The sequence below is a fragment of the Dactylosporangium sp. NPDC051485 genome (assembly GCF_040682015.1).
GTDB lineage: Bacteria > Actinomycetota > Actinomycetes > Mycobacteriales > Micromonosporaceae > Dactylosporangium.
The window spans coordinates 88,620-144,519 of the sequence record NZ_JBFAZW010000005.1 but is presented as its reverse complement, the minus strand read 5'-3'; the positions used below and the strand labels follow the sequence as shown (position 1 = coordinate 144,519).

57 protein-coding genes and 5 pseudogenes (2 of these 62 only partly in view) are annotated in these 55,900 nt (G+C 69.5%); 34 read left to right on the top strand and 28 right to left on the bottom strand.

From position 1 onward, the window contains the following. Window positions 1-479, bottom strand: partial view of an NAD(P)-dependent oxidoreductase gene (locus tag AB0M46_RS04490; protein ID WP_363332878.1) — the 5' portion only. It extends 445 nt beyond the left edge of the window; 479 of the gene's 924 nt are visible here — the first part of the coding sequence; the start codon lies at window positions 477-479; its stop codon lies beyond the left edge, outside the window. A 259-nt stretch (window positions 480-738) separates the two neighbouring features. Here AB0M46_RS04490 and AB0M46_RS04485 point away from each other — a divergent pair, with 259 nt between their 5' ends. After that, on the top strand, window positions 739-1,395 hold the full coding sequence (locus AB0M46_RS04485; RefSeq protein WP_363332877.1) for a hypothetical protein: 657 nt from the start codon (window positions 739-741) through the stop codon (window positions 1,393-1,395). Between the two features lie 187 nt (window positions 1,396-1,582). Here the strand turns inward: AB0M46_RS04485 and AB0M46_RS04480 are convergent, their stop codons facing one another. Beyond that, on the bottom strand, window positions 1,583-2,365 hold the full coding sequence (locus AB0M46_RS04480; RefSeq protein ID WP_363332876.1) for a hypothetical protein: 783 nt from the start codon (window positions 2,363-2,365) through the stop codon (window positions 1,583-1,585). A gap of 277 nt (window positions 2,366-2,642) precedes the next feature. On the opposite strand from AB0M46_RS04480, the gene AB0M46_RS04475 reads away from it, so the two are divergent. Continuing rightward, window positions 2,643-2,843 carry a hypothetical protein gene (locus AB0M46_RS04475; RefSeq protein ID WP_363332874.1) on the top strand — a complete coding sequence of 67 codons (201 nt, stop codon included), beginning with the start codon at window positions 2,643-2,645 and terminating at the stop codon, window positions 2,841-2,843. Between the two features lie 651 nt (window positions 2,844-3,494). Continuing rightward, window positions 3,495-6,155: a glycoside hydrolase family 3 N-terminal domain-containing protein gene (locus AB0M46_RS04470; protein WP_363332873.1), complete on the top strand. Its 2,661-nt coding sequence runs from the start codon at window positions 3,495-3,497 to the stop codon at window positions 6,153-6,155. A 114-nt stretch (window positions 6,156-6,269) separates the two neighbouring features. On the opposite strand, the gene AB0M46_RS04465 is transcribed toward AB0M46_RS04470, so the two are convergent. Beyond that, complete coding sequence (locus tag AB0M46_RS04465; protein ID WP_363332872.1) at window positions 6,270-7,955, bottom strand: hypothetical protein; 1,686 nt, start codon at window positions 7,953-7,955, stop codon at window positions 6,270-6,272. 64 nt (window positions 7,956-8,019) lie between these two features. After that, window positions 8,020-8,262 carry a hypothetical protein gene (locus AB0M46_RS04460; protein WP_363332871.1) on the bottom strand — a complete coding sequence of 81 codons (243 nt, stop codon included), beginning with the start codon at window positions 8,260-8,262 and terminating at the stop codon, window positions 8,020-8,022. A gap of 488 nt (window positions 8,263-8,750) precedes the next feature. On the opposite strand from AB0M46_RS04460, the gene AB0M46_RS04455 reads away from it, so the two are divergent. Continuing rightward, window positions 8,751-9,743, top strand: coding sequence for a hypothetical protein (locus tag AB0M46_RS04455; protein ID WP_363332869.1), 993 nt, complete (start codon window positions 8,751-8,753; stop codon window positions 9,741-9,743). Between the two features lie 280 nt (window positions 9,744-10,023). Beyond that, window positions 10,024-10,323, top strand: coding sequence for a hypothetical protein (locus AB0M46_RS04450; protein ID WP_363332917.1), 300 nt, complete (start codon window positions 10,024-10,026; stop codon window positions 10,321-10,323). Between the two features lie 353 nt (window positions 10,324-10,676). Here AB0M46_RS04450 and amaP read toward each other — a convergent pair whose 3' ends face one another. Genes amaP through AB0M46_RS04415 form a run of 7 tightly spaced genes read right to left on the bottom strand, consistent with a single transcriptional unit; the run spans window position 10,677 to window position 13,472 of the window. Next, entirely contained in the window at window positions 10,677-11,252 is a 576-nt protein-coding gene (gene amaP / locus AB0M46_RS04445) for an alkaline shock response membrane anchor protein AmaP (RefSeq protein WP_363332867.1), read from the bottom strand. Then, a complete protein-coding gene (locus AB0M46_RS04440; RefSeq protein WP_363332866.1) occupies window positions 11,252-11,788 on the bottom strand; it encodes a DUF6286 domain-containing protein in 537 nt (178 codons plus the stop codon). The genes amaP and AB0M46_RS04440 overlap by 1 nt, the downstream gene beginning before the upstream one ends. Window positions 11,789-11,811: 23 nt before the next feature. Further along, window positions 11,812-12,174, bottom strand: coding sequence for an Asp23/Gls24 family envelope stress response protein (locus tag AB0M46_RS04435; RefSeq protein WP_363332865.1), 363 nt, complete (start codon window positions 12,172-12,174; stop codon window positions 11,812-11,814). Further along, on the bottom strand, window positions 12,171-12,350 hold the full coding sequence (locus tag AB0M46_RS04430) for a hypothetical protein (RefSeq protein ID WP_363332864.1): 180 nt from the start codon (window positions 12,348-12,350) through the stop codon (window positions 12,171-12,173). Before AB0M46_RS04430 ends, AB0M46_RS04435 begins: the two co-directional genes overlap by 4 nt. A gap of 50 nt (window positions 12,351-12,400) precedes the next feature. Next, window positions 12,401-12,631: a hypothetical protein gene (locus tag AB0M46_RS04425; protein WP_363332863.1), complete on the bottom strand. Its 231-nt coding sequence runs from the start codon at window positions 12,629-12,631 to the stop codon at window positions 12,401-12,403. Next, a complete protein-coding gene (locus AB0M46_RS04420; protein ID WP_363332862.1) occupies window positions 12,628-12,981 on the bottom strand; it encodes a hypothetical protein in 354 nt (117 codons plus the stop codon). Before AB0M46_RS04420 ends, AB0M46_RS04425 begins: the two co-directional genes overlap by 4 nt. Continuing rightward, complete coding sequence (locus AB0M46_RS04415; RefSeq protein ID WP_363332861.1) at window positions 12,978-13,472, bottom strand: Asp23/Gls24 family envelope stress response protein; 495 nt, start codon at window positions 13,470-13,472, stop codon at window positions 12,978-12,980. Before AB0M46_RS04415 ends, AB0M46_RS04420 begins: the two co-directional genes overlap by 4 nt. A gap of 138 nt (window positions 13,473-13,610) precedes the next feature. On the opposite strand from AB0M46_RS04415, the gene AB0M46_RS04410 reads away from it, so the two are divergent. The 3 genes from AB0M46_RS04410 (at window position 13,611) to AB0M46_RS04400 (ending at window position 18,089) form a co-directional block, all read left to right on the top strand. Continuing rightward, window positions 13,611-14,195, top strand: coding sequence for an RNA polymerase sigma factor (locus tag AB0M46_RS04410; RefSeq protein ID WP_363332860.1), 585 nt, complete (start codon window positions 13,611-13,613; stop codon window positions 14,193-14,195). A gap of 1,105 nt (window positions 14,196-15,300) precedes the next feature. Next, window positions 15,301-16,890 (top strand): protein kinase, encoded by a 1,590-nt coding sequence (locus tag AB0M46_RS04405; RefSeq protein WP_363332859.1) that lies wholly within the window; start codon window positions 15,301-15,303, stop codon window positions 16,888-16,890. A gap of 29 nt (window positions 16,891-16,919) precedes the next feature. Beyond that, complete coding sequence (locus AB0M46_RS04400) at window positions 16,920-18,089, top strand: FHA domain-containing protein (protein WP_363332858.1); 1,170 nt, start codon at window positions 16,920-16,922, stop codon at window positions 18,087-18,089. A gap of 248 nt (window positions 18,090-18,337) precedes the next feature. Here AB0M46_RS04400 and AB0M46_RS04395 read toward each other — a convergent pair whose 3' ends face one another. The 3 genes from AB0M46_RS04395 to AB0M46_RS04385 form a co-directional block, all read right to left on the bottom strand. Beyond that, window positions 18,338-18,511, bottom strand: a complete 174-nt coding sequence (locus tag AB0M46_RS04395; protein ID WP_363332856.1) for a hypothetical protein — start codon at window positions 18,509-18,511, stop codon at window positions 18,338-18,340. A gap of 21 nt (window positions 18,512-18,532) precedes the next feature. Further along, the gene (locus tag AB0M46_RS04390) at window positions 18,533-18,904 is read right to left on the bottom strand and encodes a hypothetical protein (RefSeq protein ID WP_363332855.1); all 372 of its coding nucleotides are present in this window, start codon (window positions 18,902-18,904) and stop codon (window positions 18,533-18,535) included. A 391-nt stretch (window positions 18,905-19,295) separates the two neighbouring features. Further along, window positions 19,296-19,859 carry a hypothetical protein gene (locus AB0M46_RS04385; RefSeq protein ID WP_363332854.1) on the bottom strand — a complete coding sequence of 188 codons (564 nt, stop codon included), beginning with the start codon at window positions 19,857-19,859 and terminating at the stop codon, window positions 19,296-19,298. Between the two features lie 317 nt (window positions 19,860-20,176). On the opposite strand from AB0M46_RS04385, the gene AB0M46_RS04380 reads away from it, so the two are divergent. Beyond that, window positions 20,177-20,332: a DUF6131 family protein gene (locus AB0M46_RS04380; protein ID WP_363332853.1), complete on the top strand. Its 156-nt coding sequence runs from the start codon at window positions 20,177-20,179 to the stop codon at window positions 20,330-20,332. Window positions 20,333-21,668: 1,336 nt separating this feature from the next. Here AB0M46_RS04380 and AB0M46_RS04375 read toward each other — a convergent pair. Beyond that, window positions 21,669-21,956 (bottom strand): DUF4193 family protein, encoded by a 288-nt coding sequence (locus AB0M46_RS04375; RefSeq protein ID WP_363332852.1) that lies wholly within the window; start codon window positions 21,954-21,956, stop codon window positions 21,669-21,671. 303 nt (window positions 21,957-22,259) lie between these two features. Continuing rightward, window positions 22,260-22,784, bottom strand: a pseudogene (locus AB0M46_RS04370) (AI-2E family transporter); the annotation flags it as partial. 455 nt (window positions 22,785-23,239) lie between these two features. Between AB0M46_RS04370 and AB0M46_RS04365 the strand changes: the two are divergent. The 4 genes from AB0M46_RS04365 (at window position 23,240) to AB0M46_RS04350 (ending at window position 25,109) form a co-directional block, all read left to right on the top strand. Beyond that, window positions 23,240-23,443: a cold-shock protein gene (locus tag AB0M46_RS04365; RefSeq protein ID WP_344611067.1), complete on the top strand. Its 204-nt coding sequence runs from the start codon at window positions 23,240-23,242 to the stop codon at window positions 23,441-23,443. A 287-nt stretch (window positions 23,444-23,730) separates the two neighbouring features. Then, window positions 23,731-24,225 carry a hypothetical protein gene (locus tag AB0M46_RS04360; protein ID WP_363332851.1) on the top strand — a complete coding sequence of 165 codons (495 nt, stop codon included), beginning with the start codon at window positions 23,731-23,733 and terminating at the stop codon, window positions 24,223-24,225. A 13-nt stretch (window positions 24,226-24,238) separates the two neighbouring features. Then, window positions 24,239-24,667, top strand: coding sequence for a response regulator (locus AB0M46_RS04355; protein ID WP_363332849.1), 429 nt, complete (start codon window positions 24,239-24,241; stop codon window positions 24,665-24,667). Window positions 24,668-24,752: 85 nt separating this feature from the next. Further along, on the top strand, window positions 24,753-25,109 hold the full coding sequence (locus AB0M46_RS04350) for a hypothetical protein (RefSeq protein WP_363332848.1): 357 nt from the start codon (window positions 24,753-24,755) through the stop codon (window positions 25,107-25,109). A 233-nt stretch (window positions 25,110-25,342) separates the two neighbouring features. Here AB0M46_RS04350 and AB0M46_RS04345 read toward each other — a convergent pair whose 3' ends face one another. Both AB0M46_RS04345 and AB0M46_RS04340 read right to left on the bottom strand, forming a co-directional pair. Then, window positions 25,343-26,269 carry a nitroreductase gene (locus AB0M46_RS04345; RefSeq protein WP_363332847.1) on the bottom strand — a complete coding sequence of 309 codons (927 nt, stop codon included), beginning with the start codon at window positions 26,267-26,269 and terminating at the stop codon, window positions 25,343-25,345. 14 nt (window positions 26,270-26,283) lie between these two features. Further along, entirely contained in the window at window positions 26,284-27,171 is an 888-nt protein-coding gene (locus AB0M46_RS04340; protein WP_363332846.1) for a sigma-70 family RNA polymerase sigma factor, read from the bottom strand. Window positions 27,172-27,915: 744 nt separating this feature from the next. On the opposite strand from AB0M46_RS04340, the gene AB0M46_RS04335 reads away from it, so the two are divergent. From AB0M46_RS04335 to AB0M46_RS04295, 9 genes and pseudogenes are all read left to right on the top strand, one after another. Beyond that, a complete protein-coding gene (locus AB0M46_RS04335; protein WP_363332845.1) occupies window positions 27,916-28,479 on the top strand; it encodes a DUF5994 family protein in 564 nt (187 codons plus the stop codon). Window positions 28,480-28,542: 63 nt separating this feature from the next. Beyond that, window positions 28,543-28,829, top strand: a pseudogene (locus AB0M46_RS04330) (ABC transporter ATP-binding protein); the annotation flags it as partial. Window positions 28,830-28,907: 78 nt separating this feature from the next. Beyond that, window positions 28,908-29,201 (top strand): YbaB/EbfC family nucleoid-associated protein, encoded by a 294-nt coding sequence (locus tag AB0M46_RS04325; RefSeq protein ID WP_363332916.1) that lies wholly within the window; start codon window positions 28,908-28,910, stop codon window positions 29,199-29,201. A 41-nt stretch (window positions 29,202-29,242) separates the two neighbouring features. Next, the gene (locus AB0M46_RS04320) at window positions 29,243-29,545 is read left to right on the top strand and encodes a hypothetical protein (RefSeq protein WP_363332844.1); all 303 of its coding nucleotides are present in this window, start codon (window positions 29,243-29,245) and stop codon (window positions 29,543-29,545) included. A 39-nt stretch (window positions 29,546-29,584) separates the two neighbouring features. Continuing rightward, complete coding sequence (locus AB0M46_RS04315; RefSeq protein ID WP_363332843.1) at window positions 29,585-29,962, top strand: hypothetical protein; 378 nt, start codon at window positions 29,585-29,587, stop codon at window positions 29,960-29,962. A gap of 8 nt (window positions 29,963-29,970) precedes the next feature. Then, window positions 29,971-30,720 (top strand): WXG100 family type VII secretion target, encoded by a 750-nt coding sequence (locus AB0M46_RS04310; RefSeq protein ID WP_363332842.1) that lies wholly within the window; start codon window positions 29,971-29,973, stop codon window positions 30,718-30,720. Next, window positions 30,717-32,033 carry a PQQ-binding-like beta-propeller repeat protein gene (locus AB0M46_RS04305; protein ID WP_363332841.1) on the top strand — a complete coding sequence of 439 codons (1,317 nt, stop codon included), beginning with the start codon at window positions 30,717-30,719 and terminating at the stop codon, window positions 32,031-32,033. The genes AB0M46_RS04310 and AB0M46_RS04305 overlap by 4 nt, the downstream gene beginning before the upstream one ends. Then, window positions 31,925-32,323, top strand: coding sequence for a DUF4265 domain-containing protein (locus AB0M46_RS04300; protein WP_363332840.1), 399 nt, complete (start codon window positions 31,925-31,927; stop codon window positions 32,321-32,323). The genes AB0M46_RS04305 and AB0M46_RS04300 overlap by 109 nt, the downstream gene beginning before the upstream one ends. Next, window positions 32,302-32,574: a hypothetical protein gene (locus AB0M46_RS04295; protein ID WP_363332839.1), complete on the top strand. Its 273-nt coding sequence runs from the start codon at window positions 32,302-32,304 to the stop codon at window positions 32,572-32,574. The genes AB0M46_RS04300 and AB0M46_RS04295 overlap by 22 nt, the downstream gene beginning before the upstream one ends. A gap of 186 nt (window positions 32,575-32,760) precedes the next feature. Here AB0M46_RS04295 and AB0M46_RS04290 read toward each other — a convergent pair. From AB0M46_RS04290 to AB0M46_RS04260, 7 genes and pseudogenes are all read right to left on the bottom strand, one after another. After that, window positions 32,761-33,086 (bottom strand): annotated as a pseudogene (locus tag AB0M46_RS04290) (MMPL family transporter); the annotation flags it as partial. 45 nt (window positions 33,087-33,131) lie between these two features. Beyond that, window positions 33,132-34,439: pseudogene (locus AB0M46_RS04285) on the bottom strand (SMP-30/gluconolactonase/LRE family protein); the annotation flags it as partial. A gap of 465 nt (window positions 34,440-34,904) precedes the next feature. After that, window positions 34,905-35,401 (bottom strand): annotated as a pseudogene (locus AB0M46_RS04280) (transposase); the annotation flags it as partial. 450 nt (window positions 35,402-35,851) lie between these two features. Then, window positions 35,852-36,421, bottom strand: coding sequence for a nuclear transport factor 2 family protein (locus tag AB0M46_RS04275; RefSeq protein WP_363332838.1), 570 nt, complete (start codon window positions 36,419-36,421; stop codon window positions 35,852-35,854). 132 nt (window positions 36,422-36,553) lie between these two features. Beyond that, on the bottom strand, window positions 36,554-37,516 hold the full coding sequence (locus tag AB0M46_RS04270; RefSeq protein WP_363332837.1) for a D-2-hydroxyacid dehydrogenase family protein: 963 nt from the start codon (window positions 37,514-37,516) through the stop codon (window positions 36,554-36,556). A 187-nt stretch (window positions 37,517-37,703) separates the two neighbouring features. Beyond that, window positions 37,704-38,915, bottom strand: a complete 1,212-nt coding sequence (locus AB0M46_RS04265; RefSeq protein ID WP_363332836.1) for an ABC transporter substrate-binding protein — start codon at window positions 38,913-38,915, stop codon at window positions 37,704-37,706. 571 nt (window positions 38,916-39,486) lie between these two features. Then, the gene (locus AB0M46_RS04260; protein WP_363332835.1) at window positions 39,487-40,356 is read right to left on the bottom strand and encodes a hypothetical protein; all 870 of its coding nucleotides are present in this window, start codon (window positions 40,354-40,356) and stop codon (window positions 39,487-39,489) included. Between the two features lie 439 nt (window positions 40,357-40,795). On the opposite strand from AB0M46_RS04260, the gene AB0M46_RS04255 reads away from it, so the two are divergent. Continuing rightward, the gene (locus AB0M46_RS04255; RefSeq protein ID WP_363332915.1) at window positions 40,796-41,626 is read left to right on the top strand and encodes an SAM-dependent methyltransferase; all 831 of its coding nucleotides are present in this window, start codon (window positions 40,796-40,798) and stop codon (window positions 41,624-41,626) included. A 118-nt stretch (window positions 41,627-41,744) separates the two neighbouring features. Here the strand turns inward: AB0M46_RS04255 and AB0M46_RS04250 are convergent, their stop codons facing one another. Continuing rightward, window positions 41,745-42,407 carry a GntR family transcriptional regulator gene (locus AB0M46_RS04250; RefSeq protein ID WP_363332834.1) on the bottom strand — a complete coding sequence of 221 codons (663 nt, stop codon included), beginning with the start codon at window positions 42,405-42,407 and terminating at the stop codon, window positions 41,745-41,747. Window positions 42,408-42,721: 314 nt separating this feature from the next. On the opposite strand from AB0M46_RS04250, the gene AB0M46_RS04245 reads away from it, so the two are divergent. The 10 genes from AB0M46_RS04245 (at window position 42,722) to AB0M46_RS04200 (ending at window position 53,370) form a co-directional block, all read left to right on the top strand. Then, window positions 42,722-44,095: an NtaA/DmoA family FMN-dependent monooxygenase gene (locus AB0M46_RS04245; RefSeq protein ID WP_363332833.1), complete on the top strand. Its 1,374-nt coding sequence runs from the start codon at window positions 42,722-42,724 to the stop codon at window positions 44,093-44,095. Between the two features lie 188 nt (window positions 44,096-44,283). Beyond that, on the top strand, window positions 44,284-45,813 hold the full coding sequence (locus AB0M46_RS04240) for an ABC transporter substrate-binding protein (RefSeq protein ID WP_363332832.1): 1,530 nt from the start codon (window positions 44,284-44,286) through the stop codon (window positions 45,811-45,813). A 75-nt stretch (window positions 45,814-45,888) separates the two neighbouring features. After that, window positions 45,889-46,830: an ABC transporter permease gene (locus AB0M46_RS04235; RefSeq protein ID WP_363332831.1), complete on the top strand. Its 942-nt coding sequence runs from the start codon at window positions 45,889-45,891 to the stop codon at window positions 46,828-46,830. Continuing rightward, window positions 46,820-47,728 carry an ABC transporter permease gene (locus tag AB0M46_RS04230; RefSeq protein WP_363332830.1) on the top strand — a complete coding sequence of 303 codons (909 nt, stop codon included), beginning with the start codon at window positions 46,820-46,822 and terminating at the stop codon, window positions 47,726-47,728. The genes AB0M46_RS04235 and AB0M46_RS04230 overlap by 11 nt, the downstream gene beginning before the upstream one ends. Continuing rightward, window positions 47,715-49,274 carry an ABC transporter ATP-binding protein gene (locus tag AB0M46_RS04225; RefSeq protein ID WP_363332828.1) on the top strand — a complete coding sequence of 520 codons (1,560 nt, stop codon included), beginning with the start codon at window positions 47,715-47,717 and terminating at the stop codon, window positions 49,272-49,274. The genes AB0M46_RS04230 and AB0M46_RS04225 overlap by 14 nt, the downstream gene beginning before the upstream one ends. Before the next feature lie 157 nt (window positions 49,275-49,431). Further along, entirely contained in the window at window positions 49,432-50,076 is a 645-nt protein-coding gene (locus AB0M46_RS04220) for a rhodanese-like domain-containing protein (RefSeq protein WP_363332827.1), read from the top strand. Window positions 50,077-50,307: 231 nt separating this feature from the next. Continuing rightward, window positions 50,308-51,513: a sensor histidine kinase gene (locus tag AB0M46_RS04215; RefSeq protein ID WP_363332826.1), complete on the top strand. Its 1,206-nt coding sequence runs from the start codon at window positions 50,308-50,310 to the stop codon at window positions 51,511-51,513. A gap of 2 nt (window positions 51,514-51,515) precedes the next feature. Further along, window positions 51,516-52,187: a response regulator transcription factor gene (locus AB0M46_RS04210; protein ID WP_363332825.1), complete on the top strand. Its 672-nt coding sequence runs from the start codon at window positions 51,516-51,518 to the stop codon at window positions 52,185-52,187. Between the two features lie 80 nt (window positions 52,188-52,267). After that, a complete protein-coding gene (locus AB0M46_RS04205; protein WP_363332824.1) occupies window positions 52,268-52,750 on the top strand; it encodes a hypothetical protein in 483 nt (160 codons plus the stop codon). Further along, window positions 52,750-53,370: a hypothetical protein gene (locus AB0M46_RS04200; RefSeq protein ID WP_363332823.1), complete on the top strand. Its 621-nt coding sequence runs from the start codon at window positions 52,750-52,752 to the stop codon at window positions 53,368-53,370. The genes AB0M46_RS04205 and AB0M46_RS04200 overlap by 1 nt, the downstream gene beginning before the upstream one ends. Before the next feature lie 80 nt (window positions 53,371-53,450). On the opposite strand, the gene AB0M46_RS04195 is transcribed toward AB0M46_RS04200, so the two are convergent. Then, a complete protein-coding gene (locus AB0M46_RS04195) occupies window positions 53,451-53,573 on the bottom strand; it encodes a hypothetical protein (protein ID WP_363332822.1) in 123 nt (40 codons plus the stop codon). Between the two features lie 132 nt (window positions 53,574-53,705). On the opposite strand from AB0M46_RS04195, the gene AB0M46_RS04190 reads away from it, so the two are divergent. Beyond that, window positions 53,706-54,119, top strand: coding sequence for a phosphoribosyl-AMP cyclohydrolase (locus AB0M46_RS04190; protein WP_363332821.1), 414 nt, complete (start codon window positions 53,706-53,708; stop codon window positions 54,117-54,119). A 174-nt stretch (window positions 54,120-54,293) separates the two neighbouring features. Here AB0M46_RS04190 and atzF read toward each other — a convergent pair whose 3' ends face one another. Next, a protein-coding gene (gene atzF / locus AB0M46_RS04185; RefSeq protein ID WP_363332820.1) for an allophanate hydrolase crosses the window boundary here: on the bottom strand, window positions 54,294-55,900 show its 3' portion. Its footprint extends 64 nt past the window's final position; 1,607 of the gene's 1,671 nt are visible here — the last part of the coding sequence; the start codon falls outside the window, past its right edge; the stop codon is at window positions 54,294-54,296.

Genomic DNA, 55,900 nt, shown 5'->3' with positions numbered 1-55,900 from the left:
ATCGAAGGCGGGTTGAGCGTGCAGACCGTGAAGGAGTCGTCAGCCAGCACCCGGGCTCCCTCGTCGGCGGCGCGGCGGGCGGCGACGTACGCGTTGGAGTCGGCCAGGGCGGGTCGCAGGTGGTGGTAGTAGCTGCCGACCTGGACGAAGCGGGAGACACCCGCGCTCTTGGCGAGCGCGGCGAAGGCCGGCACCCCCACGCTCTGGGTCTCCCTCCAGAACTGCGTCTCGTCAACGTCGCGGGGCAGGTGGCGCACGTCCTGGCCCGCAGCGAAGACGACCGCGTCGAAGGGCGCCAAATCCTCCCGCGTGAAGGTCTGGTGGGTGTAGTCCCCGCGGAGGACGGGCAGGTCGGCGACGGGCGAGTCCGCATCGACCGCCCCTCGGGCCGCGACGGTAACATCGTCTCCCCGGTCCCGCAGGTAGAGCGCAGTGTGGGCCCCGATCATGCCGGTTCCACCAACCACGAGCACCTTCATCGTGAGGTCTCCTTGCGTAGTAAGGCGACTCCCCGGCGCGAATCAGGGAGCCAGCACGACTTATAAGCCTACAAATCAAGCGTTTGGTAGGCAGCCGCGGGAGCATGCTTTGACTTGGCGAGCATCAGGGCAACCCATCCGACGGCGCAGGCGCTCAAGCGACAGCCACCCGCGCCTCCGACGGCGTGCCTGCCGACCCGGATCGCCGAGCAACGCGCCCGCGACGCGCAGCGCTCCCACGGCAACACGACCCGGACGCGTGATCCTGCCGTACAACCAGGACACCCTGTGGCCGGGCGGCACCTTCGCCGGCGCCATCGGCGCACACGCCGGCTCGTTCAGCGGCAAGAACGCCGACGATCTCGTCATCGTGCAGAACGGCAACCTCGCCGTCGCCCAGAACACCGCCGGCAACGCCACCACCTGGACGATGACCAGCAACATCACCAAGCCGGCCTGCAGCACCTGCACGAACTACAACGACGTCGACTGGTCCGCGGTACGCCAGATGATCGCCATCCCGTCGACGGCGGGCGGGCGGCCCAGCATCATGACGCTGGAGTTCTGGAACGACAACATCCAGCTGCTGCTGTACACCCCGACCGCCACCGGCATCGGGTTCAACACCCCCACGAAAATCGCCGGCAACTACAGCGACTTCTGCAGCTGGACTCCGTCGGTCCCGGGGAAACGTTCCGCCAGCTGGCCGACCTCGCCGGCGAGCTGTGCGAGCTCGAACGGCCCCTGGCCGCGCACCTGGGCCGGCTCGCCGGCTATCACGACCGGTTCACCGCCGCGCTGGCCCGGGCCGGCCACGACCCGGCGTGGATCACCGGCATCCGAGGTCGACTCGTGCCATCGGATCTGGTACGAGCTCCACGAGGACCTGATCGCCACGCTCGGCATCACCCGGTAGCCGCATCGCGCAGGCCGGCCCCGAGGAGCACCTGCGCCTGAGTCGAGCGCCGCCTGCGCGGCGCCGCGTGAAACTCACCCGAGTCCACTGGAAATCCGATGCTCGGCGCCGCGGAACGCGCCGGCCCGTCCCGCAGGCATGCGTGCCGGGCCGGCGCTTCATGCGACCCCTCTGCGGTGGTACGCCGTCAGAGATACAGAGCGGTGGTGCTGGCGCTGCCGAAGCCGGGTGCCGTAATGGTGAGCATCGTTGCGTGCTCCGGACGCCAGAGCGGTAGCGACACCCGGCCGGTGCCGTCATGCGCCGACAGCGTGAACGTCTGTGTCCGTGGGTCATAGACCCTTATGCTGCTACCCGGGAGGGTCTGCACGACGTAGTAGTCCCAGCGGACCTGGAAGCTGGTCTCGCCGAGGACGTTGTCGTCGAACGCGACCATCCACTGTTGGGTGGAGTGGTCGAAGTAGGACTGGATGTTCGTGGCCACCGGCACGTCGTAGGTCTTGCAGCCGAGCCCCCGGTGGGGCAGCAGGGAGGCGCCGGGCGGTGTCACGTTGATCGCCCACGCGCAGACGGTGTGGCTGCCGTGGCGCGAGGGCACGACGGCGTCGAAGCCGCGGTAGGCGCCGAAAGACGGGTATGCGGCGGCGACATCGGGGCGGTAGGCGTCGGCGGTCAGCGTCTTGGCGAACGCGTCGTCGATCCAGATGTCGACCAGCAGCGGGCCGCTGCTGTCGTGGTCGGCCGCCCACCCGGTGACGCGCACCCCGTTGCCCACGAACGTCAGCGTGTCGTATGCGCCGAGGGGCGCAGTGTCGACGGGACCTGGGTCGGGGTCCCCGCTGTTGCAGGTCGGCGGGGGCTCGGGCTGGTTGCATCGCGACGCCGCATGGGCGGGCGCGCCGGGTGCCGCGGCGGCTCCGGACAGTGCCAGCAGCACTGCGAAGCCGGTGCGTATGAGTGTTCTCCTCATGATGGTGAGCTCCTCGCTGAGGACGGTCCGCGGATGGCCGACCGTCACCGTCCCTCGTGGACGGTGGCGCCACCGTAGGCGCTTCATCGCTCAAACTTCACCAGCCTGATCGAGTTCCCGACTCCGGCACGTTGCGACGCAACCGCTGACTCGCCTCGTGTGTCTGCCCAATTGTGAGCACAGGGCTCGGGACTTCCTCCCGGCCGCTTGGGACTGCTGTCCCTTGCTCTCTGGGACAGCCAGCCGGCGCAGCCAGACCCGTCGAACCAATGAGGGAATGGCGGAGGTCGAGTCCCTGGACCCCATTGATCTGCAGCCTTTCGTTGACCTGAGCATCGTCAACGAACTGGACGTCGTCGAGCAGGACCCGGCAGTGGCAGACAAGTACGGCGCCTACTTCCGCTCGCTGTTCGCCTCTTGGGCTCAGGTCGCCTCCGCGCAGGTCACGGCCAAAGCCAGGCAGGTTCTGGGCTTCTAAAGGGTCTGGCCGCCGTCCGGTGCCGGTTCGGCTGTCTCTCTACAGGCCCAAGTTGGCACCTCTGCGCCTCTTGCGCTGGACCCGTCTCCGGTAATAAGTTCTCGCCAACAACAAAGGATGTTAACTGTTTCCCGGGACGCCGCGGCGGGAAGCAGCGCGGATCAGCCCGTTACGACCCGATACCCGTTGTCAGGCAACCGCCAGCCCGCCAACCTGACGGGACGCCGACCCCGCCCTCGGGAGTCCGCATGTGCATCACAACCGTTCCGTACTTCCCGCCACCATCCTCACCCCACTTCGTCTGATCGGCTGGCTCGCCGGCCAACCACGCGCCGCCAACGACGGAGACCCCACCGCCGTCGAGCCACCACGTCGACGTACGCCGTAGCGAAGCCGCCCACCGCAACCTCTGCGGCCGCGTCGACGGCAATCCGCCGCCCCTGGGTCCTGCCCACAGGACCCGGCCGGCCTCAGCGGCCTGCACCGTGGTTCCCCGGCAGCTGCGCCGACGACCCGGCACCGCCCGCGTGAATCGCGGCTCGCATCGACGCGGCAGCACGGACCGTTGCGTGCCGCAAGACCGGGCATCTCACGACGCGGCCAGTGCAACACCCCTCACTTTCGTGCACAGGCCAGATAGGAGAAAGCTCCGTGCGTCCACCCGTCCCCAAGCTGATCCGCGCCGCCACAGCCGCGGTGCTGTTCACCGCGACCGCGGCGACCGTCGGCGCGGTACAGATCCTGCCGGCCCACGCAGCCGGCGAGCCCTACCGCGACCCGACGCTGCCGATCGCCACGCGCGTGGAAGACCTGCTGTCCCGGATGACCCTGGACGAGAAGATCGGCCAGATGACCCAAGCCGAGCGGGCCGCGGTCACCAACCCGCAGATCACCCAGTACGCGCTCGGTTCGCTACTGTCTGGCGGCGGGTCGGCCCCGACCCCGAACACCGCCAAGGCGTGGGCGGACATGTACGACGGCTACCAGAACGCCGCCCTCGCCGGCCGCCTGGGCATCCCGATCATCTACGGTGTCGACGCCGTACACGGGCACAACAACGTCTACGGCGCGACGATCTTTCCGCATAACATCGGCCTGGGCGCTACCCGCGACCCGGCGCTGGTGCAGAACGTCGGCCGGGCGGTGGCCGAGGAGGTCTCTGGCACTGGCATCGACTGGGACTTCGCACCCTGCCTGTGCGTGGCCCGTGACGACCGATGGGGCCGCACCTACGAATCGTTCGGTGAGAAGCCTGACCTGCCGATCCAGATGGCGACCATCATCGATGGGCTACAGGGTACGTCGCTGAGCGGCCCGGCGAGCGTGATGGCCACCGCGAAGCACTTCATCGGCGACGGTGGCACCACCAACGGCGTCAACGCCGGCAACGCGCAGATCAGCGAGGCGGAACTGCGGGCCATCCACCTTCCGCCGTTCCAGGAGGCGGTGCGCCGCAATGTCGGCTCCGTGATGATCTCCTACAACAGCTGGAACGGGGTCAAGGACCACGGCAACCAGTACCTCATCACCACGCTGCTCAAGGGCGAGCTCGGCTTCAAGGGCCTCGTTGTCTCCGACTGGAACGGCATCGACGAGATCGACGGCCAGCCCGGCTTCACGGCGGCTGAGGTAAGCCAGGCGATCAACGCCGGTATCGACATGGTCATGGTGCCGACCGCGTGGCAGCAGTTCATCACCACACTGCGTGGCGAGGTACAGAACGGTCATGTGCCGATGTCGCGCATCGACGACGCCAACCGGCGCATCCTGACCAAGAAGTTCGAGCTCGGCCTGTTCGAGAAGCCGTTCACCGACCGCACCTACACACCGACCGTCGGCAACGCGGCGCACCGGGCGCTGGCCCGCCAGGCGGTGCGCGAGTCACAGGTGCTGTTGAAGAACGCCGGCAACGTCCTGCCGCTGGCCAAGAGCAATAACAAGATCTTCGTGGCCGGCAAGAGCGCCGACGACATCGGCCTGCAGTCCGGCGGCTGGACCATCTCCTGGCAGGGCAGCAGCGGCAACATCACCCCGGGCACGACGATCCTGCAGGGCATCCGGGCCGCGGCGGGCACGGGCACCACGGTGACGTACAACGCGAACGGCACCGGCATCGACAGCTCCTACAAGGTCGCCGTCGCCGTCGTCGGTGAGACGCCGTACGCCGAGAGCGCCGGCGATCGGCCCAACGGCCTGGGTCTGGACAGCACCGACCTCAACACCCTCAATACCCTGCGCGCATCGGGCGTGCCGGTCGTGGTCGTGCTCGTCTCAGGCCGGCCGATGGACGTCGCCGCGCAGCTGCCCAACTGGAACGCCCTGGTGGCGGCATGGCTGCCCGGCACCGAGGGCAACGGCGTGTCCGACGTGCTGTTCGGCGACTACAACCCGACCGGAAAGCTGCCGATGACCTGGCTGAACAGCTTCGGCCAGGAACCGATCAACGACGGCGACGGCAAGACCGGGCTCTTCCCGTTCGGGTACGGTCTCAGCTACGGCAGCCAGCCGCAGAACCGCAGCGCCTACACCCAGATCGAGGCCGAGAGCTACGACACGCAGGCCGGCACCCAGACGCAAGCCACGACGGACACCGGCGGTGGGCAGAACGTCGGCTATATCACCCCAGGCGACTCGCTCGGCTATACCAATGTGGACTTCGGCGGCACGTCAGCGGCGTCGGTGAGCACGCGGCTGGCGTCCGGAGGGTCGAGCGGCACCGTCCAGTACCGGCTCGACTCGACCAGCGGTCCGATCATCGCCAGCGTGCCGGTCACGCCAACCGGTGGGTGGCAGAACTGGACCACAGTGACGACGAACCTTTCCGGCTCAGCGACCGGTGTGCACGCGGTCTACCTCACCTTCACCGGCACGGCGGGCACGGACTTCGTCAACCTCAACTGGTTCCGGTTCAACGCGGGCAGCACCAACGGCACCCACGTCGGTCCGATCACCGGCTACGGCGGCAAATGCATCGACGTGGCCGGTGCAAGCGCCGCGAACGGCACTGCCATCCAGCTCAACACCTGCAACGGCACCAGCGCCCAGCAGTGGACGGTCGGCGCCGACGGTACGCTCCGCGCACTTGGTAAGTGCATGGACGTCACGGGGGCACGCACCGTCAACGGCACCCGGATCCAGCTCTACGACTGCAACGGCACCAACGCCCAGCAGTGGAGCCGCAGCGGTTCCGCGCTCACCAACATCGGCTCCAGCCGTTGCCTGGACGCGACCGGGACCAGCTCTGCAGACGGCACACCACTGCAGATCTGGGACTGCACCGGCAGCGCGAACCAGCAATGGACCACGCCCTGACACGCACGAGCGGACAGCCCGATCCGGGTCACGACCCTCCACGTGACCCTGATCGGTGGGCGGCGCGGTCCGGCACCCGCCGCCCACCGCGGGCCCGACACGACAGGCCGCGATTCATGCGAGCCACGTAAGCGCGATGGCCGCTGCTGAAATGACCGCCCAGATCAGGTACAGCGGCCATGGGCGTGGTGTTGCCGGAAGCCGAGGCGGTGGGCCCACCTGGCCCGTGTCGAGCGCGATGCGTCGCGCGTGCCGCAGTGCCGCGGCCAGCTGCCAGGGCGAGCGGGCAACGCCGGCTACCGGCCGGCCGGCTGCCACCGGGATTCTGAACTCGGTCTCACCATCGGTCAGCAGCACCGCGCCGTCCTCGGTGATCTCGATGCCGGTGTCCGGTGTCCAGGCCGAACGACGCTGTCCCCATGGTGTCAGTACCGAGATGCCGCCGACGTTCCAGCATGCGCGAGGCCGTAGGGAGTACCGCCACGCCAGCTCGCATGCCACGCCCGCGTTGACGACGCCGAGAACCACGAGCGCCATGGCCGGTAGGGTCCCGGCGGCGGACACCATCGTGACCGTGACGATGGCTGCCGCCTGCACCACCATGCCCGCCCAGGAGCGAAGTGTCGCGGCGCGGTGCTCCCGGACAGTGGACGGATCCTGGTCATCCGGCAGGAGATCGGCCAGGTCGACGGCAGGTTCGCCGTCGTCCTCGATATCGGCCGGCAGGCCCCGGTCACTGTCGTACGGGACGATCTCCACCTCGGCGACCGGCCTGGTGGGAACGCGGATGCGGCCATGCACCTCCACCGCGCACCACCCCCCGGCTCGGGGATCGCCGAACAGGGTGGCGGGCACCGTGCGCACCCGCGTGCGGGCATGGGAGTCCTCGTCCACGCCGTCCGGTGGGCATTCGTGGACGACGACGATGTTGAACTGCCGCGCACTTCCCGGTGGGCCGGGGACCAGCACGGTGATCTCATCACCGTGGTCGAGCACCCGCACGGCATGGACCGCTTGCGGCTCGGCGAACAACCGGTGCAGCATCCGCCGCCGTCCGTAGGCCCGGGCGAGCAGCGCCACTCCGCCGCCGACGACCGGCACCAACGGCAGGAACAGCACCGTGATGTCGTACGGTTCGGTGCTCAGCTGTCGCAGCCCGGCGCCGTCCACCAGCACCTCGACTCGGCTGCCGACCGGGTAGTCGGAGGCGGCGAGTACGTCGGCGTCGAACTCCGTGCCGTCCGGCAGCCTCAGTCGGACTGCGGCGCCGTCGTCCACGTGCTGCAGGACCTCGGCGGTCACGCGGTCGGCGGCGGCCTGCTGCGCGTCGACCTGATCCTGCCGCCATAGTGTCAGGCCCATGGCCGCCAGACCGGCGGCCACCAGCAACGCCCCGGCGACACCGCTCAGCGCACCCACCCCCGGCAGCCGGTGTGGTGCCGGCGGTTGCCGCCGGAGAGCACTCGCGAGCGGCTCCTCCCAGCGCAACCGTGCGACGCCGACCACGGCGGCGAGCAACGCCAGTGGCAGCAACGCGCGCCAGCCGAGCTGGGACTCGTCGACCCGGCCGGCGATCGGCCACAGCACGGCGCACACCGCGGCCGCGCCCACGGCCGCCCACCTGTGCAGGTAGGACATCACCGCGGTCGCCGCGAGCACGCCCGCCGCGATGGACATGACCGGCTCCGGATCGCATCCACCGGCCGTGCAGGAGACATCGGGCACGGTGAAGACGGTCAGCAGCAGGACCGCCGCCGCGGCACCAGCGACGAGGTGATCAGCGCGGGGGTACGGACGCATGCAATTGATCATGCCCAACTGCGGCGGCCACCGCCAACCAGCACGACCCGCGCAGACACGGCGGCTAGTACTCGTCGCGACCATCACCGGACGCGCCGAACGTGTCCTTGAAGGCGGCCGGCCCGGTGCGTTGCACGTCGACCAGCTCGTTCTCGAACCGGGTCAGGCCGACCGGGTCGCTCAGGTCGGGATCAGGTACGGCGGGATGCGCGCGCTGCACGTTCATCCTGCGCAGCGTTTCGATGGACTGTTCCGGCGTATCGGTCAGCGGATCGCCGGGCCCGTTGAGCGAGGTCTTGAGCAACACAAGCGACCCATTGCCCGTACCCCATATCTCCTGCGAACTCGCCGACGGTGACCCGGCGTCTCGCCCTCGTCCGGCTCGACACCGGGCATCAGAAAGGTGCGTATGCATTGCGGTGGCACGGAACAGGACGGGCCAGGTGAAGTCGACGCGGAGCACTGGCCCCGATGGTCACCCGTTCTTTCGTTCCCCCGTGGTACCCGAATCGGATGCAGGATGCTCAGCCGACTGCATAGGCTTCTGACGGTAGTAGCGGGCCATCGGATTTGGACGGTGCAGGTCGCGAATTTCACGAGGGATGGCACCTCGATCAGCGCGTTCGCATCGCCGGCCGCCTGAGGTGACGCGGCGGCGCGGCACAAAGCGCGAGCGTTTACGAACAATCGTCCGACATGGTTGTCTGCCGGCCCGCTACACGCGGGAGTAGCCGAACTCGGCACCGATCTGCGTCAGATCCCACCGCGATTTCTCGATTCCAAGGAGTAAGCGCTATGGCGACTGCCCGAGAGAAAATCATTCAGTACCTGCAGGAAACGCGCGCGGCCGAGTACGCCGTGACCACCCTCCTCGCCGCCAACATCGCCGTCACCGCTGAAGGCGACTATCGGCGGCGGCTGGAGTCCCAGCGGCGACGCTCCCGCGAGCGGGCGTATCGGGTGTCCGATCGGCTGGGTGAGCTCGGGGCGCGCCGCAGCCTGCAACACCTGGGCGTCAACGCGGCCCTGATGATCGGCGGGCAGGTCGCCGCCTTGTCGGCCGTACCCTTGCAGCTGTTGCGTGGTCCGGACGTCGAAGACCGAGTGTTGAAGAACACCCGCGACCTGTGCGCAGCCGCAGCCGTGCTGGACGCTAACTATCGGGCGTTGGAGCAGATTGCCCAGACCTGCAGAGACGAGGTCACCGCAAAACTCGCCGTCGACCTGCGCGCAGAGAGCGAAGACATGCTGTCCGAGTGCTTCACGGCGCTGGATCGCCTCGCCGGGGCGGTGATCTTCGGAGAGTTCAAGGGCGAATTGGCCTACCAGATCCAGAGTATCGGCGCGGTCCAGATGCTTCGGCTGCCGCAGCTGCGTGAGAGCATGTACCAACTCAGGGACGCAGCCGTCGACGTGCTGCGGTTCGCTCGAAGCCGGGCCATGCCGTACGAGGCGCGGCTGGAGGCGCGGACCATCATCCCCGACTACGACAGCCTCTCCGTCGAGCAGATCCGGGACTCGCTGACGCGACTCTCCCAGGGGGAGTTGGCCACGGTCAATGCCTATGAGCACGCGACCCACAACCGCACCCCGATCGTGGAGACCATCCACAACCTGCAAGGCAGAGAGCCTTGGCCGGGATACGACACGATGACCGTTATGGAGATCCGTTCCCGCTTGCGGGACGCGGACGACGACCAGGTCCGCGCGGTGCTCGACTACGAGCGAGGCCACAAGGACAGGTCCTCGATCCTCAACGCTTCTGAGATGATCCAGGCCGCGGCCTGAACCGCCCCGTACGGCACGGATCATGCACTCCAGATGGTGAGGTCCCCCACCCCGCCTTGCCGCAGGGCCGGCAGTAGGCACCCAAGGACAACCCGGCCGGATCAGCGTGTGCAGCAGGGGGCCGCTGCGGCGCTGCTGCGGTGGGCCGGTTTGGACAGAGACCTCGACGGTCTGTCGCGCGCACCTGCTCCCCATGGCCGCCGCGGAGCGAGCAGGGCCACCGGAGCGGCTGTGGCGCTGCGTGATGTCGCCCGACCGTCGGAGTGGACGCTGAGGCGCGCTGCTGGCTCCTGCCCGCACCCGCGCTGTCCGCGATGAACAGGCGCTGCGCATGTCGCTGCTATCCACGCTGACCGCCGGCGAGGCACGCCAGCTCGTCCACCACTACCTCAGCGACGCCGAAGGTGCCCACGCCGAACTGCTTGACATCGCGGCCGCGGCCGACGCCGAAGACTATCCGCGCGGACGGCTGCGCTTCGGTCGGCTCGCCATCGAGTACGGCATCCGCAGCTACCAAGCACAGCAGGAGTGGGCTCGCTGGGCCCTAGAACAACTGGGCACATCCGCCGCAGGTGACTGACGGGCCCGATCTCCGAAGCCCGTCTTCCCTCGCTTGTGCCACCGAGTGCTTCGGGTTCACGCGCATCAGCGCATTCCTAGCCCGCGGCAGCCGCACATCCGTGAGTGCGGCTCGCATAAGGCAAACCGGACAAGCCTCCCGTTGTGGACGACTTGCTGCTGGCTGGAACACGAAAGCCCAGCTAATCGAGCCGGGCTCCAGGGATCAATCTGAATGTCTAAATTGTCTTGGTGAACCAAACTGGGGTCGGACTCGCTGCAGGTTGAAAATCAAGCTAAGGGGCGTGTTTGATGCTCGACTCACAGCGCACAGGCGTCGTGCCCGGTGGTCGGGCGGATCGGGTCGAGCGGCCGTCAGGTGACTCGTGGGCCGTGGCGTCGGGCGGTGGTGAGGTTCAGCCGGATGGGCAGGTCGGGCGCGTCGAGGGCGTGCCGGGCGTGGGCGAGGGCGTTGTGTTCGATGTTGCGGTGCAGGGCGGCGAGGTCGGCGTCGCGGTCGGCACGGACGGTGACGGCCAGCCGCGGATCGGCCGGGTCGCCTTCCACGCGGGTGCGGGCGGAGCGCACGCCGCGGTACTGTTCGATCTCGCTGGAGACGGCGTCGACCAGCGCGGCGGAGACGAGGGTGGTACGCCCGGCGGCGCGATCCCCGGCCACGCGGATGCCGGCGAGCCGCCCGGTGGAGAACAGGACGGCGAGCAGCCAGCGCAGCGCCAGGAGCGCGACGACGACCGCGATCACCGCCAGCACGGGCCATAGCCAGTCGCGTTGCGAGATGACGAAGCGGACGACGTCGTTGTCCACCAGGGTTCGGTGCGCCGCACGCCCGCCGAAGACTCCCGCCCCGAGCAGGAGTCCGGCTACCCCCAGACCGAGCAGGACCAGTCCGAGGATGGCCAGCGCGACGCGGTTGGCGCGGTCGGCATGCATCAGTGCGCCCTGGCGGAGATTCGCACGGTCAGCTTCGGGGACCGGCGCAGCTGGAGAGCGTCGAGGCGGGACCGCGCGGCCTGCGTGACGCTGTCGCGCAGCGAGGCCGCCGGTGCCGGCTCGCGCGCGATGGCCTTCGCGCGGACGCGCAGGCGTCGGCGCCGGACGGTGACAGCAGCGTCGTCGACGCCGGCGACGTCGGTGACCGCGTCCCGGACCGCCTGCCCGACGCCGCGGCGGGTGTACGCGGCGTCGGTGGCGGGGTTGTCGCTGTCGGCGGTCAACCTGCCGGGCCGGCGTGGTTTGAGCTCCATGCCCAGGAGCACCAGCCCGGCCACGGCGAGCAGCAGGCAGATGAGCCGGACCTCGCGGCTGGCCCACGTCATGTGGCCGGCCCACCGGTACGCGGCGAGCCAATCCACGGTGACGGGCCGATTGCCTGTCAGGACGGCGACGACGTCGACCACGACCACCACCGCGCCCGCGACGAGCGCGAGGCTGACGATCACGGCGAGCAGCCGGTTGACCAGTCTCACAGCGCGCCTCCTGCCCATGCCCGCTACCGCACCCGCGACGGCGGGAACCCCGTGGCCAGGTCGGTCACGACGATGCGGACCTCGGCGATCGTCAGGCCGGTCAAGGATGTCAGCCGTTCCCGAACATGACGGCGAACCGCGGCGGTGACCTGCGGCACCGACGCCGGCCAGCGCACGCCGATCTCCAAGTCTATGACGGCGACATCGCCTTCGACGCGGGCCGACGCCCTGGGCGTGGTCCGGCCGAGGGCGCGCCGCGCGGCGGCTGCGGCGTCGGGCATTTCCAGCACCGCACGCGAGGCGAGCTTCGCCACCACCTTCTCGGCAATGCTGATCGACCCGGTCGGCGGCACGACCGCACGGGGCTGCGCGCCGGACGGCATCATTTGCCGCTCCGGGTGATGCGGTAGCTGCGCAGGTCCACATCGCCGGCGACCACCTTGGCGACGCCGTAGCCGAGCGCGGTGAACAGCGCGACGATCAGCATCTGGCCGAAGCTGCCGAAGGCCACCGCGAATCCCAGCGCCATGCCGATCGCGGTACCGAAGGCGATGCGGTTCATTGCTCTCACGTCCTTGCCGAAAGAGTGCGGGCGGAAACGGTGCGGGCCGGCTAGCGGACCCGCGTCGTTCGGCGGCGCCGCGCCAGGATCCGCAGCAGCCGGACCAGCAACGGCCGGTGGCGCACGACGATCACCCGGACCCGCCGGGATATTGGCGGCGCAGCGGGCCCGTCGAACGCCGCCAAGCCGGCGATGAAGACCGCCGCGTCGCCGCCACGGTCGGGATGGTGGGCCCGGATGAACGCCCGTCGCCGCGCCTGCCGCTGCAATTCGTCGTTCACTGCTTCCACTGCGTCGCCTTCCGGACCGCCGGCCCGGCGGGCGGCGGGTCGGTCAGGTCGGCGATGACCACGTCGACGCGCCGGCCCGGCGCGAGGGCCCGCAACGCGTGGCGAATCTGCTCGGCGACCTCCGCGGCGGGCACGCCCCACCGGGCACGGATCGCGATCTCCACCGTGTGCGGCCTGACTCGCACCCCGCCGACCTGCTGCCCGGGCAGGTAGGTCGCCGGGCCGCCGCGGGGGCCGACGAGCAGGCCGGCCACGGCGGCGCAGGCCTCCACGGCAGCCGCCACCGCCGCCACGTCGACGCCGTTCACCACGGCCACCGGCGAAGTGGGAGCGGTCGTCATGACACCCGCGACTCGCCGCGCGCCTCGTCGGTCTCGGGCAGGTGGACGTCGTCGACGTTGATGTTGACCTCGACGACCTCCAGGCCGGTCATCCGCTCGATGGACTGCTTGACGTTACGCTGGACGCCACGGCCGAGATCGGCGATGCCGACCCCGTACTCGACGACGATGTCCAGGTCGACCGCAGCCTGCGTCTCCCCCACCTCGACGCCGACGCCCTGAGCGACGTTGGGCCCGGCACTGCCCGGGATTCGCTCCCGCAGCGCCCCGAACGCGCGGCTGCCGCCGGTACCCATGGCGTACACGCCGCTGATTTCCCGGCAAGCGATGCCGGCGATCTTCTGTACCACGCCTTCAGCGACGCTGATCCTGCCCTCCTCGGTGGCGAGCCGGTTCTGCTGGATCGGGCCTTTGACCTCCGTACCGCCGCGGGGCGCCGGCTTCGTCTCGGCGCTCGCGCCGGTCCTTGGCGAGGTCTGAGTCTGGGTCATGGGACGAGTACTCCTTCGTGATCGAGGGCCACGAGGACACGCGGCCTCGCGGCCACCATCTCTTTGACACCGGCGACGGCGAAACCTCGCGCACCAGCCGCAGGATTTCTTTGCGCGCCCGTGGGCACGTCAGCGCACATGGGCGCCCGTTCCCCCACCGCTGGCCGGCCGCCCCGGACCACCTCCGGCCCGGTCGACGACACGCAGCTGGTGCGGCGCGCGCGGGACGGCTGCCTCGACGCTTACCGCACCCTCGTCGAACGCCACGCCCCGCGCGCCTACCGGGTCGCCCTTGGACTGCTGGGAAGACGCGAGGACGCCGAGGACGTCACCCAGGAGGCGCTGCTGGCCGCGTGGCTGGCCCTGCCCACCTTCCGGGGTGACGCCAGCTTCGCCACCTGGCTGTACCGCATCGTCACTACCCGGGCGCTGAACAAGCGCACTCGCACCGCCCGGACCCGGCCGCTCGACACGATGCCCGAACCGACCGATCCGGCACGTGGCCCCGCGGAGCAGGCCGAAGAGCACCTGGCCGCCGCCGCGGTCACCGAGGCCGTCACCGAGCTGCCCGCCGCCCAGCGCGTCGCGCTGGTCCTGTACCAGTTCGAGGGACTCAGCTACGAAGACATCGCCGAGATCACCCACAGCACCGTGCCGGCGATCCGAAGCCACCTGTACCGCGCCCGGCGCACGCTCGCCACCAGGCTGCACGACTGGAGGTGACCGTGCGTCAACCCCCCTCCCGAGCCTGGACCTGTCCGTGGTGGCGCGGTTGTTCCTCCGTGATCGGTGAAGCGTCTGCGGATCTTCTTCCATCTCCAGCAATGCAGCACGGTGAGCCACCGGATGATGCGCCACCAGACGAAGTGCCCAGCCGTTCAGGATCTGGTTGAGCCTGCCGCGATCCGCAACCGCAGCCGCCGCTGACCGCCACAGCACGGCGGGACGGGCCCGGTTCGGCCAAGCCGCGATGCCCTTCCACGGTCGGGCAATACAAATGTGGCCGGGCACATCAACGATGTGCCCGGCCACACGCATCTGCGCTATTCAGGCGACCCTTTTCGTGACACCAGATCAGGTGACGCCGAGGTGACCGAGAATGTCCGGCACCGCGACCACCAGGCGGCCGGAGCCGGCGTTTCCCTTGGTTTCGAGCCTGCCAAGCCGGACGTGGCAGCAACAGTTGGCCAGGGTTAGCCAGAAGCCCTCGGAGTCCACAGTGGACTGGCGAATCGTTCCGGGCGCATCGCAAAACCTGAGGTCACCCGCGGCCCGCCTGCAGCGAAGCGGTCAGAGGGTTCGTCGAGCAGTCCGGCAGCCAGACCGGCCGGTGGCACGGCGTCGGCGGGTCCTGCCAGGAGCATTGTTTCAGGACCGCAGCAACCGCAGTGACCATGCTGCCGAGCCGAACGAGATACTGACGGGATACGCACGCGCACGAGATCGTCGACGTACCCGCGTCCGCGCATCGTAACCTCGGCCGGGTGGTGCGGAACTTCCCGGGAGTCATCGACCTCGGCCGGTGCGCAGGGCCCAGCTTTCCTGGAAGTCGTCGAACCGTCGGAGGCCGCTGACATCAACCGGTCGGGAGCTACGGACATCAACCTGTCGCTCAACAGGTCAGACCCAGGGTGCGGGTGATCTTGCGAGTGTCGGAGCGCCGCACGGCGGGCAGGCTCCGCTGCGCCGCGAGCGCCCTCGTCGATGTCTGAAGGCCCGTGAGTGCTGTGGAGACGGGATTGGCTTCCCCTCGACTCGATCAAGCCGTTGCGGCATCCTGTCCCAGGCATGAGAGTGCCCGGCAGCAACACGCATCGAAGGGAGAGCAGTGTCGCGGCGGTACTTCGTTGGACCGGACGATGCGCCCGATCGGTACCAGCTCGTACGCTGGATCAGCCGTGGCGGCGAGGCCGAGTTGTGGGAGGCCAGCATCACGCTCGCGGGCGAGCCGGAGCGACTCGCGGTGAAGATCCTCCGCTCGGATCGTCTGCACGAGGTCACGGCCTGGCAGGAACGCTGGGCCGATCAGGTGGAATTGCTGCGGCTGATCCGCCACCCCGGTGTCGTCGGCGTCCATACGCAGTTCGAGGGTCCACGGATGCACCTGTCCGGGCAGGCAGACCCGGCCGACCGCGCCCTGTATCTGGTGATGAACTGGGTGGACGGGCAGGATCTGCGGGACTGGGTGCCGTTGCACTTCGGACCTGAACATCGGTCGGCGGTGATGCGTTGCCTCGGCCAGGTTGCCGATGTGCTGGACTGGCTGCATGCCGGGCACGCAACACCGTCCGGACGCTGCGTGATCCACGGCGACGTCACGCCGGGTAACGTGGTGGTCGACCAAAACGGTCAGGCCGTGCTGGTCGACTTCGGGCTCGTCCGCATCACCCGGCACATGACGGCGTTTCCCGCCGGAACTGAGGGCTACTGTGCTCCTGAGGTACTAGGGCAGGGTCTCTACAGCCCCGCTTCGGACCGGTACGCCTTCGGTGGTCTGGCCTATTACGTGCTGACCGGCCAGCATCCGCCCGTTGACCAGGCGGAGTTGCGCGCCGGCCTGTCCGTGGTCCCGGTGGTGGGTGGCAGACCTGAGCTGGTCGACCACATGATGACGATCTTCGCCGATGAACCCGACCAGCGCCCGTTGTGCGGCGACTGGTTGCGCGGCCTGCGGCTGCACACCTCGACCGTGATGCCCGACGCCGCGCGGCTGCCGCCGCTGCGGCCTGGCAGGGCTCACCCGGCGGCCGCTGGCGTCCCGACGGTGCCGAACACACGACCGGCCGGCAAGGCGCGGTCCTTGCGACGGGCGCTGCTGATCGCTGCCGTGGTCCTAGCCGGGGTGGCTGCGATCGGCTTGACCGCGCCCACGATTGCGCGCTGGGCGGTGGCGTCGGCCGCCTCCGACGACGCCAACCATGGGATCCACGAGTCAGGCCGCCCATTGGCTGGCCCCACAGGTAGCCCGTCGGCTGGCCCCGCCCGATCGACTGCGACACCCTCCGACCAGGGCACCAGCGCCGGGTCGACCAGCCGGCCGCGGTCGTTGCTCGACATTTCGCCGCTCGAAGGCACTGGCGAGTATCAGTCTGGACCGCAGCGGGTGAACGTCCAGGACTATCAGCGCACCCTGTACGGCGACTGCTACGACGGGATACATAGCGCCGTCTGGCAACTGGATCGCAAGTACCACACGTTCCAGGCCCGGGTCGGACTGTCCGACGACTCCCGCTCGTCGACGACGGTCACCTTCCAGGTGCTGGTGGACGGCAAGGAGCGCGCTGGGCCGGTCACGGGTGTCGGCGCCACCAAGGACGTCACGGTCGACCTCACGAACGTGTTCCGGCTGCGGCTGCAGACCGACTGCGGGTTTTCTGCCGCCGGCACCGCGGTATGGATCGATCCGGTCATCGAGTAGCCCGATCATCGGGCAGAAGGGATACGGCCATGGGGACGCTCGTCGTCGATGTGCACGACACGACGTACACCCTGAAGGACGGCGACGAGTTGACGTTCGGCCGGGACAGCCGCTGCACCGTGCGGCTGGACGCCGCCGACGCGGGGATCAGCCGAATGGCCGGTCGGATCCGGTCCGAGGCCGGCACCTGGTTCGTCACCAACCTCAGTGGTAAACGCCCGCTACACATCGCCGACGCGAATGGCTTCGCTGTGCCCCTCCCGGTCGCGCAGGCGGGCTGGCCGCTGAGCCGACGGGCGGTCGACCAGCCCCGGCTCACCGTCCTGGTACCGGGAGAGACCTGGACGTACGCACTGAACCTCCGTATCAGCGATCCCCTCCCGGTCGAGTCCACACCGCCGCCCACCGGGCAGGACCCGGTGAGTACCCGGGTGCCGACACTTCGGCTCACCGACAACCGTCGCGAGGTCCTCGTCGCGCTGACCCGCGGATACCTGCGCCCATACCCGCACTACGACCCCCGACCGTGCGGATACGACGAGATCGCTGGGTTGCTCGGGCTGACTCGCACCCAGGTCACACGCCGAATCGAAGACGTCCGGGACACCCTGATCGCCGCCGGCGTCGAAGGGCTCGAGGGCGTCCGCGACACCCGCCGCCCACTGTGCGAATGGCTGCTGGCGATGCGCGTGGTCACGCCGACTGACCTGGACTGGCTCACACGGCGGATCGATGCCACACGAGCCCGGGACCAGGAACCGGCCACTCCAGAAGCTGCGGCCCAACCCGACAAAGGACCGGGCACCACGCTATTCGCCCAACGTACTCAGACCAGAGTCGCCCACGCCGCCCACCGGGCCGCACGCGCTGTCGCATCACTCCTGCAGGCGCAACTCGCCCACGAGCACGGCACCGACTGGCTCACCAGCGTCAACGCCGCTCGGCAAGCCCGCGGCCTGCCCGCCGGCCGCTCGCTGGATGACGACCGGTTCTGCCTGGCGCTACTCGCCCGCGACCACGCCACCCGCGGCTGGGCCGATGACGACGTCCGAGCCGCCGCTGCCGCACTGAAAGCCCTGGCCGACCAAGCCGCACACGGACGACCCACCACCGCAGCCGACGTCACGGCGGCACAACACCACGCCGACCGCATCCAACGCTGGGCCAGGACCGCCAGTTCCCCCCAACTGAACCCCTGAGCGGAGCGAAAGCACACTACGACGGCATCGTCGCGTTCTCCCAGACCGACTTCACCACCGGCAAGACCACCGCGCTCATGCAGCTCGGTCACCGAGCCGGGCCGCGCCGCTGCCAGGCCGTCTCGTGCTCGCCGGCGCCGCCGCCTGGTCGTGCCGCACCGGGCCGACCGGCCGGGCCGGTCGCGCGGGCGGCCATCTCTTGCGCCGCCTCCCCAGCGTGCGTCGTGCGGTCGATGCAACAGGGTCGGCTACGCACCGACCGGGAAATGCCTGCCGAGGAGCTCGAGCAGCAGTTCGGCGTCCGCGTGGGACCGCAGCCCGCGCTGCCGGGCCACCGCAAGCAGCTCGCCGACCCGGGCGTCATGAACGACGCTCCCCGGCTGGCGGCCTTCACCGACTGGTCGGGTGACACCGGCGATCATGACCTCGGGGCATCTGTGCCATCAGGTCGCGTGGCAGCGGATCGCCAGCGGCGTGTTGTCGACGACGAGTCCGGCATCTGCGGTCGGCGACCAGGGGCGCGACGTCGCGACCTTCGGCACGTACTTGTTGAAGGTCGACCTCCGGCGGTCGAACAGGGGCACCGTTGCATTGAGCGTTAGCAAGATCGAGGCAGACTTGAGCAGTGAAGTCATCGACCCGCCCTGGTCCGTGGCTGCCTCCAAAGGTCGGCGTTCGCCGGGTTCCGGTTCCCGCCGGAGGTCATCGTTCTCGCCGTGCGCTGGTATCTGCGCTTCAACCTGTCCTACCGGGACGTTGAGGAGTTGCTGGTCGAGCGTGGCGTGGAGGTCGCCCGTCGCCGCGATCGGCACCACCGCCTACAGCGGCGTCCTCGGCACCCGGATCACCCGCGCCGGGAAAGTCCCCGCTGAAGGCAGCACCATCCCCTCAGCCGAAACCCCGGACGCCGTCGCCCCCGCGCAGCAGCTTCGTGCCCTGTAGTGGGCGTCCCCGCCTCGCCACCGCCCTCACCACCGCGCTCGGCGCGCAGTAGCACGCGTTTGGCGGCGAGGCGGGCCAGCGCCGGTTTACGACCCGAATGCCGCGGTCGGCGAGCAAGTCAGGAGCGAAGCGGGCTTATTGATGACCTCGCGGTTGAACAGCCAGCCGCAGTGTGCGTACAGCAGCCCCTTGGCAAATGCGAACACGCCGGTGCCGTGACGCCACGGCGCATGTAGGTCGCCTTCGCGGTCGGTGAACGCGTGATTATCGGCCGGTGGCCCGGGCGAGCTTGGCGCCTACGCCGGCGAGCATCCGGCTGGGGCGTTGCTGTTCGCCCTGCTGTGCGCCGAGCGCGACGATCGCGGTGGTGAGGGCGGGAGTGGCCCACTGCAATGCCCGCAGCTGCTGCAGTGTGACGGCGACATCGTGCGGGGTGGCGTCCGAAGGGACGGTACCGCCTTCAGCGGGAACCTTCCCGGCACGGGCCAGCCTGACGCCGAGTACGCCGCTGTAGGCGGTGGTCCCAATCGCGGCGAGGGTCAGCGCGGTCTTGACCACGGTGTTCGCGGTGACGCCGGACTGGCTGAGGACGCGGCCGCGGTTGGCGATGAGCAGTCCGAGTCCGCCGAGCAGGTGCGCGCCGATCGCCGCCGCGGACACCGGTGCCCACCGCGCCCAGCCACGGGCGGCTGTCCGGGTCCGGTCGTCGGGGTCGGTGACGTCCTTCGACGCACCGTTGAGACCGACCGCGCCCATGAGCGATCCGCCCAGCCAAACCGCGGCGCCGACGTCGTGCAGCGTCCGGACCAGTGTGTGTTCCTGGTTCATGGCAACCTCCTCACGCGTACGGATGATGTCTGCGTTGCAGACATCAGGTCCTGACGCACTCGATGCCCCGTGGGTTGATTTCTACGCCGCTTGCCGAGCTACTACCGCGATGCCGTCGTGCTACTGGCGCACGAACCGGTGGTGTGCCCTCGCCGGCCGGTGTACGGGTAACGCCAGGGTCGGCGCCCGGGTGGTTGCGGCGTTCGGGGAGCCGAACCATGCGGCACCGGTCCGGACCGCCGCGGTCGCAACGGTTATCGCAGGCGCGCGGGGGGGGGTAGCCCGGCTCCTGGTCGAAATTCGTTCTGGGAGCTCAAATGTTCATTCTCGGCGTCATCCTGCTGTTGCTCGGCTTGTTCTTGCACATCCCGATCCTGACGATTATCGGCGCGGTCCTGCTCGTGGTCGGGGCGGTGCTGTTTATCCTGGGCTCGGTTGGAAGGCCGGTCGCTGGCCGGCGGCACTACTGGTAGCTCATGGGCTATCGCGCTGGATCTTGTGGGTCCGCGGCAGGCGGCAGGCGCGCGGCGCGGTGAAGCATGGCCCCAGGCACGACCACACCCCGCCACAGCGAGGATGGCCGCAATCACTGCCCACGAACAGCATCCGGTGCGCCTCAGCCGGCAGGTCGGCGCGCCGGATAGTGTCGCGCGTCGACGTCACCGCGGCGCCGGTCCTGTCCGCCCTGAGGCCCATCGCAGTACCACCCTTGTCCGCCACCACGTCGCCGTATCGCTCACCGTCCGGCGTGTCCACTCCGCCGCGGCGCCGAGGCGCTGCTTGGCGTCGTCGACCGCCTCACCAGTACCGCGAGCCACAGCGGCCAGACCAGGTCCAGCGCCGCCACGAGCAGGATGAGCAGCCAGCCCGACCCCGAACCAGGCCAGCATCGTCCCTGCCCCGCGCAGCCCGCCGCCGAGCCCGGGCCCGGTTACCCTTCTCGACCAGCTCCACCTTCGCGAGGGCCAGTTGGTCGCGCACGAGCGTCGGAGATCTGCTGGGCGGTGGGCTGCTGCCGGTCGCCGCGATGACACCCGCGCTGCAGCGCGGTGAGTGGTGGTGGTATCCCGGGCAGCGTGCCGTCCGGGATACCACCTTCCCCCCTCCGAATAAAGCATCGATGCGGACAGGCGCGTGGTCACGACGGCGCCACCGCAGCCCGGGGAGCGGCCGGACAGGCCACGAACAACGAATGCAGAAAACCCGGTCGTGCGAACCCTCAAGGTGGTCGGTGAGCCGCGATGTCAGCAGGACTCAGCCACCGGGGACCGGGGTGACACAGACACCGTACGCGCCCGCGCTGCCGACGGCTACCGGTCGAATGCCGAAGAGTAGCTCACCGACCGTCCATGAGTCGCCGATCAGCCGGCTCCACCACCGCACCGCGGACCGGCTCGCTGCTGGTTCGCCGACCGGCAAGGGACAGGCGCCGTCCGGAAGTGAGCGCGGCACGCCGACGGCTGCGGCGCGGTCGCCGGGAGAGACGAAGGCGCCGGTGACGGGTGAGCGAGCCAGGCGTCGTTCGCGTGAGAAATCCGGGCGCCATCGCAAGGCCAGGCGGCGCTCTGGACATTGTGGTTCACCATCGGGTCGCGCATGACGTCGTGTTTGCCACCCTCGTCGCGGCGATGACACCGACTCAAACGCCCGCCGCGACCTGACCCCCGACAGGCAGGTCGTCCCTGTCGCAGTAGGCAACGACCTGCGGTCGAGCGCGACACATTGCCAGAGCGAGAGCGCCGAGGACCACAGCGCGATACCGCGCTGCTCGCCCCGCACGTGCCGCCCCGCGTCTGACCGCCGTGCCGTTCAGGCGCAGTCGCGGCAGACCTGAACGCCGTGATCGTCGGCGAGCCGGCTGCGATGGTGGATCAGGAAGCATCGTCCGCACCTGAACTCGTCACCACGCATGGGCACGACGGGGACGGACATCTCTTCGTCGATGGATTCGAGGTCGGATGCCGAGACCGGCCCGGCCACGTCGTCGACGTCGGCGTTGCCGGCCCGGCCCTTGGCGTGCGAGCCCGTGAGTGCGTCGAGCCCGTCGTCGGTGGCCTCGGCCTGGCTCGGGCGGGCCGCGTCGTGGTCGACGTTCATTCGCCGCCGAGTCTCTGGGTGTGCTGCACGCATGTCCGCTCCGAAGGGTGATCGATCGTCTTGGGCGGGCGCCAGGTGGTGCCGCCGACGGGACGCGCTGTGCCTGAAGGCCGCGCCAAGGTCGGAATCCCGGCACGGCTGGAATGGGGTGCTCGGGCGTGCCCTCGTGGTGGTGACCCGCGGCCACCTTGAAGAACTGCGGAGCATCCGGCGATGCTCGCACTGCTCGATGACAGGTTGCGGTCGAATCGTCCGATGGGCGCCGCCCCACACTAGCAGGACCGGGCGGGTTTGCCCGGGGTGTTACTCCCGGTCTAGGTGGGTCCAGGTGCCTGAAGTGACGGCGCCGGCTCCGACGTCGGCGCGACCGGGATGCAGTTCTACCGAACTGGCCTCGGCGGGTGGCGCATCGGGGGCCGCCTCCTCGACCGCGGCGGCGACGGCGTGCTGTGCTGCGGCCTCGTCGGGGTCGGTCAGTTCAGTGTCGGGAGGTTCCCGGTCCGGGGTCGGTTCCGCGGCGGGATGGTCGGCGAGGTAGCGTACGGCGGTATTGACGACGGCCAGCAGCGGCACGGCGACGAGGCCGCCGACGAGGCCGGCGGTGACGACGCCGGTGGCGATGGCCAGGATGACCGCGAGCGGGTGCAGGGCGACCGCGCGGCCCATGATGAGTGGCTGCAGGACGTGGCCTTCCAGCTGTTGGACGGCGACCACAATGCCCAGCACGATGAGCGCGGTCACCGGGCCGTGGGTGACGAGCGCGACGAGCACGGCGATGCCCCCGGACAGGGTAGCGCCGACGACCGGGATGAACGCGCCCAGGAATACCGCGGACCGGCCCTAAACGGCACGGTGATCAATTATTACGTCGCAGGGCCCGAGCGATCGTCCGGCGCCCGTGCCGTTGGCGATTGCTTGAAACCTGGCGTGGTCGTGCGGCGTGACGAGGTCGTGAAGACGCAGCGGACTCATCCAACCTCCCCGGCCAGGGTGAGTCCACGGGACCGCGGGCCAGTCAGGTGGTCGGGTCCTCCGAGGTCGCGGCCTGGACAAGATGCCCGATGCGGTCGTCCCTGGAATCCCGCATCGGATGTGCAGCACGCAGGACCGTGGTACGGTGAAAAAGTTGCAGTTGTGAGTACCGAATACTTGGCCAGCGCCTGGTGGGTATCTGATCCCCCGGGCGCTCTTTTGTTTTTCGGTCGTCTCAAGACCTGGGCGATCACCGCCGCGACGCCGGGTCCGGCGAGCGGGCTCAGGATCCTGCCTTCGATGGAGATCACATGACGACCGGTACAGTGAAATGGTTCAACCCCGACAAGGGTTTTGGGTTCATCGCTCCCGACGGCGGTGGCGCGGACGTGTTCGCCCACTATTCGGCGATCACCTCCAACGACTTCCGCAGCCTCGGCGAGAACCAGCGGGTCGAGTTCGACATCGCACAGGGCGCCAAGGGCGCGCAGGCCGCGAACATCCGCGTCATCTGAACCACCTCATCGACACGGGCGGGCCGCCGGGCGGCCGGCCCGCGTCGATGCACCACGTAACCGGACTGCCGCGATGTCTGCGTGTCACCTTGGTTCCGCTCATCCCGCGACACGGTCAGTCTGCGCCGGGCGGGACGGCCCTCCTACATTCGGACCGCGATGATGCCGTCGCGGCGGTACCGCCCATCCGGTCCTCGGCGGCGGCGTTCTCCATGCGGGCCCGGGTCGGCGCCGGCCGGCGCGGGCGCTGATCGCAGACCGGGCTCCCGCCGCCGCGGCAGGACCGCATGGTGCCGCAGTGGTTTATTGTGCATTGTGGACGATCGGTCGATGTCGCAACCCTTCGATGGGGACGCACGCCCATCGAGCATGGGACTTGTCTGCTGTATCTGCTCACCGTCGGCCGCAACAAGGAACTCGTGCTGCGGGTGCGCGGCACTCAGCTCTCCATCGAGCAGCTCACCGCGTGGATGGCGGAAGAGTCCGTCCGCGCGCTGACGGTCTCGCGCTTCGGCGACGAGCAGACCTCCGCCCTACTGCTGAACTTCCGGCACGTGGTCGGCGCCCGGCTCGCTCCGTACGGCGAGACGCGCACCGGATCGTTCCGACCGGCTCGGCCGCGGGCGGCGGTTGTCGCGTCTTTCGCCGGGACCACGCGCAGCGGGTACGGTGACAGCATCCGTGTCTCGTCTGCGATCCCAGCTGCCCTACGGCGGCCGTCGGCGGCGGGCGACTTCTCCTTCACCGGCCGGCACTGCGCAGGCCAGGAGCGGTACGGCTGAAGGAGACCCGGTCATGAACGGCGTCGCACAGATCCTGCTCGTCGAGGACGACCCCGGCGACGAACTGATGGCCCGCGAGGCGTTCGAAGACGACGCTGTGCAAACTGTTCTTCACGTGGCGCGTGACGGCGAGCAGGCCCTCGACTTCATCTACCGCCGCGGCGCTCACACTACCGCGCCACGCCCGGACTTCATCGTGCTCGACCTCAACATGCCCCGCGTTGACGGGCGGCAGGTACTGCGCCAGCTCAAAACGGATCCGTCCACGGCCACCATCCCCATCGTCGTGCTGACCACCTCCGGCGCCGAGGAAGACGTCACCGCCTGCTACAACGCCCACACGAACGCATACATCACCAAACCCTCCGACTACAACGACTTCACCGCTGTCATCCGCCGGATCAACCAGTTCTGGCTCGACACCGTCCGCCTCCCCGCATGACACCCCCCACCGCCACCCACCAGGACGTCCACCGGCGCAACCTGCACCTGCCGCAGACGGCCCCGGCGACCATCAAGCGGCCCGGATGACAGCACCACTGACCCTCGATGTCGCCACCAACGACGACACGCTCACCATCGCCGCCCACGGCAACCTCGACCTCACCACTTGCCACCACCTGCTCGCCGCCACCACAGACGCCACCGCCACCAATGTCGTCGCCACTATCGTGCTCGATCTCACCGACCTCGGGCTTCTGCGATTCGGCCGGCCTCGGCGTAGGCCGTCGCCCAGTTCCTCGACGCGGAAGCATTCGGCCTGGCCAGTATTCTGTGCTCGCCGGCCGGCGCCGCACCCGCCATCGAGGGTGGGTCTCATGCCAACAATGAACGGCAACCGCTGCGTCCATGCCGATCCCCGGCCGGCCGGTCGTCGGCGATGACGATCTCCTACGGATTCCTGAGCACATATCCGCCGACCCAATGCGGTCTGGCGGCCTTCACGGCGTCGACGCCCCGGGACACCTGACAGTCGGCGGCAACGCTCGCCCCTCGCGTCCTCGGTGAATCGGACGGACAGGGGTAGAGTGGGCCGCGCTGCTCCTGACCCTGGTGGCTGAGTGTTCGTTGATGGACGCGTCCCACCGCCGGCGCCGACGCCGTGACGGCAGCCCGATCAGTTCTCCGGTACCACCTCGATGACCTCCTCGCGCGGTCGGCGGGGCGTCGACGGTGCCGCGGGGGCGCTCTCGTTGACGCCGAGCCGGATGGTCAGCTGCAGGTGTCCGGCCGGTGCACCGCCGAGTGGTTCGACAGAGTCGTGCATCACCGACGATGCCAGCCCGACGGTTGTGGCCGTGAGCAGGACCGCGCTGAGCGCCTCGCCGGTGCGCAGCCAGTCCGTCCGGGTGTCGTGCGCGGTGGTGAACGCCAGGTACGTGGTGTACCGGTCCTCGCCCCACCCCTGATCATGGAGCGGTCCGGTCCGTGTCATCTTCGGGACTGCCGCCCTGGTCGGTACGGCGTCGCGAGCCGGCGGCATCCGAAAGCCCATCCAGCCGGCCGGGCGATGGGCGTCAGTTGACCATGCCGCAAAGGACGGGACGGCCTTCGGCGACGGCGCCACCGCGTGCAGGTTCACCGCGAACGGCTCCGCCGCCCGATGGAGCAGCGCCGATACCTCCTCCGGCAGCGCCGCGACGCCCAGGAAGGGACGCCGGTCGGTGCAGCGCGTGCGCAGGGCGTGGTGCAGGCGCATCTCTTCGGCGGTCACCCGGTGCGGACCGGTGAGCCTCAGCACGGCCATCAGGTCGGGGTCGGCCGGGTCCTCGATTCGTTCGACGGTGGCCGCGGCCCCGAGAACGGCGAGGACTACGGTGGCGTGGTGCAGAACGGCACCACAGCTGATGGTCATCAGCCGGTCCTGCGGGTCGGCACCGGTCAGCTGACGGGACCGGTTCGCGCGGAGTTCGAGTGCAGTGCCGCGGATGCGCCATAGCCAGGGCTGGGAGTCCTCGATCGACGGTGCCAGACAGGCCACATGGGCCGCCTCGTACAACACGTCCTCGGCCGACAACGGCGCCTGGTGCGGGATCTCACTCATCGCTGCGCCTCCGTTCAGTTTCGCAAACCGGCCCGGAGCTGGGCCAGGGCTTCCCGTAGCAGGCGGGAGACGTGCATCTGTGAGATGCCGAGCTCGGCGCCGATGCGGGCCTGGGTCATCTCTTCGGAGAACCGCATGGTGAGGATCCGCCGTTGCCGGGGCGGCAACGCGGAGACGAGCACCCCGAGCGTGAGGTGGTCGTCGATGGCGCCATAGCGGGGATCGACGGCGCCGGTGAGGTCGATGAGCTCGGCGCTGTCGTGGCCGGTGACGGACTCGTTGAGCGACGGCAGGCGGTACACCTGGCCGGCGCTGACCGCCGCCCACAGGAGGTCGATGGCGACGTGGAGGTGGCCTGCGAGCTCGGCCGACGTCGGTGCACGGCCACGCAGCTGCGTGAGATGCTCAGTGGCGGCCGGTATCTCGAGGAGGAGTTCCTGGACGGCTCGGGGCACGCGCATGGCCCAGGCGGTGTCGCGGAAGTGCCGTTTGAGCGCGCCGATGATGGTCGGAGCGGCGTAGCTGACGAACGGGGTGGTCCGGTTCGGGTCGTAGCCGTCGACGGCCTTGACCAGCGCCAGCGCGGCGACCTGCCGCAGGTCGTCGTAGCGTTCCCCGCGACCGGCATAGCGCCAGGCGAGCCGGTTGGCCAGCGGCAGGTTGTCCTCGACGGCTCGGGCCCGCAGGACATCGCGGTCAGGGTGTTTCAGCGGCAGACGGCCGCGTGCGCGAAGCAGGTGTTCCGTCGGGAACGGGGTATCCCTGGGCAGGTGCAGCCTGGTGAGGGCAGGAGCATTGGAGCCGGTTGCCGGCGGCGCGGGAGGGATGGGCGCGGGCCGCGGTGTGCGTTCGGTATCCGGGGGTGGTTCGGTGATCGGGGTCGGCACGGCGAGCATAGTCATGGTCCACGCCCCATCAGGGGACAGCCGCAGCAATCGGCAGGGACGGCGCCTCTATTAAAGCGCCGGGCTCACTGGTCGTCACCGCGAGGTCCAAGCGGCGGAAGAGGCGCTCGGCACAAAGGCTGACGGGCGCGGGGATGCAGATCGCTTCCCGCAACCAACCTTACGCTGATCCATGCCATCCTCAAAGCGGACCCGGACTTCATCGGTCGCGTCGCCGCCGTTGCCGTCCCGAACGCGTGAACGCAGCCCCACCAGGAGTGATGTGGTCCGGCGTCCGGTCGATACGGGCTGCCCTCAGAAACGCCAGCCGCCGCGGTCACGTCTGCCGCGCCAGGTTGCGGGCGCGCCGTTGCCCTGTCGCCGTGACCGGCGCGGGTCACGATTGCGCGCCGGCCGTCACCGGTCGGGCTCGTCCCGGCGAACCCCACAGATCCGCGTGGATGTTCACGCACCGCTGCTCGAGCTCGGCCACCTGCGGGTCCTCATCCGCGTCGATCGTCTCAGCCGAGGGCGATCAGGTGGTCGTGGTCGTCCAGGGGAAGATCGTCGGCGTAGGCCGAGCGCATCGTTTCGGCCTCACGGGCGTAGGATTGGCTTCGACACCTCAGACCCCGGTGACCGATACGTACACCGCCGACGGACCACAGCCCGCTCGGCAAGGTTCGATTCGCGCCGACGCAAGCTGCAGGCTCCCGTGCCGGTCGTCCGGTGGCAGCCGCAGGTCGGGAGAGGGGTCCAGTCATGTTCACCGCCGCACAGCGCGCCACCGTCGTTCCCCCGGAACCACCGACCCACCCGCGGCTGTCGCTCACCGCCGTGCGCGCCACACGAGCCGTCCTCGACGGCGGGTGGTGGCCCCGCTCCAGGGACCCGGTGGCAGAACTGCCGGGACTGATCCTGGCCCTGAACGAACGGTACGGACCGATCCGTCAGCTGATGCTCAACAGCCACAGCTGGGACGGCCACTTCCGGCGCCTCGCGGTCGGCACCCGCGTGGTGCGGGCCGGATGGTTCAGCACCGTCGACCCCGCCATATTGATCGCCACCACCGAGCGCGGCGACCAGATCGACCTGCTTGTCGTGCCACCCGAGGTCTCCGCCGCAACCGCAGACATCGCCATGGCCGCAGCCGCCGACCCGGGCAATCAACTGCGCGCTCCCGCCATCCTCGCCGCATCCCGCACCACACCGACCGTCGCGCGCAGCGAAGGCGTCGACGCGACCACCTTCTGGGACAACGAAGGCGGCCACGACGCCCGGGAGGGGCTCGGGAGGGGCTCGGCAAATACTCACGCGCCGAGGTGACCCACGGCCGGTGACACAGGACTCTTGCTCAATGCTCGGACGGCGACACGCAGACTCCTTTACATCGCCATCGGCGACGGCGATGCCGAACCCGACCAGCACCGCATCGAAGCCGCCGCCGCGAGAGCCGCCGCCCACGACATGATCGTCGAACTGCCGCACGGCTACGAAACCCTCCTGGACCGGACCTTCGCCAACGGCCAAGACCTCTCCGGCGGTCAATGGCAGCACATCACCGCCGCCGCGGGTTCCTGCGCACCGCGGACCTGCTCAGCATGGACGAACCGTCCTCCGCCCTCGACCCACGCGCCGAGGACGCCCTGTTCCAAGCCATCCGCGACCGCCAAGGCACCCACACCACCGTGTCTATCCGCCTGAAGGCTAGGCATGGGCGCTCGGGGTTGTACATGATGCCTATACTCGCTGTCATGAATGAGGCGAATGCGCTGTCCGAGGCCGTCCGGGCGGCCGGGGTGGGCGCGGGGGTCGGGCGGGGCGAGGCCCGGTCGCGGCTCCGGGACGTGCGGGCCACCGTCGCCTCGCTGGACGGGACGGTGGAGGTCGTCATCAGTGCGACCGGCGAGCTGCGCGACCTGCGGATCGCCGGTGGGGCGCTGCGCCGCGACGGCGAGCGGGCGGTCGCGGGCGCGCTGACCGATGCGCTGCGGCGAGCGCAGGACCTGGTCATCGACGCCGGACGGATCGCCGTAGGTCGGTCCTGACCGGCCTCGCCGGTCAGGACTTCGGGACGGGGGATTGGACGATGGACGAGGGCATCCTGGAGTCGTTGCGGCTCGTGGAGGCGGTGCACGCCCGGGTGTACGAGTCGTTGCGCACCGCACAGCGGACCGCGGCGGCCGAGGAGATTCGCCGGGTGTCGCGCGACGGCCGGGTGGCCGTGTCGGTCGGCGGCGACCTGCGGGTGCGGGAGGTCGCGCTCGGCAACGGCGTCGCCGGTCATTACACCGAGCAGGAACTCGCGGACGAGGTCAAGCGCCTCTACCGCGACTGTCTCGCCGCGGCCAACGAGCTGCAGGTCCGGCAGCTGCGCCGGGCGATTGCCTGAGGCGCGGCGGCGCCACTTCATCGCAGTACACCTGGGGGAATGGCTTTGAAAGCCGATCTGAACATCATCAGGCAGTTTGCGTCGGACCGGTTGGGTGACGCGTCGACGGTCCGGCAGGTGCCGCGGTACCTCGACGACAACTGCCGGGTCGAAAAGGAGCACTTCGGCGGCGACGCGCCGTGGGCCCAGGGGTTCTACGACGCGTGGGAGAACGCGCTGACCTGGCGCAAGGAGGAGTCGGCCGAGCTGGTGAAGGTCATGGAGGGCATCGGCCTCTCGCTGTACCAGGTCGTCGCGAACTACAGCCACGCGGATGTCATGGCGGCGACGACGATCAACTCGCAGGTCGCCGGGTTCCGGGCCGGCGAGCAGTACCACGGCTCGGAGTCCGCGGTCGTCATCCAGCCGGCGAAATAGGCGGGCCGATGGGTGACGTGCTGGAGAACACCGTCGGCGGCTTCAAGCGCGACATCGCCGCCGCCGACTGGGCGACCAAGACGTTCATGGCCGGCGTGCCGGACGCGCTGATCCCGTCCAAACTGCTGGACGCCGCGCTGAAGATCCGGCCCGACATCATGTTCAGCAAGGCCGACAAGGTCCACGTGCTGCACCAGCTGTACCAGGAGAGCATCCTGGACCAGGCCCGGCAGAAGTACGACCTGCTCCAGGACAGCTGGGCCGGCGAAGGGGCGCAGTCGTTTGGGCACGTGTGGCAGGAGGTCAACGCCTACGTCGCGACCCTGGCGCAGAAGGCCAGCGACCACGCCGTGCGGTGTACCCAGGCCGGGGACACCCTCAACAGCCTGCGGACCGCGTGCGCCAACGCCGTCATGGAGCACCTCAAGGGCATGCACGATGCCATGGAGGAGTACCTCGACGCGACCCAGACCACCTTCAGCGACCTGTGGAACGGGATGGCCGGGGACCCGGCGGACATCGCCACGATGATGACCGACGGCGTCACCGGGTTCATGACGGCGTCGCTGAAGGCCGCCAGCTGGAAGCTCGACGTGTACCAGAATCAGTTCACCCTCGCCGAGGCGGTCGACGCGGTGCCGGTCATCGACTCGGCCCAGTTCGCCCGGACCGGCGACCCGAGCACGGCCGTCTTCGGGGACTACACGCACGACTGGAAGCCCGAGAAGGTCGACGGCAAGCCGTGGGACTCCGAGTGAGGCGGGCCGTCCGGGTACTGCCGGTGGCGGTGTTGCTGCTGGCCGGGTGCACGGAGGCCGCAGGGCCGGCCGTCGACGACGGGCCCCGCGCGGCGGCGGTGTGGACGGCGGCGCTGCCGGGCGAGATCGGCGCGCCGCAGCGCGCGGTCGAGGCCGAGGGCCGGGTGCTCGTGCGCGCCGAGCGGGGCCTCGCGGTGCTCGACGGCGGCAGTGGGGCCGTGCGCTGGCAGCGGCCCGCGGACAAGGCGGCGGCCGTCGCGCTCACCCGGGCCGGCGTCGTGCTCGCCGAGCCGGGCCGGCCCGTGCGGGTCCTGGACGCAGGCACCGGCGCGGAGCTGCGCGCGTTCACTGATGTGCGCGACCGCGACCGGTTCACGATCGGCGCCGACGCGGCGTATCGGCTGCGCCCCGGCCCGGACCCGACGCTGACCGCGGTCGACCTGGCCACCGGCGCGGCCCGGTGGAGCCGGCCGCTGCGCGGCGCGCAGACGGTGTGGTACGTCCGGGCCGCGGAGCCCCTGCAGCCCGGACCCATTGCGGTCGTGCCGGTCGCGGTGCAGGGCGTCGACGGCCACCGGAGCATCGTGTCGCTGACGACCGCGGCCGGCGACCAGGTCGCGACGGTGCCGATCGCCGACCCGGCCGGGGTCCGGCTCGCCGCCCCCGACATGCTGCTCGCCTGGGACACGCAGCGCACCGCGTGCGACGTCACCGTCACGGCCTACGACCTGTCCGCCGGCGCCTCCCGCTGGACCGCTACCGTCGGCCAGTGGCTGCTGAGCCGCCCGGACGACGCGCCGCAGTGCGCCGCCCCCGGGTACCTCGCCGTCGCCGGCGACTGGCTGCTCACCCTCGACCCCGCCGAACGCCCGCAGGTGCGCGACGTGCACAACGGCGACCCGGCCTGGACGGGCCCCGCCGGCGACTACCCGCTCGGCGTGGCCGGCGGCATCGTCGTCACCCGCACCGACCACGGCCGCGGCCCGCTCGCCGGCTACGACCTGTCCGGCGGTGAACGGCGCTGGACGACCGCCCTCGACAGGCACAACCGGACGCCCGCCTCGGCCCTGAACGAGGAGCACGCCGTCGTCGGCACCACGCTGGTCGCCACCGTCGACCGCCTCGACCGGGCGAGCGACGCCCCGTCGAAGGTCCAGATGGCCACCGCGGTCACCGCGTTCGACACCGCGACCGGCCGGCAGCTGTGGACGTCGACGGGCTCGGTCCGCCTGTGCGGCACCACCGGCGACGCGGCATTCGCCTGCCAGGGCGGCAACGCCCGCCCGCCCGAGCTGCGCCGTTACCGCCTCTGACCGCGGCCGGGGCCGCGGAAAGGGGTGGGGTTGAATTCTGGGCGGTCGGGTGGGTCGCCGCGTCCGGGCACTCGGTCGTACGGATCCTGCCGCACCCCGGCGGGCCGCTGGGCCCGAGTGCGAAGGCCGTGCACGAGCGGCTCGCCCCGTTCGGCTTGGGCGGCGAGTCGTTCAGCGCGGAGTTTCCGCTCGTCGCCGTGGACGTGCCGCCCGACGCCGACCTCGCCGGCCTCAAGCGGCTCCTCCGGGCCGGGGTCGAGCAGGGCTGGTGGGCCTACGAAACCGGCTGACCGGCGGCCACCTCGCCGCGGACATTGACCTCTTCTGCACCTTCTCCGAGGACCCGGTCTTCGAGGTCATCGCCCACGGCCATGCGGCCATGAACGGCTTCTGGGTCAGCATCGCCGTGCTGGCCCAATGCGCGCCGGCCGCGCCGTCGGCGGTGCTCGGCCCGCACGGCCACGTATTGCGGCATGCTCGCTCGGCTGGTTCGGCCCCGCCGGGCAGATCATCCGCAACAGTGCCGGCCTGGCCGGGCTGATCGGGCTCGGCGTCGCCGGTGAGTCCAGGGATCGCCTACCGGGCCCTCCCCTGGGCGCGCATCTGGTCGGCCAGCCGTTCGAGTTCGGCCGCTTCCGTCGCGGGTGAAGTGTTGCTGAGCCCGCTGTGTGTGGCCGTCGGGCTTCGCAGGAACCGCCGGATGACGGGCACGAGCACTCCGTCCGGCCTCGCGCATCCGGGTGACCAGGGAGACCTGGTAGTCCATGGCGAGGCCGAACACGATGCCGATCACGACGATGGGTAGGGAGCTGACGATCGGCCCGGTGTGGTCGGTGCCGAGCAGGTCGGCGCCCCAGCCCCATTGGAAGAGTGCCACGAGGGCGCCGAAGGTGGCGGCGAGGCTGAGCAGGAAGCCCAGGGTGGTCTTGATCGGTACCAGCACCGATCGGAACACCAACATGAGCAGCAGGAACGCCAGACCCACGACCAGTGCCAGGTAGAGGCAGGTCAGTAGGGCCAACCGGAGACGTTGAGGCGGATGCTGTACAGACCGTAGTTCCCGGTGTTGCCGCCGGTCGACGCCGTCCCGGAGGTGATGAACAGCGTCCGGCCGTCCGGTCCGCCGAACGCCGCGTTGGTCGCGGTGGCGCCCGCCTTGATCGTGCCGAGCGGCTGGCCGCTCGGTGCGAACACGTGAACGGTGCCGTCGCTGTAGGTGATCTGGTAGACGTTGCCGGCGCAGTCGATCGTGCCGCCGTCGGTGCCGCCCAGGGACGCGAAGTCGGTGCGTGCGCCGGTGCTGCCGTCGGCGGCGACCGGGTAGCGGTAGATCTTGCCGCTGGCGTTGCCGCCGACGTACAGCCACTTCCCGTCCGGTGACAGTTCGATGCCGTTCGGTTCCCGGATCGTGCTGTCGATCAAGGTCACGACGCCGTTCTTGACCCGGAACACGCTGGTCGCGCCGCTCATCTCGTCGGCGCGGCTGGCGCGCTGGAAGTCCGGGTCGGTGAAGTACACCGTCCCGTCGGGGCCGACCGTGACGTCGTTCGGGGAGTTGAAGTGCCGGCCCTGGTAGTCCGCGGCGATGGTCGTGCGGGCCTTGGTGGCCAGGTCGTACGACGACACGGTGCGCTGGTCGTGGGTCGCCGCGATCAGCTGCCGGCCGTCGCGGCTGAGGGCCAGGCCGTTGCTGCCGGCGTTGGCGATGAACGTGGTGAACGCACCCGAGGCCGGGTCGTAGCGCACGATGTCCGACGGCTGCACGTTGTTCGGGCCGGCGCCGTCGTGCATGTTGGTCAGCTGCAGCGTCTGGGAGGCGGCGTCCCAGACCGGACCCTCGAGGAAGTTGAATCCGTCCTTGATCTTCGTCGCGGTCAGGTTCCCGGCCGGCAGCGGAGAGCCGGAGGTGCCGCCGGACGCGCACGGTCCCGTGCTCGGAGCAGTGCTGGACGGCCCGCTCGAGGGGACGCTCGGCGGCGTCGGCAGCGTCCACTGCTGGTTCGTGCCGGTGCCGCAGGTCCAGATCTGCAGTGGCGTGCCGTTGGCGCTGCTGCGCCCGGTCGCGTCCAGGCACTTTCCGGAGCCGCGGTTGACCAGGCGCCCGGCCGAGGCCGTCCACTGCTGCGCGCCGGTGCCGTTGCAGTCGTAGATCTGCACCCGCGCGCCGTCGGTGGTGGCGGCGCCGACGACATCGAGGCACTTGCCCAGCGCGGCGATCGACCCGTCGGTGCCGATCGACCAGCGTTGCGCCGCTCCGCCGTTGCAGGCCCACAGCTGCACGCGGGTGCCGTTGGCGCTCCTGCCGTCGGTGACGTCGAGGCACTTGCCGCCGATGCCGGTGATCGGCCCGTCGGTGGCGGCGCTCGCCGCCACGACGCCGACCGCGGTGACGCCGCCGACGACCATGGCAGCGCACACGACGCCGAGCACCCGCTGGCGGTGGTTCCGTGAGGACATGACGCTCCTGCTCGCATCTGGCGCACCGACGGGAATGAAACAAATGAAACGACCAAATAGCGATCGCGATCTATGAAACCCTCTCAGTAGCGAGCAGTCAAGCTGCCTGCCTGCTTGATTCGCCGCTGTCCATGAAACAGAGTGCGTTGGCGGCCGGCGCCTGCGTGCGTCCTGGTCGTGCGGAGAAGCTGGGAATCGCGCAGCCGCCGTCAGCGTCGCGCTCGGGACCGCCGGCCCGGGTTGGCGATGTCGCCCGTCGGACGGCGACGGCGGCCGATGTCCGCTGCCGGTGAGTTGATCATGTTGGCGTGACGGTTGTTTGGGGTGGGGTCGGCGGTCTGGGCAGGCCGAGGCGCCCGATGCTGGGGATCGGGTTCCTCCGTGGCTCTCGGTTGGTGGGGCTGAGGTTGTGGTTCAGGTGTTCGGCTGCGGCAGGGCGGCAAGTCGGGTGAAGGCGTTGGCTAGATCTGTTGCCCAGGGCCAGCTTTCGGCGATGCGGAGCCGGATTCGGCGGCCGCTGCGGGTAGCGCAGTTTTCTTCGGTTCGGCTGTGGCCAGAGCGTGGTGTAGGAGCAGGGCTTTGGTCCAGGAGAGGAGGTCGATGGCGGTCAGGGCGAGTTCGAGCCAGACGGCGTCGATGGCGAACTGCCGGGAGGGGAGGTGACCCAGGCCGGTGTGCTTGCCGCAGCGGATGCGGCCTTCGACGCGGGCTTGGGGGCGGTGGCGGGCTTCGAGGTACTGGATCGGCCCGTGGCCGTAGGGCGTGCCGGTGATGACGAGTTGGTGTCGCCAGCCGACGATGTGGTCAACCGGGGACAGTTGCGCGCCGGGGTGGGGCAGTTCGCGGCGGACGATGACGCGGGTGCCGTCGGGGTGGGCGCCGATGTCGATCAGGTCTGTGATCTCGCAGAGACCTTCGACAAGCCTCATTCTCCCAGTTCAGAAGGCACTTTCGCGTTTCAAGCCCATCTTGTGGATCACCGATCCTGAAACACCCGGGTTGGCCCGATTTCACACGACTGACGGAACCCGATCCTCTGTCGACCACGCGGCGCGCACGCCTACGCCATCCCTCGCCGGGCTGGTTACCGTCGAGGCCGCGGTGCTTCGAAGCGTGTGGGCGGCAAACCGGATCGTGGTTCCGGATACCGTTGGTGATCTTGGAGGTCAGTCGGCGGTCATAGCGTGAAACCGGGCAACTCCGGACGCCCACACCGTCATCGGCTGGTGGTTCTACGTTGCGGTCCACCTCGCCGCAGCCGCCGCAGCGCTCCTCGGGTATCGGGCCGGTCGTCACGCAGCGGCGCAAGCGGTGCCACGGTCGATCCTCGCCGGCGCCCTACAGCGCTGCCGCGCTCCCATTCATGCCTCGACCCCAGCGGCATAATCTTCCGAGTTCCAGTCCACTCCGCGATCAAGAAAGGTCCACAATGGGTCCTTTTGATCCCTCTCCGATCGAGCGCCCGCCTGTGGCCGACTGTCCTGAACCTCGCCGACACACAGCTCATCAAACACAACCATGCGGGATGCGATACGCCACCGACCATGAGCATCCGGCGTGAATTTATCCAGGTATCTGCATTTTACGGTCGTCAATTGCTGCGCGCCAGAGGCTTCTTGTATACGGCGCCTTAGATAGCACACGCAGTAGGACTCAACCAAGGCGACATCCGGACCGGGCAAGTCAACGAGGACGTTGGTGATGACATGGACCGAAGAGTCCAACTGTGCGTGGCGAATTTTCATGTCCTCAATCAGCCCGTCGACCCCGCCTTGGTACGCACCATGGTGATCGAAGGCATTGTCGTGGTAGCACGCACGCACCGAGTCCCAGTCACAGCGATCGACCGCCCTCGCGTACCGGTACAGGCAATCAGTAACGGCCATGGTCACATCGAACCGTGATCGCTCGACCTGGTCTTCCCGCGGCATTGGTCACCCACTTCCTCAAATCTGTCGATGCCGTACTGCATCAGGCAGCTGTGTTCGGTGCTCGGACGCTCGTGTCAATGTGCACGCGCCCTGACCCCTCATTGCTCTCGCCTGACCCTGTGCTGCGCCCGCTTACGACTCGGCCGGGATTACCCGGACCGGGGTGCCCTGCAGCCATGACACGACGTCTTCCACCACGTGCGAGAAGAACCGCTCGTACATCGGCACCGAGACATAGCCGACATGCGGCGTCAGAACAGTGTTCGGCGCGTCGCGCAGCGGGTGGTCTGCAGGCAACGGCTCGACGGAGAACACGTCCAGCGCCGCGCCGGCGATGACGGCGTCCGACAGGGCCTCGGCCAGGGCATTCTCGTCCACGATCGGCCCGCGTGAGGTGTTGACGAGGTAACCGCGCGGGCCGAGCAGTTCCAGCTCGGGTCGACCGATCAGGTTCCTCGTACGTTCACTCAGCTTGAGGTGGACGGTAGCTACGTCGGCGCGCTCGAACAACTCGCGCTTGCCGACGAGTTTCACGCCCACCGACTCCGCCCGCTCGTTGGTGAGATTCTGGCTCCAGGCGACGACGTTCATGTCGAAGGCCAGTGCGTAGCGGGCGATCCTCGAGCCGAGATTGCCCAGCCCGATGATGCCGAGGGTCGATCCAGCCAGTTCAGGACCGATCGTGGTTTGCCACTGCCCTGCCCGCAGCGCGGCATCCTCCGCCGGCACTCTGCGGGTGACTGCCATGATGAGGGCCCAGGTCAGCTCGGCCGTGGTGTGCGGCACGCTGCCAGTTCCGCAGACCACGATCCCGCGGGCATGTGCGGCCGCGACGTCGATCGCCGCGTTGAACGGACCGGTGGTGACCAGGAGCGCCAGATTGGGCAGCCTGTCGAGGATCGCCGACGGGAACGCCGTCCGCTCGCGCATCGCCACGACCACTTCGAACGGCTCCAGCCGGCGCACCAGGTCAGCCGGGTCGGCGATATGGTCGTGGAAGAATGTGACGTCGGCCCGGCCGTCGAGGGGCGTCCAATCGGCACTCGACCGGGCGACGCGCTGATAATCGTCAAGGACGGCGATCCGAACCGGCATGGCGCGGGCTCCCTCGATAAGCTGGTTACGGGGTCAGAGACATCCTGCGACGAAGGTCGGCGCGAAGTTCCGCCTTGGCGGCCTTGCCGCCCGAGCCGCGATGCAGTCCGGCCATAGGCGATCATCATCTGGGACGGATGATGATCCGTGGGGCGGAGGATGTCCGCCCCACGGATGACTCATCGGTCTAGCAGGGCGGCTGGTAGGTCGCCCACGGCCCCTTCGGCTTGTTGTCCGCGCCGAACTCGATCAGCGACAGGCCGCAGAGGCCATCCGCACCGAGGTGCTTGGTGGCGGAGTAGGACAGCGTGAAGCTTGCCTGGCCGAACGAGGCCGGATACTTTGAGACGCTTTGGATCGCTTCGTTCAGCTTCTTCGCGTCGTCCGCGCCGCCGGCCTTCTCGATCGCGAGCTTGACGATGTGCACGGTGTCCCAGGCTTGGGCGTCATAGGCCGTGACCTCGTAGTCGGCGCCGTTCTTGGTCTTCAGGAGCTTGGTCAGTTCCTGGGTACGAGGGTTCTGGTTGTTGATGGAACCCATGAACACCAAACCGTTGAGGGCACCCGCGTTGGCCAGCTTCCAGGACTCCGGCTGGTTCCCGATCGACGCAAGCGAGAACCGCGGCTTCGCGGCCAACTGGCTGGCGAGCGTGTTCTGCGCGAGCACCTCGAACGGGCCACCGAGGCTGGTCACCATCACCGCGTCGACGTTCGCGTCCTTGAGTCGGGCCACCTGCGCGGACAGGTCGGCCGCCGCGGTGGCGCCCTTCTCTGTCGCCGCGACCTGCACACAGGGCATCGCGCCGAACAGCGACTTGTTCACCGCCGCGATGGTCGACGAGTCATCGGTCAGCACGCCGATCTTCTTGATGTTGGCCTTCTCGAACGCTCCGCAGTACACCTTGGCCCAGTCGCCGGTCGAGTTGGCGAGCATGTAGATGAACTCGTTGTTCGGCGCGTCGACCAGCGACTGGGTCACGCTGGTGGGGGCGATGGCCGGGATGCCGAGCTGGGTGAGGGTCGGCTTGGCCTGCGCCGATGCAGCGCCACCCGTCTGCATCAGCACCAGCTTGGCGCCCTGGCTGACCAGCTTCTGCACCACGGCCGGCGACTTGGTCGGGTCGCTCTCGTCGTTGCCCACCACAAGCTGGAGCGGACGGCCCAGCACGCCACCCTTGTCGTTGATGTCCTGAACGGCCAGCCGGATCGTCTTGCCGGAGATGTTGCTGTATGAAGCGCCCGGACCGGTGCTGTCCTGGTCCAGGCCGATGATGATCGGATCACCGGTCGCCGTGCCGGTGCTCGGTGTGTCGGAGCCGCTCTTGCTACAGCCCGCGAACGCCACCGACGCGGCGATCAGCGCGCCGGCAAGCGCCGCCGACCTCCTGGATATGGCCACGTATACCCCCTGCATTACTGGGACAAACCGAAAATGGGCTCAACTGTTACGTCGCTACCACCACGTCGTTCCTGCATGCGGGGTCTGACGAGGGGTTCCGGGAACCTAGCAAGCGCTTGGTTGACCCAATATCTCTTCGGGCGCCGTCCCGTGTCAAGGGTCCGCAATGACGAGCGGGTTACAGAACGATCAAGCCGGTCATCATGGCACCCTGCGGGTGCCGAGTAGTCCCGTCGGCAGGCTGAACTGCTGGTTCGTGGTAGTGAGCCTTGGCGGGGTTCGATCGTCGCGCGCTGCGTGGTCGTTGCGGGTTGATCCGGGCCGCCTGGCGTGGGGCGTTCGGTGGGACGGCGAGTCCGGGGCTGTGTGGTCGCTGGGTGGTCGCGTCGTCCGGGATTGCTGCCGGGGCGCTGCGGGCCCGGCCGGGCTGCCCACTACCCCGGGTTGGGTTGGGTTGCGGCGGCGAGGGCGGCTGCGGTGGTGATCGCGGCGATCGGCCAGGCCGGCAACTACACTGCACGGCGGGAGCAGTGGTGAACATGCGGGTCAGGCTCGCGGCCGAGCAGAGTCTTCAGCCGCCCACCTTCCGCACCAGGATCTCACCGAAGCGGGCCACCACCGTGGAGCCGGCGATGCCGTTGCGCAGGGTCGGCAGCGTGGCGAGGGTGCTTTCGGCCTGGTCGGTCATGACGACGTAGTCGACGCTTGCCACGCCCGCGGGCAGGTACTTCTGCATGACTTCCGGGTCGGTGTCGAGTTTCCACAGCCAGACCGGTTTGGTGAAGCCGGCCAGTTTGAGGTCCATCCAGATGTAGCCGTCGGTGACCACGACGGCGTCGTGGGGGATGTGGTCGATGACCCACCTGGTGGCCGCCCGCGAGTTGGCGCTGCCGCCGGTTTTCGACTGGTCGTACAGGCTGGTTGCCCAGGCCGGTACGACCAGGACGGCGGCGGTGGCCGCGGCCACCAGGGGCGCCGCGCGCCAGCTACGGCCGCGGGCCCACAGCAGGTCGCAGGCACCGGCGATGAGCAGCGCCGCGAACGGCAGCAGCGCGATGACGTACGCGAAGGGCAGGTACCCGCCGCGGCACATCATCACGACCTGGATCAGCAGGGCCAGGCCGATCGGGCGCAGCCGCGCGACCGCGAACCCGGCCGGGACGAGCAGCACTCCGGGCAGCAGCAGCCACGGATCCAGGCTGGCCCACGAGTGCGCCAGGCTGAACGTGCCGGAAGAGGGATCGAGCAGGCTGCCGCTGCCCGACCGGGCGAACAGCTGCCACCACAGCGCCCCGGTGAGGCTCACGTGGCCCGGACCGGGAAGGAGCTCGTTCTTGAGCAGGGCGAAGACCGGATAGGAGGAGACCAGCACCGTGAAGGAGACGAAGAAGAGGCCGACGAGCAGCAGCGGGCCGAGGGTGAGCAGGCTCGGGCGATGCACGCATGGCGGCTGAGGTCCTCGTGTGCCTGCACCGAGGACCTCTTCTGGCCCGGTATGTCCACATCAGTGCGGACATCTGCCGCAAACAATTGGGGCTGACCGGGTTCATGTCGAGTGGCACCCAGGCCGTTGACCTGGGTGTTGTCACCACCGTACTGATCGGCGATCCGCGTGGCCTTGGCCGTTCGTCCGTTGTGGACTGGTGGCGCGGTGGCATGTCTCGGTAGACCGGACGATCTTGGGCTCGTAGCTTTGACCAGGTTATGGGCATGATCACACCCATCGTCTGCCGACGAGTTGCGGAACGCGGGCCGGACGAGCGCGCCATCGCGCCGCCGCTTTCGAAGCTGCGGGCCGTCGTCGGTGGGCTTGCGCCGGTACGATCCTGAGGTTCTCTGTGATGATGGACGTCGATCGCGACATTGAGGGGCGCACGCGGATGGACAGTCCGAGCGGCAGCGAGCAGAAGCCGGCCACCGCGGCCAGGATGTATGACTTCTACCTGGGCGGCGTGCACAACTTTCCGGCGGACCGGCAGGCGGCCCAGACGGTCATCGACCAGTTTCCCGCCGTGCCCGCGGTGGCCCGCAACAACCGGGCCTTCCTGGGGCGCGCTGTGCGGTTCCTCGCCGATGCCGGCATCCGGCAGTTCCTGGACATCGGGTCGGGGATTCCGACGGCCGGTAACGTCCATGAAGTCGCCCAGGCTGTCGCGCCCGGCTCCAGGGTGGTCTACGTCGACATCGATCCGGTCGCGGTGGCGGAGAGCCTCCAGATCCTGGACGGCAACGATCGGGCCACGGCCATCTGCGGCGACCTTCGCGAGCCTCAGGCGATCCTCGATCATCCCGAGGTTCGCCGGATGCTCGACTTCACCACGCCGGCAGCGCTGGTCCTCGGGGCCGTGCTGCACTTCGTCCCCGACGACACCGAGGCGCACGGCCTGGTCGACCGCCTCGTCGCGGCATTGCCGGCGGGCAGCTACCTGGTCATCTCGCATGGGGCGGCCGAGACGTTCGCGCTCAGCGATGAACGCACCGCGGCTGCCCGGCAGGTCTACCTGCGACGGACCACCACGGCGGGCAAACCGCGAACGCGGGCACAGGTCGAGCAGCTGTTCGCGGGCCGCTGCCAACTGGTCGACCCCGCAGTGGCCTGGGCACCCGAGTGGCGACCGGCGTCAGGGGATCCGGCTGACTTCGCCGACGACGCTCGCCGCAGTGGCATGTGGGCCGGGGTTGGCCGGCTCAGGCCGACGCATGAGGCCTGACCCGGGCCCAGGAATGACGGTCGATCATCGGTAGCGCCTGCCGGCGCATGAACACCTGGAATGGTCTCCACGTGCCGGCTGCTGTCCGGGAGTGGTACGCCGTAGTCGCGCCGGCGGGTCAGATCCTGCGGTCTTCGCGGGCGAGCGCGGCGATGCGCAGATCGCGTGCCCGATGCACATGGACCTGCAGTTCGCTGCGCGCGCGGGCCGGGTCACGGTCGTGGACGGCGTCGAACACCCGCCGGTGCTCGTCCTGGGTGGTCTGCCGGTCGTCCGGCGCGCCGGCCGGCTGGGCTTCGTAGGCGGCCAGCTGGGCGTCGACCCGGCTCGCCAGCTGGGCCACCGTCGGGTTGTGGGCCGCCTCGCGCAGTGCGCCGTGGAACGCGTCGTTGATATGGATCAGGTCCGCTCCGGTGGCGGCCTCGGCCTGCTCGAGGAGGTGCCGGAGCCGGGCCAGATCGACCTCGCTGCGTCGCTGCGCGGCCAGCTCGGCCGCGGCGAGGTCGAGGATGATGCGGGCCTCGAACAGCTCGACGACCTGTTCGGGACTGCGGACGGGCACCGCGTAGCCGAACCGCACGCGTTCGAGCAGGCCGTCCTGTTCGAGCCGGGCCAGGGCGTTGCGGACCGGCGTGCGGGACACGCCGTACTCGGTGCTGAGCTGAGCCTCGCCGAGCGTCAGGCCTGGCGTGACGTGGCCCTCGATGATCCGGCGCCGGATCCGTGAGTAGATGTCGTCCGCGCCGACGTGCTTCGCCGGGTTCTCGGTCTGTGCCGCCACCTGGGTACATCTCCTCGCTGCGCGCCGCCGTCGGGGTGTCGATCACCACTGTAGTCAAGCTTAGTTCCTAGTGATACAGTATGAATTCATTATGGATCCACTTGCGGAGGTCTCGGTGATGGCGGGATACGGTCAGCTGCTGCTGACGCGCCGCCGTCCCGTCGACATGATGCTGGTCTGCAGCGCGCGCTGTCGCTGACCGGCCACGCCTCTCTCACCACACCCGCGCGCCGCTCCCCCGATCCCTGCTGCCTGCCGATCGTCCGGCGGCTCCTGCCGTGGCGCGTGCCTCTCTCAGTACGGAAGGAAAAACCGTGTCTTCTGCACGCCGGCTCAGGATCGGCCTGACCGCCTATGGAACCGGATGGGATCTGGAGGCCTGGCGGCTGCCGGGCGCCACGAACGAGGGACTGCTGGACCCGAGCGTCATCGTCGACGTCGCCCGCATCGCCGAGCGGGGCAAGCTCGACTACGTCTTCAGCGGCAGCGCGCTCGCGACCGAACCGAAGCGCCTGAACCGGGTCTTCCGGTGGGACAACACGGTGTACGCCGGCACGCTCGCGGCCGTCACCGAGCATGTCGGGTTCTTCCCCAGCTACAACACCTCCTTCGAGCACCCGTACTTCGTCGCCCGGCAGATCGCGACCGCGGACCGGTTCAGTGCCGGCCGCATCGGCGTGAACCTCGTCTACGGCATCGACCGGGAGGGCGGACCGGCGGGCAACTTCGGCGGCTGGCCGCTGCCCGACGAGCAGTCCAAGTACGACCGCGCGGACGAGTTCACCGAGGTGCTGTTCCGGCTGCTGCACGACAGCTGGGATGATGACCTGCTGCTCGACGACCGCGAGGGCGGCACGCTGATCCGGCCGGACAGCTGGCACCCGATCGACTTCGTGGGCAAGCACTTCCAGGTTCGGGGCCCGCTGAACGCGCCGCCGCCGGTGCAGCGCAAGGTGCCGCTGATCCACGTCGGCGAGTCGGCCCGCTCACTCGAACTCGGGATCCGCCACGCCGAGGTGCGCTTCTCCCCGTACTACGGATTCGAGGAGGGCAAGCGCCGCTACCAGCAGATCAAGCAACAGGTCGCGGAGGCGGGACGGGACCCCGACAAGTTCCTGATCATCCCCGGCATCACGTTCTTCGTCGCCAGCACCAAGCGCGAGGCGAGGGAGAAGTTCAACGAGGCCCATCGGGTCCAGACCGAAGAGGTCATCCCGGCGTACTTCTCGAAGGTGTTCGGCGTCGACCTGGCCGGCGTCCCGGCGTCGAGCCGGGCGGCCGACGTGCTGCCGCTGGAACGGCTGGGCGGCGACGCCCTCAAGACGACCGGCGGCCTGACCCGCGAGGTGAGCACCGTGAAGCGCGGCGGGCTCGACGACGCGCACTGGCTGCACGACCTGCTGACCAAGCGGCTCGGCGAGGATCTCACGCTTGCCGAGTTGTACCACGCGGTGCACGGCCACCTGCAAGGCGAACAGATCTTCGTCGGCGACACCACCGGCTTCGCCGACTGGCTCGAGGAGAACTTCGTCGAGCGGGTCTTCGACGGGATCCAGCTGTTCCCGCCGTACCACCGCGGGCCGGCCGACTTCTTCGTCGACAACGTCGTACCCGAACTGCAGCGGCGCGGGCTGTTCCGCCGCGAGTACGAGTCCCGCCTGCTGGCCGAGAACCTCGGCATCGCCTGATCACCAAGAAGGAGCAATCGCACATGTTCGGCGGTCAACCCCCTGCTCGGCCCGGTAGCGTCCGGCGCCGCTCGGGCCGTACAACTGCAGCATTCACCGCGACCATCGCGGCAGCGCTCGTCGCCGTCCTGGCCGCATGCGGCGGGAGCCCGGCGGCGGCTCCGCAGTCGCAGAATGCCGGCGCGCCGGTGTCCGGCGGCAACCTGGTCTACCTCGCCTCCTACGACAACCCCGACTTCCAGTGGACCGACGTCAACGACTGGGAGCCGGGCATCATCTTCAGCGCTCTCGTCGACCGGCTCGTCTACTGGGACGCGAAGTCGAGCACGCTCAGGCCGTGGCTGGCCGAGTCGTGGACGGCCAACCCCGACAGCACCCAGTTTACCCTGAAGATCCGCAAGGGCGTGACGTTCAGCGACGGCTCGGCGCTGAACGCCCAAGTCGTCGCCGACAACCTGACGATCAAGGGCAAGGGCGACAAGGCGCTTGGCATCCCGGGCACCTACACCTGGCCCGCCGGTTTCGAGAGCGCGGCCGTGACCGACGCCGACACCGTGACGGTGAAGTTCTCCAGGCCGGCCTACGGCTTCATCCGGGCGTTGACCTTCTACCACAGCGGCATCGTGGGCGAGAAGACGCTCAAGCTGAGCTTCCAGGACAGCTCCGACATCAAGAACATCGTCGGCAGCGGCCCGTTCGTGTTCGACAGCTACACCCCCGGTGAGCAGTACGTCCTGAACAAGCGCAAGGACTACAACTGGGCTCCGGACGGTGTCGGGCACACCGGTGCCGCCTACCTGGACAAGATCACCGTCCGGATCGCCGGGCAGAACAGCGTGCGGACCGGGCTGCTGCAGTCCGGGCAGGCCGACGTCATGCGCGACGTGCCCCCGGCCGACGAACAGCGGCTCGGCCAGACGGGATTCACCGTCGTGCCGGCCAAGCAGATCGCGTACTCGGTGCAGATCCGCATCCGGCCGAACACTGCCGCGACGGCGGACGTCCGCGTGCGGCAGGCGCTCCAGCACGCCATCGACCGCAAGCAGCTCGTGGACACGCTCTACTTCACCGACATCTGGAAGCCGGCGACGTCGGTGATCGAGTCGGGCGTGCCCGGGTGGGTGGATCTGTCCGGCAAGCTCACCAACGACGTGGACAAGGCGAACACGTTGCTGGACCAGGCCGGTTGGACGGCCCGGGACACGCAGGGCTTCCGCACGAAGGACGGCCAGCGCCTGTCGTTCCTGGTGTACGCCGTGTCGTGGATCCGGGAGGCACAGCCCGAGCTGCTCCTGCTGGCCCAGCAGCTCAAGAAGGTGGGCGTCGAGCTGACGGTCAAGAACGTCGACTCCAACAACGAGACGGCGGCGGTCGGCGCGCCCGGCGTGAGCCTGTCCATCTCGCTGGGCAGCGTGCCGACCGTGTCCGGGCCGATGCGCAACAACTTCCACAGCGCGGTCACCACGAGCTGGTTCAACAACGGCGCGCTGGCCAAGGACACCGAGCTTGACGGTCGCATCGACGCGCTCAGCAACGCCACCGACGACGGCACCTACACCAAGGCCGTCGGCGAGTTGCAGAACTACCTGATCGACCAGGCGTACGTGCTCCCGCTGGACACGAACCAGCAGACGTTCGCCGTGGCGAAGAAGGTCCACGACCTCAACGTCGACGCGTACGGGCGGCTGTTCTTCTACGACGCCTGGCTGAGCAAGTAGCCGGGTCCCGCACCCACCATCTCGACCCGGGCGGGACGCGTGCGTCCCGCCCGGACTGAGCGAAGAGAGCGCACAGTGCAACAGCTACTGCGGCGGGCCGGTGTACTCGCGCTGGTCCTGTTCCTGGTCTACACGCTTGTGTTCGTCGTCCTCGTCGTGCTGCCCGGTGATCCGATCAGCAACCGCCTCAGCGACCCGGACGCGGGGTACACCCCGCAGACGGTGGATCTGCTCAAGAGCTACTACGGCGTCGACAAGCCCGCGGCGCTGCGGTATGCGGAAGGCTTGCTGCGGGCTCTGCAGGGCGATCTCGGACACTCCCTCGCCGACGGGCAGTCCGTGACCGGCAAGCTCGCCGACGCCTTCACGCCGACGCTGATGCTGGGCGGCATCGCGCTGCTGATCGTGCTCGTGCTGACCGCCGTCGTCGGACTCGGCGCGCTGTACGGCCGCATCCCGGCGCTGCGCGTGGCGTTCATGTCGGTGCCGTCGCTCATCTACTCGCTGCCGGTGTACCTGGTCGCCGTCGTGTTCATCCAGGCGTTCTCGTTCCAGCTCGGCTGGGTGCCGCTCAACGGCGACGGCGGATTCGCCGCCACCTTCCTGCCGGCCTGCGTCCTGGGCATCACCATCTCGCCACCGCTGATCCAGGTGTTCGTCCGCAGCCTGATCAACGCGGACCGCCAGCCGCACATCACCGTCGCCCGCGCCCGGGGCATCCCCGAGTGGCGGATCTTCACCCGGCATCTGTTGCCGGGCGCCGCGCTGCCGAGCCTGACCGTCCTGGGCATCACCATCGGCTACCTCATGAGCGGCGCCGTGGTCACCGAGACCGTCTTCACCCGGTACGGGCTCGGCGCGCTCACCCAGAAGGCCGTGCAGGAACACGACCAGCCGGTGCTGCTCGGCATCGTCGTGGTCAACGCCGCGGTGTTCATGCTTGCCAACCTCCTCGTCGACGTCATCTATCCGCGCTTCGACCCACGCGTCCAGCCGAGGTTCAGCCATGCCAAGTAGCGCCCCCGACACCCGGCTCGCCGACCTCGGCACCGAACCGGATCCCGGTACCGAAGCCGGACCCTCGGGCACCACCCGGCGCCTGCGGGGACGGCGAATCCCGCCGACCGTCGTGTTGTCCGTGCTCGTCATCGCGGTCGTGCTCGTCTCCGCCGTCGTACCATCGCTGCTCGCCGGACAGGACCCGATCAACGGCGTGCCGTCCGACAAGCTCGCGTCGATGAGCGGGACACACTGGCTGGGCACCGACTACCTCGGCCGCGACATGTACTCGCGGATCGTTCACGGTGCCCGTACCTCGGTGCTCAGCGCGATCCTCGCCGTCGCCGTGGCCGTGAGCCTCGGCACGGTCACGGGTCTCGCCGCGGCGCTCGGGCCACGGTGGCTGGAGACGCCGCTGATGCGACTCATCGACGTGCTGCTCGCGATCCCGTCACTGCTCCTGGCGATGGTGTTCGTCGCCGCCTTCGGGTTCTCCAGCGCCAACGCCGCCGTCGCGGTGGGACTTTCGATGATCGCCACGTTTGCCCGGGTGGCCCGGATCGAAGCGCTGCGCGTGCGTTCGGCGCCGTACATCGAGGCCGCAGAGATCGCCGGCACCACCCGCGTCGGCGTCGTGGTCGCGCACCTGCTGCCCAACATCGCGACAACGCTCATCTCGCTGGCGGTGCTGGAGTTCGGCGCGGCGATCCTGGCGCTGTCGACGCTGTCGTTCCTCGGCTTCGGCGCCCAGCCGCCCAACCCGGAGTGGGGGCAGCTCGTCGCCGAGGGCGCGAACTTCTTCTACGCCGCACCGTGGCTCGTCTACGCCCCCGCCGCCGTGGTCGTCATCGTCGTGCTCGCCGTGAACCGCCTGTCCACCTACCTCGACGCGAGGGCATTCGATGAGTCGCTCTGAAGCACCCGCCGATCCGCCGCTGCTGCGGGTACGAGACCTGTCGATCGCCTACCGGACCGCCCGGCAGTGGAACCCTGTGGTGCACGACATCTCCTTCGACCTGCGGGCTGGCGAGACCGTCGCGCTGATCGGGGAATCCGGCTCCGGCAAGACCACGCTCGCCGGTGCCGTGCTGCGGATCCTGCCGGCCAACGCGCGGACCACGGGCGGCACGATCCTGTTCGACGGCGCCGACCTCGGCCGGGCGTCGCGACGGCAGCTGCGCCAGATCCGCTCACACGAACTCGGCTACGTGCCGCAGGACCCGACCATGTCGTTCAACCCGCTGCGTACGGTGCGCAGCCAGCTGTACGAGATCCTCCGCCTCACCGGCCCCGAGCGCGGCCCGGCCGCGGAAGCAGAGGAATTGCTGCGGCGGGCCGGAATCGCCGACACCGCCCGCGTGCTGGACTCCTATCCGCACCAGTTGTCCGGCGGGCTGCTGCAGCGCGCGCTCATCGCCGCGGCGATCGCCGGACGGCCGCGGCTGCTCATCGCCGACGAGCCGACCTCCGCGCTCGACGCGACCATCCAGAAGGGCATCCTCGACACGCTCGAGCAACTGCGTGCCGAGCTCGGCCTCGCGGTCCTGCTCATCACGCACGATCTGGCCCTCGCCGCGGCGCACAGCGATCAGGTCATCACGCTCGACCGGGGCCGGGTGGCCTCCTCGCCGTACGCCGAAGCGTTGTTCGCGAGCGCCCCCAAACCTGTCGCCGTCACGCTCGCCGAGCGCACCGAGGACACCACCCGAGAAGCCCCGCAGCCGGCGCTCACCGTCGACAGCGTCAGGAAAACCTTCGGCCAGTTGACGGCGGTCGACGCCGTCTCCTTCACCGTCGCGTCGGGCACCACCCACGCGCTCGTCGGTGAGTCGGGGTCGGGCAAGACGACCCTCGCCCGGATCGTGCTGGGCCTGCTGCCCGCCGACTCCGGTGCGGTACGGCTCGCCGGGCGGCCGGTCGACCCCACGAATCGCGTTGCCCTGCGCGAGGTCCGGCGCGACCTCCAGATCGTGCACCAGAACCCGTACGGCTCACTCGATCCTCGGTACACGGTGTCACGCATCATCGGCGAGCCCCTGGTCCGCTACCGCGCCGGAGACCGGCGGCAGCGGCAGGCACGGATCGGTGAGCTGGCCGACGCCGTAGGACTGCCCGCCAACGTGTTGCAGCGCCGGGCACGTGAACTGTCCGGCGGGCAGCGGCAGCGGGTCGCGATCGCGCGTGCACTTGCCCTCAACCCGAAACTCATCGTGCTCGACGAACCGACCTCCGCGCTCGACGTACGGATCCAGGATCAGGTCCTGCAACTGCTGCAGACGCTGCAGCGCGAACGTTCGCTGACCTACCTGTTCATCTCCCACGATCTGCGCGTGGTGGCCGGCCTCGCCCACACGGTCACGATCCTGCGCAGCGGTACCGACGTCGAGTCCGGCCCCGTCGCCGACGTCTTCCGGTCACCGGCCGAGGAGTACACCCGCACCCTGCTCGAGTCCGTGCTGTAGAGCATCCCGAGGAGTTCCCGTGTCCGATCCCCGCACACAACACCTGATCAGTGCCCGAGAGCTGATCGACCATCCGGTGCCACAACCCGTCGTACTGCACGTCGGCCGGGCGTCCGCGACGCTTCCGGCGCCACAGGTAAAGATCGCCGGTGCTCGCGTGACCGAACTCGAGGACGACTTCGCGGCGCCCGCAGACGACGAGCGCGGGAGGCTGCCGTTGCCCGACGCCAGCAGCCTGACGGATCGGATACGAAGCTGGGGCATCGACGGCGGAACACCGGTGATCGTCTACGCCGCTCGATCCGAACTCGTCTCCGCGGCCACCCGGGCTTGGTTCGTACTGCGCTGGGCCGGGCTGCCCGACGTCCGGCTGCTCGACGGCGGGCTCGACGCCTGGCAGGCAGAGGGCGGCCGCACCGAGGACATCGCCACGCCGGCGCCCGCAACGCCGAGCACCTTCGCCGCATTGCCCGGTCACCTACCCACGATCGACGCCGACCGCGCCGCACAGTTCGGCGCCCGCGGGCACCTTCTCGACGCCCGCGACAAGGCCGCCTACGACGGCGGTCACATCCCCGGCGCGCGACTCGTACCAGGTCCCGTGTTCGACAACGGCAGGCTCAAGAGCGCGGAGGCCCTGCAGTCCGCACTCCCCATACCGGCGGCCGTCTACTGCGGCGCAGGTGTCTCGGCCACCACCGTCGCGTTCGCCTACGCCACACTCGGCCGCACCGTCCCGGTCTACGTCGCCTCGTGGTCGGGGTGGACAGCCGATGCCGACCGGCCGATCGAGCAGGCTTGATCGGCCGTCTGCCCAAGATTGAGCCAGTTCGCTGAGTGCGGGCACTAGACTTTCAGTCATGGTCGACGCCGAAGCCGCTCTCGCCTCCCACGACGAGCCAGCCGCGGTGGCGCCGGTGATGACGGTCGCGGCGATTGTGGAAGACGTGCCGGCGGTGCCGCGTCCCCACGGCACTGCCACGACCCGATTGCCTGGCCGGAGCTCAGTCGACGGGCAACGGGCAAGGTGACAATGTCGGTTGCGCGGTTGCGGCGACTGGCGGCGGACCTGCCGCCTTGGGCGGTCGACGTGTTCCTGGCGGTGATCGCCGGGGTCGCGACGGTGTACCGGATCGGGTACGGCGTGCTGCAAGCCGGCGACCGAGCACCGGACGCCGTCGGGTACGGCATCGGAGTGGCGATGTCGGTCATCCTGCTCGCCCGGCGCCGGTGGCCCGCGCTGACGTTGAGCGGTGTCGCGGTGCTGTGGGTGGGCTATCACATGCTTGACTACCCGGGCGGCGCTCCCGCGGTGCCGGTGTGGGTGGCGTTGTACTCGGTGGCGGTCTCGTCGCGGCGGCGTGCCGGCCTGGCGGTGGCCGGTGGCCTGCTGGTGTCTGACGCGCTCGCTCGCACGGCACAGACCGGTGCTCGGCTGTTCGACGCCGCGCTCGACAGTTCCACGCTGCTGTTCCTGGCCGCGCTCCTGCTCGGTGACGGGGTGCGCAGCCGGCGGGCTTGGCGTGCGGAGCACGAGGCACGCGGGGCGCTGCTGGCCGCAGAGCGGGAGAGGGCAACCGCGCAGATGCTCACCGAGGAGCGGCTGCGCATCGCCCGGGAGTTGCATGACGTTTCAGCACACACGCTGGCGGTGATCTCAGTGCAGGCGAGCGTGGCCGCCGAACTGATCGATGACGACCCAGGACGAGCAGGTGAAGCGTTGGAAGTCGTGCGTAGCGCATGCCGGGAGGCGATGGGCGAGCTGCGCGCGGCGGTCGGTGTGTTGCGAGCCGCCGACGTCATCGATGTCCACGATGACGGCACGCCGGACGTTTCGGCACTGGCGCACGGGCTGGAGCGGTTGCAGGATCTGGCGACCGCGCACGGTCTGCGTGAACCGTGGATCAGCATCAGTTACGTCGGCGACCGATGCCCGTTGCCACGGCTGGTGGAGATCACCGCCTATCGGATTGTGCAGGAGTCGGTAACCAACGTGCTGCGGCACGCCGATGCCACCCGGGCCGACATCACGGTCGAGTTCCGCCGGGACGGTCTGGGGCTGGAGATCCGCGACGACGGCCGCGGCTCGCCCGCGTGGCGCGGCAATGCGTCGCCGGGTGGCAACGGGCTGGTCGGCATGGCGGAACGGGCGGCGAGCCTCGGTGGGTCGCTCGACGCCGGTCCGGTCGGCGACGCCGGCGGTTTCCGGGTCCGGGCCTGGCTGCCGGTGGTGGTCTGACCGTGGCGATCCGGGTGCTGTTGGCCGACGACCAGGCCTTGGTCCGCGCGGGCTTTCGCGTGCTGCTGGAGCGCGCCGACGATATCGAGGTCGTCGGCGAGGCCGCTGACGGCGACGAGGCCATCACGCTGGCCCGGGCCCATCGACCTGATGTTGTCCTGATGGACGTGCGGATGCCGGGCACGGACGGGTTGACCGCCACCATGCGCCTGGTCGGCGACGTACGCCTGCCCAACACGAAGGTGCTCATCCTGACCACGTTCGACCTCGATGAGTACGTCTTCGCCGCGTTGCACGCCGGTGCAAGTGGCTTCCTGCTCAAGGACGTCGGACCCGAGGACCTGCGCAACGCCGTGCGCGTCATCGCTGCCGGCGATGCCCTGCTCGCGCCGAAGGTGACCCGCCGGCTCATCGCCGCGTTCGCCGGTCGCCCCGGCCGGCAGGGTACGCCGCTGGAGCGCCTGGACACGCTGACCGCGCGCGAACGGCAGGTCGTCGCGCTCGTTGCCGACGGCCTGTCCAACCAGGAGATCGGCGACCGGCTCGGCATGAGCCCGGCGACCGCCAAGACGCACGTCAACCGGGCGATGGCCAAGCTCGACGCCCGCGACCGCGCGCAGTTGGTGGTCATCGCCTACCAGTCCGGGCTGGCCGGCATACCGCGGTTGCGGTAGTCGCCGTAGCGCGGACGCGGTACCGAGGTCGCAGCGCTGAGCGGATGGCCGCGCGCCGACGGATCCCTACCGTCGGTGCCATGACAACAACAAACACGACCGCCCGGGAATCGCAACTGCGCCCCGGCTCGGTGGTGCGACTCCTGCGCCGCTGGCCCTGGCGCTCCTCAGGGATCGCCGGCGGTGTCGGACTCGCGCTGATGCTGCTGCTCTACGCCGGAACGCCCCTGCGCGGCATCGCCCTGGCCAGCGCAACAAACATGGCAGCGGTGCTGTTCTTCCTGGTCGGCGGGGTGGTCCTGGCTGCGAGCGCCGGCACGGGTCCCTGGCTGTGGCTGCTGGCACGTCCGTTCGCCGTCGCGCTCGTCCCCGCACTGTCCTGCTGGTGCGCCATTGTGCTCCTCCGCATCGTCATCCTCACCGATGAGCCGGTCGCCGAGACCGTGTTCCAGGACGGCTTCGGCCGGGCGATCGTGGTGTACCAGGCGGCCACGCTTGCCGGCCTGGTCGCCGGTGCGGTCCGGTGGGTCGCGTACCGCCTCACCGCTGTGCGGGAGGGCTGATGCACCGCCTGTCCAGCATCATCGCCGGCGGATGTCTCGTCGCCGCGCCCACATTCCAGGCCCTGTCCACGTACTTCTGGAACGACGGCTTCCAGGGCGTCGACACCGGCACGCTCATCATCCTGGCCACTGTCTGCTGGATCGTCGGCCTCACCGCCGTGTTCCGCTCGATCGAGGACCGGGTTCCGCGGTACACCGCACTCGCGCATCCCCTAGCGATGTACGGCTGCGTCGGGGGCGCCGCATTCGGCGTACAGGGCATGCAGGAGGAGCTTCTCCATGCCACCCACGCCGAGGCCGTTCGACTGCTCGGTGAGCACCCGTCCGCCGCGTTCCTGGCGTTCTGGATCGCCGGCGTGCTGTTCCCCACGTCCGTCTTCGTCCTCGGCGCGGTCCTGATCCGAATCCGCGCCGTACCGGTCCCGGTCGGCCTGCTGACCTGCGCGGGTGCGTTGGCGTTCCCGCTCAGCCGTATTCCGAGGGAACCGGCTGTGGCGTATGCGGCGGACCTGTTGCTGCTGCTGCCGTTCGCGTACCTCGGAATACGCCTCGCCGTCCAGGCACTCGGCAGCGACAGCGCCCACCGATCGCCGCAGGTTGCACGACGGATCAGGCCGTGACGAACGCCTCGGCCTGGACGACGTCGGCCACGGCTCGGCCCGACCGGCTGAGCGGCATCGTCGGGGGCTGGTCGTGGTGTTCACCGGCTGACGGTGGCGTAGCCTGCCGCCTTCCCCGCCGCGGCGAGCTCGGTTAGCTCCTGCTCGACGGCGGGCGGGACCGGGCCGCGCATCCATGCGGTGAGGGCAGAGGGCACCGTCAAGCGGCACCTGAACAGGATATTCTCGAAGCGCGGCACGGTTTCTCGCATCGACGCCGTCAACACATACATCGTTCTTTCAGACGAGCAGGCCCTCACCTGACATGACGGAAAGCGGACGTTGCCGAGATGACAATGAACGAACTGGAAGAAGGTCTCGGACTCGAGCTCGACTTCCTGAAGATCCATGACATCGCCCGCTCCGGCAGTCGTGTGATTCCTGTCGCGCTGCAGGACGTCGCCACCGGCGAGGTCCTGTTCATCGGATACGCGAATCAGGCGGCCATCCACGCGTCCCGACAGGAAGGTATCGCCGTTCTCTGGTCCACATCACGGCAGGAACTCTGGCGCAAGGGCGCCACATCGGGCGACGTTCTCAAGCTCGTCGACATCCGGGTGAATTGCGAGCAGAACTCGCTGCTCTACCTTGTCGAGCGCACCCGCACCGGCGCCTGTCACACGCGTTCGCAGAGCGGGGCAACCCGCCCCAACTGCTACTACCGGCGCATCGTCGACGGCGATCGGCTGGAATGCGTCGATGGTGGATAGGCCTGCGGCACACTCGATCGTCGGACGCAGACCAGGCGCACCCCGGGTGGGCGGCAAGGTCGTACTGGTGCCCTAGCAGGTCTCCTACGATCCCGTCCAGCTCGAGCCGGGCGAGACCGGCTGCAACACCCGCCGGTACACCAACCCGGCCCGGTAGACGCCGCCGAGCACGCATCAGGTCGGCGGATTCGACGCCATGTAGGCGAGCCAGCCGCCGTATGCGGTGATGTCGGGGGCATCCTCGACGGCCACGGCCTCACACAGGAAGCCGGTGACGGTCGAGCCGTCCTCGAGCCGCACCTGGCCCAGCGCCATGGGGGTGGGCAGCGCGGCCAGGAACGGGCCGACCGCGGCCTGCGGCAGTTCCCACAGCTCGCCTTCGATGGCGCCGCCGCCGTTGGTGACGCGGACCAGTCCCGGTTTCGGTGGTGCGGTGGCCAGGGCGTGCAGCCGGTACTGCGGTGCGGTGCGGACCCGGCGGAGCAGGCGGCCACCCGCCCCGGTGAGCTGATGGTTGAGCGGCTGTCCGCTCAGGTGCGCGCCGACCACCATCACCGGCAGTCCTCGGCCGCCCCTGCCCGCCGGGGCTTCGCCGCTCAGCAGTGCGGCGATGTCGCCGGCGACCGCGTCGGCGAAGCCGCGCGCGATGACCTGGACGCCGAAGTTGGTGCCGCCGGCCTCGCCGGCCGGCACGGCGACGGCGCTGAGGCCGAAGAGGTTGCAGAAGTTGGTGTAGGTGCCGACGGCGGCGTTGACACCGATCGGGTCGGCGTCGACCTCGGCGATCGTCGGGTGGATCGGGGCGGTCGGCAGCAGCAGCGCGTCCGCGTCGCCCCAGGCGGTCATGGCCTCGCGGCGCAGGTGTGCCAGCCGTTCGGTGTCGGCGACGAGCACGTGGGCGGGGATGTCGCGGGCGGCGCCGATGATCGCCCGGACGGTCGGGTCGATCTCGTCGGGGTGCTCGTCGATGAAGGCGCCGACGGCGGCGTACCGTTCGGCGACGAACCCGCCGTTGTAGAGCAGTTTCGCCGCGGCGAGGAACGGTGCCAGCCGGATCGGGCGCAGTCGGGCGCCGCGGGTCTCCAGGGACGTCGCGGCCTGCTCGAACGCGTCGAGCCACGCCGGTGCCATGCCGGTCAGCTCGCCGCGGTCCGGCACCGCGACGATCGGGTGCGGCGGCGCGGCCAGCGGTGCGTCCACCGGGAACACCGGATCGCTCATGATGGCCATGGCCTCGGTGCCTTCGGCGACGGTGCGGGCGAAGACGGTGACGCAGTCGAAGCTGCGGCAGGCCGGCACCACCCCGTCGGTGGGGACGAGCCCCGGTGTCGGCTTGACACCGACGATGCCCTGGAACGCGGCGGGCACCCGGCCGGAGCCGGCGGTGTCGGTGCCGACGGCCAGGTCGGCGATGCCGAGCGCGACGGCCACGGCGGAGCCGGAGCTGGACCCGCCGGCGACCCGGGCGGGGTCGCGGACGTGACGGACCGCGCCGTACGGGCTACGCGTGCCGACCAGGCCGGTGGCGAACTGGTCCAGGTTGGTCTTGCCGAGGATCAGTGCGCCGGCGTCGACGAGGCGCTGCACGGCCGGGGCGCTGCGTCCGGGCCGGTAGGCGTACGCCGGGCAGGCCGCCGTGGTGGGCAGGCCCGCGACGTCGATGTTGTCCTTGACCGCGAGCAGCCGCCCGGCCAGCGGCAGGTGTGCTCCGGCGGCGAGGCGGGCTTCCACGGCGGCGGCGTCGGCGAGCACGTCACGCTCCGGGCGCAGCGTGATCCACG

Coding starts and splice junctions, on each gene's coding strand:
- AB0M46_RS04375 (WP_363332852.1), bottom strand. CDS start 21,956: ATGAACGTCGACCACGACGCGGCCCGCCCGAGCCAGGCCGAGGCCACC.
- AB0M46_RS04315 (WP_363332843.1), top strand. CDS start 29,585: ATGGCTTTGAAAGCCGATCTGAACATCATCAGGCAGTTTGCGTCGGAC.
- AB0M46_RS04430 (WP_363332864.1), bottom strand. CDS start 12,350: ATGAACCGCATCGCCTTCGGTACCGCGATCGGCATGGCGCTGGGATTC.
- AB0M46_RS04435 (WP_363332865.1), bottom strand. CDS start 12,174: ATGATGCCGTCCGGCGCGCAGCCCCGTGCGGTCGTGCCGCCGACCGGG.
- AB0M46_RS04480 (WP_363332876.1), bottom strand. CDS start 2,365: ATGAGGAGAACACTCATACGCACCGGCTTCGCAGTGCTGCTGGCACTG.
- AB0M46_RS04270 (WP_363332837.1), bottom strand. CDS start 37,516: ATGCCGGTTCGGATCGCCGTCCTTGACGATTATCAGCGCGTCGCCCGG.
- AB0M46_RS04475 (WP_363332874.1), top strand. CDS start 2,643: ATGGCGGAGGTCGAGTCCCTGGACCCCATTGATCTGCAGCCTTTCGTT.
- AB0M46_RS04230 (WP_363332830.1), top strand. CDS start 46,820: ATGCCAAGTAGCGCCCCCGACACCCGGCTCGCCGACCTCGGCACCGAA.
- AB0M46_RS04350 (WP_363332848.1), top strand. CDS start 24,753: ATGACAGCACCACTGACCCTCGATGTCGCCACCAACGACGACACGCTC.
- AB0M46_RS04190 (WP_363332821.1), top strand. CDS start 53,706: ATGAACGAACTGGAAGAAGGTCTCGGACTCGAGCTCGACTTCCTGAAG.
- AB0M46_RS04395 (WP_363332856.1), bottom strand. CDS start 18,511: ATGATCGCCGGTGTCACCCGACCAGTCGGTGAAGGCCGCCAGCCGGGG.
- AB0M46_RS04355 (WP_363332849.1), top strand. CDS start 24,239: ATGAACGGCGTCGCACAGATCCTGCTCGTCGAGGACGACCCCGGCGAC.
- AB0M46_RS04205 (WP_363332824.1), top strand. CDS start 52,268: ATGACAACAACAAACACGACCGCCCGGGAATCGCAACTGCGCCCCGGC.
- AB0M46_RS04385 (WP_363332854.1), bottom strand. CDS start 19,859: ATGAACCAGGAACACACACTGGTCCGGACGCTGCACGACGTCGGCGCC.
- AB0M46_RS04335 (WP_363332845.1), top strand. CDS start 27,916: ATGTTCACCGCCGCACAGCGCGCCACCGTCGTTCCCCCGGAACCACCG.
- AB0M46_RS04310 (WP_363332842.1), top strand. CDS start 29,971: ATGGGTGACGTGCTGGAGAACACCGTCGGCGGCTTCAAGCGCGACATC.
- AB0M46_RS04325 (WP_363332916.1), top strand. CDS start 28,908: ATGAATGAGGCGAATGCGCTGTCCGAGGCCGTCCGGGCGGCCGGGGTG.
- AB0M46_RS04365 (WP_344611067.1), top strand. CDS start 23,240: ATGACGACCGGTACAGTGAAATGGTTCAACCCCGACAAGGGTTTTGGG.
- AB0M46_RS04215 (WP_363332826.1), top strand. CDS start 50,308: ATGTCGGTTGCGCGGTTGCGGCGACTGGCGGCGGACCTGCCGCCTTGG.
- AB0M46_RS04320 (WP_363332844.1), top strand. CDS start 29,243: ATGGACGAGGGCATCCTGGAGTCGTTGCGGCTCGTGGAGGCGGTGCAC.
- AB0M46_RS04420 (WP_363332862.1), bottom strand. CDS start 12,981: ATGACGACCGCTCCCACTTCGCCGGTGGCCGTGGTGAACGGCGTCGAC.
- AB0M46_RS04255 (WP_363332915.1), top strand. CDS start 40,796: ATGGACAGTCCGAGCGGCAGCGAGCAGAAGCCGGCCACCGCGGCCAGG.
- amaP (WP_363332867.1), bottom strand. CDS start 11,252: ATGCATGCCGACCGCGCCAACCGCGTCGCGCTGGCCATCCTCGGACTG.
- AB0M46_RS04340 (WP_363332846.1), bottom strand. CDS start 27,171: ATGACTATGCTCGCCGTGCCGACCCCGATCACCGAACCACCCCCGGAT.
- AB0M46_RS04400 (WP_363332858.1), top strand. CDS start 16,920: ATGGGGACGCTCGTCGTCGATGTGCACGACACGACGTACACCCTGAAG.
- AB0M46_RS04225 (WP_363332828.1), top strand. CDS start 47,715: ATGAGTCGCTCTGAAGCACCCGCCGATCCGCCGCTGCTGCGGGTACGA.
- AB0M46_RS04465 (WP_363332872.1), bottom strand. CDS start 7,955: ATGCGTCCGTACCCCCGCGCTGATCACCTCGTCGCTGGTGCCGCGGCG.
- AB0M46_RS04360 (WP_363332851.1), top strand. CDS start 23,731: ATGGTGCCGCAGTGGTTTATTGTGCATTGTGGACGATCGGTCGATGTC.
- AB0M46_RS04455 (WP_363332869.1), top strand. CDS start 8,751: ATGGCGACTGCCCGAGAGAAAATCATTCAGTACCTGCAGGAAACGCGC.
- AB0M46_RS04410 (WP_363332860.1), top strand. CDS start 13,611: ATGGGCGCCCGTTCCCCCACCGCTGGCCGGCCGCCCCGGACCACCTCC.
- AB0M46_RS04345 (WP_363332847.1), bottom strand. CDS start 26,269: ATGAGTGAGATCCCGCACCAGGCGCCGTTGTCGGCCGAGGACGTGTTG.
- AB0M46_RS04200 (WP_363332823.1), top strand. CDS start 52,750: ATGCACCGCCTGTCCAGCATCATCGCCGGCGGATGTCTCGTCGCCGCG.
- AB0M46_RS04275 (WP_363332838.1), bottom strand. CDS start 36,421: ATGCCGCGGGAAGACCAGGTCGAGCGATCACGGTTCGATGTGACCATG.
- AB0M46_RS04380 (WP_363332853.1), top strand. CDS start 20,177: ATGTTCATTCTCGGCGTCATCCTGCTGTTGCTCGGCTTGTTCTTGCAC.
- AB0M46_RS04415 (WP_363332861.1), bottom strand. CDS start 13,472: ATGACCCAGACTCAGACCTCGCCAAGGACCGGCGCGAGCGCCGAGACG.